We start from the raw sequence: 47,559 nt of genomic DNA, 5'->3' as shown, positions 1-47,559 counted from the left end.
CGTTCGGTAGGGATAACCGCTGAAAGCATCTAAGCGGGAAGCTCGCCTCAAGATGAGGTCTCCCACCACCTTGTGTGGGTAAGGCCCCCTAGAGATGATGGGGTTGATAGGCCGGAAGTGGAAGCGCAGTAATGTGTGGAGCTGACCGGTACTAATAGGCCGAGGACTTGACCATATTATGCTCGCGTTCACTATGTGATCTCAGAGACAGCAACCGTGTGGTTGTGTGTTTCGTGGGGTTACGGCGGTTATGGCGGTAGGGAAACACCCGGTTACATTCCGAACCCGGAAGTTAAGCCTGCCAGCGCCGATGGTACTGCACCGGGGACGGTGTGGGAGAGTAGGACGCCGCCGGACAATCTTTTGGAAGGGCCATCCTTTGTGGGTGGCCCTTCCGCATTTCCGGGGAGTGTTTCCTTCTTCCGGGGTTCCCGGCGGGGGTCACCCTCTGGGGGTTGTTTTTGTGGTGTCCCGCGCTTGGTTGCGGGTGTGGTGGGTGGCGTTTGGTGGTGGTGCCCCGGTCGTGTTGGCCGGGGCTTTCGCATGTCCAGGGCCCGTTTTCCAAGGGCCTGTCTAGGGGGCCGTCCCTTCGGGGGCCCGTTTTCTGGGGGCACTGGCGGTAGGGGTGCTGAGGGACGCGGGGAGGGGGTGTCCCCCCGCCTCCGTGGGTGGTGTGGGGTTGCCTGGCCGGCGGCTCGTCGTGTGGGCCGGCTCGTGTCATGGGATGACGCTGTCGGCGGCGCGAGCGGTGGTGCGGCAGGAGCGGAGCGGGCGGGAGGGAGGACCGCAGCGAAGGCCCAGCGGAGCGGGCTTCGTGAGGACCGGAGCTTCCGGCCGGCGCAGTGACGTCCCAACCATCCGACCCCAACCCCGACCCACCCGACCCCAACCCCGACTCATTGGACCCCCGACTCCACCCCACCTAGCGCGCCCCCAACCCCGTACCACCCGACGGGTCTCATCCGGCCGCGACCCAACCGATCCCGACCGCGGCTCAACTGCAACACCCCCGACCCGACCGATTCCCAACGTCCATCGCCACGCGAGCGGACCCCGCCCTGCTACGCCTGTTCATGACACCCGCACGACGTACCACCTCATGAAGGGGTGGCCATGAGTTCCCGTACGCTGAGGGTCGTGGAATATCGAGCCGTCGAGCAAGCGATCATGGCACGGGGAGTGGAGTGGGATTTCAGCCCCACTCTTGATCGGATCACCGCACTGATGGAGATCCTCGGCGACCCCCAGAACTCGTACAAGGTCGTTCATGTCGCGGGCACCAACGGGAAGACGAGCACCGCGCGCATGGTCGAGGCGCTGCTGCGCGAGCGTAACCTGCGGGTGGGCCGCTACACGAGCCCTCATCTGCAGTCGATGCGTGAGCGCATCTCGATCGACGGCGAGCCCCTGTCGGAGGAGCGGTTCGCCGAGGTTTACCAGGATGTCGCGCCCTACCTCGAGTTGATCGACGCCAGGGTGGGCAAGCTGAGTTTCTTCGAGGTGCTGACGGCGATGGCGTTCGCCGCGTTCGCGGACGCTCCCGTGGACGTCGCCGTGGTCGAGACCGGTATGGGCGGCACCTGGGACGCGACGAACGTGGCCGACGGGACGGTCGCCGTCATCACGCCCGTCTCACTGGATCACACGGACTACCTCGGCCCGGACATCGCGACGATCGCCGGAGAGAAGGCCGGCATCATCAAGCCGAAGGCGACGACGGTGCTGGCGCAGCAGGCGCTGCCCGCCGCCGAGGTGCTGATGCGGCGGGCAGCCGAGGTCGGTGCGGTCGTCGCCCGCGAGGGGCTGGAGTTCGGCGTGCTGCATCGCGAGCTCGCGATGGGCGGTCAGATGCTCCAGCTCAGGGGCTTGAAAGGCGTGTACGAGGACGTGTTCCTGCCCTTGTACGGCGCGCACCAGGCGGGCAACGCCGCAGGCGCCCTGGCCGCAGTGGAGGCGCTGACGGCCGGCGACGACCCGCTGGGCGATGAGGTCGTACGGCAGGCCTTCGCCCAGGTGAGCAGCCCTGGCCGGCTGGAGATCGTGCGGCGGGGCCCGACCGTCGTGGTCGACGCGGCGCACAACCCGGCGGGCATGGAGGCCACGGTCGAGGCCCTGACCGAGGCGTTCGGGTTCACCCGGCTCGTCGCCGTGGTGGCCGTGATGGCGGACAAGGACGTGGACACGATTCTGGACCTGCTGGAACCGGTGGTCGAGGAGATCGTGGTCACCCGCAACTCCTCTCCTCGCTCGCTCAGCCCGGACGATCTCGCGACGCGTGCGGAGGCCGTGTTCGGCGAGGGGCGTGTCCACATCGAGGACCGGCTCGACGACGCCATCGACAGGGGCATCGCGCTGGCCGACCAGGGCGACGAGATCGGCTCGGGTGTCCTCATCACCGGTTCGGTCGTGACCGCGGGCGAGGCGCGCATCCTCCTCAAGGCCGCCAAATGAGCAGCGCCGTGTTCGAGGTGACCCCCGGCATGCGCCGGCTCTGTGCGACCGTCCTCGGGATGCAGGCGATCGTCGTCGCGCTCATCATCCCGGTGGCGATCACCATCAACGGCGTGTCCACTCCGATCGCGCTGACGGTCGGGCTCGGTCTGGCCGTCCTGTGCGTGGTGGTCGCCGGCATGCTGAAACGCCCGTACGCCTACATCGCGGGCACTGTGCTGGAAGTCCTGACAATCGCCACAGGATTCCTGGTCCCGGTCATGTTCTTCCTCGGGGTGATCTTTGCTGCCCTGTGGATAACGGCCATCTTCGTCGCTCGCCGTGTCGAGGGGACGACGAAGCGCTAAAGTCGGCAAGCATGGCCGTCCCTCCCGTACCGCAGGCTCGGGCCGCCGTGCCGGTCCGAGCCGTGCGCGTCCCTCTGCTGGTCGACGTCGTCATCGGGCTGCTCACCCTGGTGGCCCTTCCTCTCGCGCTCGTCGCCATCCCGAACACGATCTCCGTTGTGGCGGCGCTGCTGCCGCCCGGCGTGTCGCAGGTCGACATGATCCGCGCGCACGGCCTGGCGCTGCCCGCCATGCTGGTGACCGTGCCGCTCGCCGCGGTCGCGGTACGCAGGTTCCGCGCGGCGCCGATCCTCGTGGCGGGGCTAACGCTGCTCGCGCTCGCCGACGTCACGGGGGGCTACACCGACACCGTCGCGCTCGTCGGCGTGCTGCGCGTGCTCCACGGGATCGGCGCGGGCATGCTCGTGCCGGCGACTCTGGTCGCGGTCGCCGAGCGTCCCCGGCACCGGGTGCTGCTGCCGATCTGGGCGGGCGCGCTCGCCGCCTCGCTGCTGTCGGCCCAGGCTCTCGCCCTGTGGGCGATCCGGGACGTGTCCTCCTGGCAGGTCACCCTTCAGCCGTATCCGCTGCTCACCGGGGTGGCGCTGGCCCTCGCCGCGGCATACCTGGTGCTCTGGATGATTTCCGGCGACGGCGTCTCGCGGACCGAGGGGGAGATCCTGCCCGCGGGCCGGCCGACGTCGGTGGAGCGCGGGCGGCTCGCGCTCGCCATCGTGCCCGCCGCGGCCATCGCGGTGCTGGGCGTCGGGATCACCTTCGACTGGCCGCCGCGCCTGGTCGTCGTCGCCGCGGCCGTCGTGGTGGTGGCGATGCTGGCCCTCGCGGCACTCGGCACGTTCGAGGGGCCCGGCGGCCGTACGCTCGCCTTCGTCAACGTCGCGGTGGGCCTGGTGGTGTTGCCGACCGCGGCGCAGATGACCTACATCGAGCTCGGCGGCCCGCTGGGCGGTCCCGGCCTCAAGGGTCTGTGGGTGCCGTTCCTGGTGGCCGCGGCGACCGCCCTCGTGGGCGCCGTCCTCGCGGGCCGGGCGCCCGAGACGTTCGCGGCCCGGATGACGGTCCTCGGTCTCGCGGCCGTCGTCGTGGGGCTGGCCGCGATCAGGCTGCTGGTCCCGGCGCCGTCGGGCACGCCGCTGATGGTGCCGTTCGTCCTGCTGGCCGCGGGGTCGGCGGTGGCGCTGGTCGGCGCGTTCCGCACGGCGGGCCTCGGGTCGGCGATGCTGGGCCTGTCGCTGTGCTTCCCGGCCGTGCTCGCGGGCTTCCTGCTCGGCACCGGCATCCAGGTGAACCGGCTGCGCGACGCCGCGGAGACCGCGCAGGGTGACGGAAACGCCCTGGTGAACGGGTTCATCGACGCGCTGCACATGTGGGCGCTTGTCGGTGGGTTCGTCGTGGTCGGAGTGATCGTGCTCGCCTCCGTCCTGGCCCGGCGGGCCGCCGCCGCGTCGGCGGACGGTGACGTGGTGATCCCGTTGCCGACCCCGTCTCCGGAGGAGGACGACGACGTCTCCGGGAACGCCGGCCCCGCGCACTGACACGGCACACGCAGGAAGACCCGCCGTCCGCACGCGGCCACGCCCGAGACGCTCCGCCGCTCCGCCCCAGACCCGCCGGAACCGGACCCGTCGGCACCGGCCTCGTCCGATCGGAGCGGCGTTCCCGGACCGGTAAGCTGCCGTTGCGTCGGAGCTTCCGAGCCGAAGCTCCCTAGACGCTTGACGGGTGGGCCCGCGATCCGCCGGGTCACCGTGTTTGGCGAGTCAAACGACTTTAGGAGAAGAGACCGTGTCCGAGCGTACGCTTGTCCTGATCAAGCCCGACGGGGTCCGTCGCGGCCTCATCGGGGACGTCATCGGCCGCATCGAGCGCAAGGGCCTCAAGATCGTGGCGATGGACCTGCGCACGCTCGACGCCGAGACGGCCAAGGCCCACTACGCCGAGCACTCCGAGCGCCCGTTCTTCGGCGAGCTGGTGGAGTTCATCACCGGCGGCCCGCTGGTCGCGATGGTGCTCGAGGGTCCGCGGGCCGTCGAGGCGTTCCGCGCGCTGGCCGGCCTGACCGACCCGGTGAAGTCCGCGCCCGGCACCATCCGCGGCGACCACGCCCTGGAGATCGGCGAGAACGTCGTGCACGGCTCCGATTCTCCGGAGTCCGCGGCCCGCGAAATCAAGATTTTCTTTCCCGACCGTTTCTAGTCCTTGCCACACGAGAGGCCCCGGTTTAAACCGGGGCCTCTCGTGTTTTTCCAGGTGGTGACCGAGCTTAGGCAGGGGGACATCGGTTTTTCCGGGGGCTTGAGAGCTCGATGTGCCCAGTGATGAGCACATGCCGTTACGATTCGAATGCGATGCGTCATCCCGCACTCCCGCTGAACCCGGTAACCGCTAACCACCTGAAGGAAGGCTTCCTTCCGCATGGGCAGCAAGCTGACATTCCTGGGCCGTGACATGGCTGTCGACCTTGGCACGGCGAACACTCTCGTCTACGTCCGAGGGCGCGGCATCGTCCTGAACGAGCCGTCCGTCGTCGCCATCAACGTCACGACAGGCAAGATCGTGGCAGTTGGGATAGAAGCGAAGCGGATGATCGGGCGGACGCCCGGAAACATCGTCGCGATCCGTCCCCTGAGGGACGGTGTCATCGCGGATTTCGATGTGACCGAGCGAATGCTGCGGTACTTCATCCAGAAGATCCACAAACGGCGGCATTTCGTGCGGCCGCGCATCATCGTGGCCGTGCCGAGTGGCATCACCGCGGTGGAGCAACGCGCCGTGAAGGAAGCCGGCTACCAGGCCGGGGCCCGCCGTGTGTACATCATCGAGGAACCGATGGCGGCCGCGATCGGAGCGGGCCTGCCGGTCCACGAGCCGACCGGGAACATGGTCGTCGACATCGGCGGCGGCACCACCGAGGTGGCCATCATCTCGATGGGCGGCATCGTGACCAGCCAGTCGATCCGCGTCGGGGGCGACGAACTCGACCAGGCGGTCGTCGCCTTCGCCAAGAAGGAGTACTCGCTGATGCTGGGCGAGCGCACGGCGGAGGAAGTCAAGATCGCCGTCGGGTCCGCCTGCGTCACGGGCGAGGACTTCCACGCCGAGGTGCGTGGCCGCGACCTGGTCAGCGGCCTGCCGAAGACGGTCGTCATCAGCGCCGAGGAGATCCGCCGGTCGATCGCCGAGCCGGTCAACGCGATCGTCGACGCGGTGAAGTCGACGCTGGACAAGTGCCCGCCGGAGCTCTCCGGCGACCTGATGGACCGGGGTATCGCCGTGACCGGCGGCGGCGCCCTGCTGCGCGGCATGGTCGACCGGTTGCGTGAGGAGACCGGCATGCCGGTCCACATGGCCGAGAACGCGCTCGACTCGGTCGCGCTCGGCTCCGGGCGATGCGTGGAGGACTTTGAAGCCCTCCAGCAGGTGCTCGTGCCGGAGCCCCGCAACTAAGGAGCGTCATGAGAGACACCCGCCGCGCCCGTCTCATGCTCGGACTCCTCCTCGCCGTGGCGCTGATCCTCATCACGGTGGATCGCCGGGCCGGGAACGACCACGTCCTCGGCCCGGTGCGCGACTTCGCGGGCGCCGTGTTCGGGAAGGCCGAGCGCGTCGGCGCCGCCGTCACCAGGCCGATCACCGGATTCGTCGGCATGCTGCGCGACGCGCCCTCCGCGCGGCGCGCCATCGCCGACCTGCGCAAGGAGAACGCGCGGCTGCGGGACGAGGTGTCGGCGCAGCGGCTCGACACGGCGCGGGCCGACAAGCTGGACCGCATGCTCGGGCTGGCGGGGCTCGGCCGCTACCGCATCGTGCCGGCCCAGGTCGTCGCGCGGCGTACGGTGGCCGGTTTCGAGGACACGGTCGAGATCGACGCCGGCACCGGTGACGGCATCCGGCCCGACATGACGGTGCTCAGCGATGCCGGGCTGGTCGGCCGCGTCGTCCAGGCGGGCCCGGCCGGCTCGACGGTGGCCCTGCTGACCGACCCGGCCCTGTCGGCCGGGGCCAGGCTGGAGGGCGGCAACGAGCTCGGCGTCGTGAGCGGCCTCGGCGAGGCGGGCGGCGGGGGCAACCTCATCAGGTTCCGCCTGCTCGACTCCACCGTGCCGATCGGTGTGGGCCGCCGGATCGTCTCGTTCGGTTCCCAGCAGAGCAAGCCGTACGTGCCGGGGGTGCCGATCGGCGTGGTCGAGCGGGTGGACAACACGCCGGGCGAGGTGACCAGGACGGCCTACGCACGGCCCTTCGCCGACTTCTCCGCGCTGGACGTCGTCGGCGTGGTGGTCGCGACGCCGAAGCGTGATCCGCGTGACGCGGTGCTGCCGCCGAAGCCGCCGCCGCCGAAGCCGCCGCGTGAGGACAAGCGGCATGGCGACGACGGCCGCGGACAGGGGCGCGCCTCGCTGGAGGCCGAGTGGGGGCTCGGCGACCGGGGCCGCGGCGCGGGCGACGAGTCGCGGGCCACGGCCGAACGGCAGATGCCCGAGGCCGCGCGGGAGCGGCGCGGCCGGCACGGCACGCAGGCCGTGGACGGGGAGCAGCGCGCCCAAGAGCAGCAGGGACAGGAACAGCAGGGGCACGAGCAGCAAGGACACGAACAGCAGGGGCACGAGCCGCCCGCCGCGCACGAACCGCCCGCCGCCGCCGAGCCGCGCGACGCGCCCCGGCAGCACGACGGCCGCGGTGAGAGGGACTGACCCATGGCCCGCAACATCCTCGCCGCGCTGCTGCTCTTCGTCGCTCTGGTGCTCCAGGCCAGCGTGGTCAACCGGCTGCTGTTCTCCTGGGCGCCCGACCTGGTGCTGTTGACGGTGGCCGCACTCGCGACCAGGCGCGGGGCCGTGCCGGGTGCGGTGATCGGCTTCTGCGGCGGGCTCGCCTACGACCTGCTGCCTCCCTCCAACCACACGCTGGGCCAGTACGCGCTGGTGCTGTGCGCCCTCGGCTACGCGGCCGGGCGGTTGGGAGACCGGGTGCCGCTGCTCGCGGTGGCGGTGTGCGGCGTGGTCGCGCCCGGCATGCTGGCGGGTCTGGGCGCGTTGATCGGCGCCCCGGGGGTCACCTGGGCGGTGCTCGCGACGGCATGGCCCCGGGCCGCGGTCTGCAATCTCGTGGCCGCTCCGCTGGTGCTCTGGGCGGTCAAGGTCACGCACGGCGGCCATCGCAGGCGCGCAGGCGGTGGCGAGCTCGTGCCGAGCTGGAGACGGGGGACGGCATGACACGTTTGCGCGGACGCCTGATCGTCCTTCAGGTAATGGTCATCGCCATGATCGTGGTGCTTGTCGTCCGGCTGTGGCAGGTCCAGGTGGTGCAGGGGTCGCGGTTCGTCACGGTCGCGACGGAGACGCGTACCCGTGAGGTGCGGGTGCCCGCCCTGCGGGGGGCGATCCTCGACGCCTCCGGCCGCCCGCTCGTGCGCAACCGTACGACGCTGGTGGTCTCCGTGGACCGCGGCCGGCTGGAGCGGATGCCGGACGGCGGCGACGCGGTCCTGCGCCGGCTGTCCGCCGTGCTGAAGGTGCCGCTGTCGAAGCTGAAGCAGGAGATCCGGGCGTGCGGCCCCGGGATCAGCCGCCCGTGCTGGCCCGGCTCGCCGTACACGCCGATCCCGGTCGCCGACAACGTCAACCCCCGGGCGGCGCTGCAGATCCTGGAACGCCAGGAGGACTTCCCCGGCGTCACGGCCGACATCCAGGCGATGCGCGACTATCCCAACGGCAAGGACGCCGCCCAGCTCCTCGGCTACCTGCAGCCGGTGACCCAGAGCGAGCTGGAAAAGCGCGAGGGTCTCAAGGCCAACTACTCGGGCGTCGACCTCACCGGCCGCGACGGGCTCGAGCGCACCTATGACTCCGCGCTGCGCGGCACGCCCGGACTGCGCAACGTCCAGGTCGACCGCATGGGCAAGGTCATCACGGTCAACCAGCAGTCCGACCCGGTCCCCGGCGACATCCTGGTGACCAGCATCGACGCCAAGGTGCAGCGGATCGTGGAGAAGTCGCTGGACCAGGCCATGCAGGAGGTGCCCAGCTCGGACGGCGCCGCCGGTGTGGTGCTCGACATCAAGACCGGCCGGGTGATCGCGATGGCCAGCCGGCCGACGTACGACCCCAAGGTCTGGACGGGCGGCATCGCGGAGAAGGACTACCGGCGGCTGCTGTCGGACAAGTCGGGCAAGCCGTTGGTGTCGCGGGCGATCGCCGGCGAGTACGCGCCGGGTTCGACCTTCAAGATCAGCTCGGTGTCGGCGATGATCGCCGACGGCGAGCCCCTGCACGGCACCTACCAGTGCCCGGGTTCCTACAACGTCGAGGGCCGGTCGTACCCGAACGCGGGCGGCATGAGCCTGGGCGCGATCTCGCTGCACGAGGCGCTGGTCAAGTCGTGCGACACCGTGTTCTACAAGGCGGGGTACGAGGAGTGGCTGCGCGACGGCGGCAAGACGCCCAAGGCCAAGGTCAAGGAGCCGATGCCGAACATGGCCAAGGCCTACGGCTTCGGCAAGCGCACCGGCATCGACCTGCCCGGCGAGTCCGCCGGCCGCATCCCGACCCGCGCGTGGAAGCTCGACCTGTACAACACCACGAAGTCGGAGATGTGCAAGCGGGCCAAGATCGGCTATCCGGAGATGAAGGACCAGAGCCGGGCCGCGTTCGCCAAGCGGCTGGCCAACGAGAACTGCCTGGAGGGCATGATCTTCCACGCCTACGAGGCGGTCAACCTCTCGATCGGCCAGGGCGACGTCCTGGTCACCCCTCTCCAGCTCGCGCGGGCGTACGCGGCGCTGCTGGGCGACGGCAACGTACGCAGCCCGCGTGTCGGCTGGGCGCTGATGCGCCCGGACGGCACCCTTAAGCAGGAGATCCCGGTCCCGGTCGTGGCGCACCTGCCGGTCAACGACGAGACCCGCACCTACATCCGCAAGGCACTCAGCGAGGTGCCCTCGGACGGCACGGCCGCGGCGGTGTTCCGCGGGTTCCCGTTGAACATCGTCAAGATCGGCGGCAAGACCGGTACGGCGGAGGTCTACGGCAAGGAGGACACGTCGTGGTTCGCGTCCTTCGCGCCCGCGGACAATCCGCGGCTGGTCACCGTGGTCATGGTGGCGCAGGGCGGCTTCGGCGCCTCGACCGCCGCGCCCGCGGTGCGGCGCATCTGGGAGGGGATCTACGGCCTCGGCAAGGGGGACGACGGCAAGCCGCTCAAGCCGGCGCTTCCGGACGGCAAACCGGTGACGCGGCTGCCGGCCATCAGCCGCGAAACGCAGTGAGGCGGATCTGCCATGACTGAAGCCATCGGGGTACGGCGGAGGTCGCTCGCGAGCCGCGTCGTCGGCCGGGGATCGGTCGTCTGGCGGATGGACTGGCTGCTGTTCGGCGCGGTGGTCGCGCTCAGCGCGGTCGGCACGCTGCTGGTCTGGTCGGCCACCCGGACGTGGTCGTCGATCGAGCCGACGGGCATGGCCAAGAAGCACGTGCTCAACCTGCTCATCGGCCTGGCCCTCTACAGCGCGGTCGCGGTGAGCGACTACCGCTGGCTGCGCACGTACGCGCCGGTCCTGTACGGCATCGCCGTCGTCGGGCTGATCCTGGTCATCAGCCCGATGGGTTCGACGATCAACGGCCACCACTCGTGGATCCTGCTCGGCGGGGGCTTCGCCCTGCAGCCCGCCGAGCTGATGAAGCCGGCGCTGGTGGTGATACTGGCGCGGCTGCTGGCCCCGACGTCCGAGAAGGGGAAGATCAAGGACCGGCCGAGGGCCTCCGGCCTCGCGCTGTCCCTGGCGGCGGCGGGCGCGGCGGCGGCGCTGGTCATGCTGCAGCCCGACCTCGGCACCACGATGGTGCTGATGGCGACGACCGGCGCGATCATCGTCTTCGCCGGGATACGCAAGCGCTGGGTGCTGGCCGGGGTGCTGCTCGCGGCCCTCGCGGGGCTGGCGGTGTGGTCGCTGGGGCTGCTCAAGCCCTACCAGGTGGCGCGCTTCACCGCGCTCATCGACCCGTCGAGCGACCCGCGCGGCGTGGGCTACAACAGCACGCAGGCGCTGGTGGCGATCGGGTCGGGCGAGGTCTTCGGCAAGGGCCTGTTCCACGGAGGCCAGACCACGGGACGTTTCGTGCCCGAGCAGCACACCGACTTCATCTTCACCGTCGCGGGCGAGGAGCTCGGCTTCGTCGGGTCGGTCACCGTGGTGGCCCTGCTCGGCGTGGTGCTGCTGCGCGGCGTGCGGATCGCCCGGATGTGCGGCGACCGGTTCAGCGCGCTCGTCTCCGCCGGCATCGTCGCGTGGCTGGCCTTCCAGACCCTCGTCAACGTCGGCATGACGATCGGCATCATGCCGATCACCGGTGTGCCGCTGCCGTTCGTCTCCTACGGCGGCACGGCGACGTTCGCGAACATGACGGCGGTGGCCATCTTGCAGGCCATCCATCTCAGGTCGCGGCCCATGTGACCCGTGCCGTCCGCATGAGAGCCGTCCGCAGGGTGGCGGACCCCGGCTCTCACTGGTGCCCGAACCACGCGGCGAACATCATGGGAACGGAACAGGTTCGGGGGCTGAACGGACCATTACGGAGGAACGGTGACTCCGGACGACGAGACGCGGGAACGTCAGCGCGCCCTTGACCTGCTGCGCACGGCATTCCCCGACTACCGGATCGTGTACAGCGCCGGGAGGTGGGCCGCCGCGGCCGCGGGAGACCCGCCGACGGTGTGGTTCGCCGAGACGCCGGCGAGCCTGTGCGGCCAGCTCTTCACGGCCCAGCTGCGCAGCGGCGGCACCATCACTCCTCTTCACTCGGTGGAGAGGGACTCGCAGTGCGCGAGGTGACCGGTTCGTGACACGTACGGCGTTAGCGTGCGGGTGTCACCACTGGGAGAGCCGATGACGACACCCTCACGCGGCGGGGACCGATCCGCCATCCAGATCGCCGGCGGCATTCGCGAGCGCACCCTCGCCGCGCTCGGGGGGCCGCCGACGACCGCGGTCCTCCATCAGATCGCCGACGAGATCCACCTGTGCTGCCCACGGCTGACCCGCTTCAAGTGCCTGCGCCTGGCGTACGGGTGGACGGTGGAGGAGGCGATCGAGCGCTTCCACGCGATGTGCGACCGCGAGCAAATCAAGCGCAGGGGACTGAGCGAGCGGTCCTGGCGGGAGTGGGAGGCCGGGGCGCGGCCCGACCGCGACTACACCGACCTGCTGTGCCGCCTGCTCGAGACGGGCCCGGTGCAGCTCGGGTTCGCCAAGGACTACACGCCGCCGGAGATGCGGCCCCCCGACGTCTGGCGGCGGCGTACCGCGCCCGACCTGATCAGCGCCGCCGCACGGGAGGCGAGCGAGCACGCCGAGCGGGTGGAGACGAGCGAGATCGGCGACAGCACGCTGGAACGGCTGCGCACGCAGGTGATCTGGCTGTCCCGCCGGTACGTCTGGGAGGCGCCGCTGCCGCTGTTCGTGGAGATGCGGGCGCTGCAGGAGCAGACCCGCCGGGCGCTGGAGCGACGCGTCCACCCGGCCCAGGCCGGTGAACTGTTCTTCCTGGCCGGGACGCTGTGCGGGCTGATGGCCAACGCGAGCATGGACATGGGCCGCCGGGTGCCCGCCGACACCCTCGCCCGCGCGGCGTGGACGTACGGCAGGATCTCCGGCCACCGGTCGCTCATGGGCTGGGCCCGTGGCATGCAGGCGTCGGTCGCGCTGTGGGACCGGCGGTACGAGGACGCGGTGGGATACGCCGAGGACGGCCTCACCACCCTGCACCGGGGCCAGGGCGCCGCGCGGCTGCACCTGCTGCGGGCGCGGGCGGGCGCGATGCTCGGCCGGACCCGCGAGGCGGAGGACGACCTGCTCAAGGCGGCGGACGCCCGCGAGGCGGGCACCGGGGACGAGCTGCACGACGGGTTCGCCGGGGAGTTCGCCTTCCGGCCCGCCAAGCACGCCTACTACGCGGCGGTCACGCGCCTGCACCTCGGACAGGCGGGCCGGGCGATCGAGCAGGCCCGCACCGCGCTCGGCCTGTACGCGCGGGAGGACCGCCAGAACCGGTCCTACGGCTGCGAGGCGATGGCCGGGGCGCACCTGGCCGTCGCCCTCCTGCTGGAGGACGACCCCGGTGGGGCAGAGCGGGCCCTGACGCCGCTGCTGGACCTGCCGCCGGAGCGCAGGATCGACAGCCTGGCAGAGACCCTGCAATCCACGGTGCTGACCTGCACGCCGATGGTGCGGGGAGAGCTCGCCGGGCGGCTGGAGGCGTTCTGCGCGACCGGGCTGCCCCAGTCGGCCGCCCGGGCGCTGCCCGAGGCTCCGTCCGAGGCGCTGGGAGGCGAGGGGGATCCGCGATGAGCGTCTCCACCGTCGCCGGCACCCCGCCCGCGCTCACGGAGGCGTGCCGTCAGGCGGGGCTGAGCGCCGACGGCGCACGGTTGCTGCGCAGTTTCGCCAACGTGGTGTACCACCTGCCGGGTGAGGGGGTCGTCGTCCGCCTGGCGGAGGCCGGCACTCCCGGCAAGTACGACAGACTGGCCACCTCGCTCAAGGTCACGCGCTGGCTGCACGAGCAGGGCTTCCCCGTCACGCTGCCGCTCGACGTGCGCCAGCCGCTGGCCGTCCAGGGCTGCCTGGCGACCTTCTGGCACTACGAGGACGGCGCGGACGACGGCGACCCGGTCCCGCTCGGCCTGCTGCTGCGGTGGCTGCACTCCCTGCCGCCGGTCCCGTTCGCGCTGCCGACCTACGATCCCTTCGGCCGCGTACGGCGGGCCGTGCGGGCGAGCCTCGTCCTGGACGGCGAGGAGCGGGAGTGGCTGCTGGACCGGTGCGCGGCGCTGGAGGAGGCCTGCTACGAGCGCGTCGAGTTCGCCCTGCCGTACGGGCTGGTCCACGGCGACGCGCACCGGGGCAACCTGATCCGCACCGCGGACCGGATCCTGCTGTGCGACTGGGATTCGGCCAGCGCCGGGCCGCGCGAGGTCGACCTGGTGCCCACCCTGCAGGGTGCCCGGTTCGGCCTGTCCGACGCCCAGCGCGACGGCTTCGCCCGCGCGTACGGGTGCGACGTCAGGGACTGGCCGGGCTATCCGGTGCTGCGTGACATCCGGGAGCTCCAGACGCTGACGGCCGTGCTGCGCCTCGGGCACCGCGACGACCGCGCGCACGCGGAGCTGCGCCACCGCCTGGCCTCGCTGCGCGCGGGCGACGACCGGATCTGGCACCCCTTCTGAGGACGGAAGATCCGCAGGGGCCACTCGCCGGAGCCGATACCCTGGAGGCATGTCTGTCGAGTCGTTGTTTCCCCGCCTGGAGCCGCTGCTGCCCAAGGTGCAGAAGCCGATCCAGTATGTCGGGGGCGAGCTGAACTCGACGGTCAAGGACTGGGACGAGGCGACCGTCCGGTGGGCCCTGATGTATCCGGACGCCTACGAGGTCGGCCTGCCCAACCAGGGGGTGCAGATCCTCTACGAGATCCTCAACGAGCTGCCCGAGACGCTGGCGGAGCGCACCTACGCGGTGTGGCCCGACCTCGAGGCGCTCATGCGGTCCGAGGGTGTCCCGCAGTTCACCGTGGACGGGCACCGGCCGGTTCGCGCGTTCGACGTCCTCGGGGTGTCGTTCGCCACCGAACTCGGCTACACCAACCTCCTCACCGCGCTCGACCTGGCGGGAATCCCGCTGGAGGCGGCGGACCGCACCGACGAGGACCCGATCGTGCTGGCGGGCGGTCACGCCGCGTTCAACCCGGAGCCCATCGCCGACTTCCTCGACGCCGCCGTGCTCGGCGACGGCGAGCAGATCGCGATTGCGATCTCCGAGGTGCTGCGCGAGTGGAAGGCCGAGGGCTCGCCCGGCGGCCGCGACGAGTTGCTGATGCGCCTCGCCTCCACCGGCGGGGTGTACGTCCCGAAGTTCTATGACGTCGAGTACCACCCGGACGGCCGCATCATGCGCGTCGTCCCCAACCGCGACGGCGTGCCGACGCGCGTTTTCAAGCACACGGTCATGGACCTCGACGAGTGGCCGTACCCGAAGAAACCGCTGGTCCCGCTCGCCGAGACCGTGCACGAGCGGTTCAGTGTCGAGATCTTCCGGGGCTGCACCCGGGGCTGCCGTTTCTGCCAGGCGGGGATGATCACCCGTCCGGTGCGGGAGCGGTCGATCACCACGATCGGCGACATGGTCGAGGCGGGGATCAAGGAGTCCGGCTTCAGCGAGGTCGGGCTGCTGTCGCTGTCCAGCGCGGACCACTCCGAGATCGCCGATGTCACCAGGGGTCTCGCCGACCGTTACGAGGGCAGCCAGGTCGGCCTGTCCCTGCCCTCCACCCGGGTCGACGCGTTCAACATCGACCTGGCGAACGAGCTGTCCCGCAACGGCCGCCGTTCCGGGCTCACGTTCGCGCCGGAGGGCGGGTCCGAGCGGATGCGCAAGGTGATCAACAAGATGGTCATCGAGGAGGACCTCATCCGCACGGTCACCACCGCCTACTCCAACGGCTGGCGGCAGGTGAAGCTCTACTTCATGTGCGGGCTCCCGACGGAGGAGGACGTGGACGTCCTCGGCATCGCCGACCTGGCCAAGAAGGTCATCAAGGCCGGCCGCGAGGCGACCGGCTCACGTGACATCCGCTGCACGGTCTCCATCGGCGGGTTCGTCCCCAAGCCGCACACGCCGTTCCAGTGGGCCGCCCAGGGCGACCACGAGACGGTGGACCGCCGGCTGCGCGCGCTGCGCGACGCCCTGCGCTCCGACAAGGAGTACGGCAGGGCCATCGGCTACCGCTACCACGACGGCAAGCCGTCGATCGTGGAGGGGCTGCTGTCGCGGGGCGACCGCCGGGTGGGCCGGGTCATCCGGGCCGTCTGGGAGGACGGCGGCCGGTTCGACGGCTGGAGCGAGCACTTCTCGTTCGAGCGGTGGATGGCCGCGGCCGAGCGCGCCCTCGCCGACGTGCCGGTCGACGTGGACTGGTACACGACGCGCGAGCGGGACGAGCACGAGGTGCTTCCCTGGGATCACCTCGACGCCGGTCTCGACCGCGAGTGGCTGTGGCAGGACTGGCAGGACGCGGTCAACAACGTCGAGGTCGAGGACTGCCGCTGGACGCCCTGCTACGACTGCGGCGTCTGCCCCACGATGGGGACGGAGATCCAGATCGGTCCCACGGGCAGAAAACTGCTGCCACTCACCGTGATCTGACGCTCACGGCCTATCCTGAAAGACGATCGACCGAAAGCGGAAGGACGACGGAACTCTGAAACCCGTTCCCGACGGGCCCGCGCCCGAACCCACCGTGCAGCGCCTCCGCGTGCGCTACGCCAAGCGGGGCCGCCTGCGTTTCACCAGCCACCGCGACATCTCCCGCGCCGTCGAAAGGGCGGTGCGGCGAGCCGGCATCCCGGTTGCCTACAGCGCCGGCTTCAGCCCGCACCCGAAGATCTCCTATGCCGGCGCCGCCCCCACCGGAGTGGCGAGCGAGGCCGAGTACCTCGAGATCGGGGTGAACCGGCCGTGCGACCCACGGCGGGTTCGCGACGACCTCGACGCCTCGCTGCCGCCGGGGCTGGACGTGCTCGACGTGGTGGAGGCGCGGGACGGGAACCTCGCCGATCGGCTGGAGGGCTCGGTGTGGGAGCTGCGGCTCCCCGGGGCCGATCCGGGCGAGGCGGAGCGGGCGGTGAAGGAGTTCCTCTCGGCCGACCTGGTGGAGGTCGAACGCCTGACCAAGAAGGGAATGCGGCGGTTCGACGCCCGCCAGGCGGTGCGTTCGCTGGCCGTCGTGGGGGAGCCGGGAATTACGGCAGGTCAGGAGACCGTTCAACCCTGTGTCATACTTCGTATGGTTGTTCGGCACGAAACACCTGCCGTCCGGCCCGATGACGTGCTCATGGGTCTGCGTCTCGTGGCAGGCTTCGCGCCGCCGTCACCCGCTGCGGTGACCAGGCTGGCGCAGGGGCCGCTCGACGCGATGACCGGTGAGCCCGCCGACCCGTTCGCCTTCGACCGGGCAGGCGGAGACCGATAAGACTTGCCGCCGAGGCGCCGACAGGAAGCCCGGCGGACCGCGAGAGACGAGAGCCTTCGCGCGGCGCGGCAACGTGCCCGGAGGCTGACGGGAGAGCGCCCGCATGCTCGACAACGAGCCCACTGACGGGGCTGTGAGCCTTGACGGTGACACGACAACAGAAGAACGCGGCCAGGCTGGGGGAGACGCGGTTTCCTCCGGTCCGTCAGGCGTGTCCACGACCCGGCGCCGCCGGTCGGCGAGCCGCCCGGCCGGGCCGCCGCCCGAGCCCGACGACCTGCCGCCACCGGTGACCACCGTGGCGGCGGCAGCGATGCCGAAGGCCGCGGAAACCACGGAACCGGAGGCCCCGCAGACCACTGCGCCCACGGCGGCCGAGCCCGGCGAGGCCCCCACGCAGGAGGAGCCGGTCGCGAAGGAACGGCCCAAGCGGGCCACCCGCCGCCGCACCAAGGCCGCCGAGGAGCCGGTCGCCGAGGAGCCGCCGGCACCGGCCGTCGCGGAGACGGCGCCGTCCGCCACGGAGACCGCATCGGACGCCGCGTCGGCCGTCACGGAGACGGCACCGGCCGCGCAGGACGAGCCGGCCGCGCCCACCCGGCGTCGCCGGAGCCGCAAGCGGACCGACGAGACCGAGCCGTCCCAGCAGCCGGAGCAGGCGGAAACGGTGCAGGCCGAGGAGCCGTCGCGGGACGTGCGGGCCGAGGAGCCCGCCGCGCCGAGGCGCCGCCGCCGGGCCCGTGCGGAAGAGCCGGAGCCGGAACGATCCAGGGCGATGAGCGCCGCCGAGGCGGAGGTCGACGCCGCGCTGCGGCTCAACCTGCCCGACGAGGAGCCGCTGGACGACGAGCCGCTCGACATCGAGGACGTCGACATGGAAGACGTCGACGCCGATGAGGACGGCGGGCGGCCGGACGTGGTGGCCGACCCCTTCGGCCTTTCCGCGCAGCAGCCGTCCGTGCCCTCGGTGACCTTCCAGGCGCCGTCGGCGCTGTTCCAGCCGCTCTTCCAGGCCCCCGACCCGTTCGCGGTGCCCGTGCAGAGGGCCGCGTCGCCCGCGCCCGCACCCGTGGCCGAGCCGGTGGAGGACGAGGAGGCGGAGTCCGAGGAGCCGGAGGAGACCGCCGAGTCCGGCGAGGACGAGTCCGAGGGCGGCGCCCGCAGGCGGCGCCGCCGCAGGGGCGGACGCGGACGCGGTGCCCGCACCAGGGACGGCGAGGACGGCGAGGATCAGGAAGGCGAGGGCGAGGGCGAGGAGCCGCAGGCCGCGTCGGCCGAGGAGGACGACCGCGAGCAGGCGGAGGACGACTCCGAGGGCCAGGCCGGCACCCGGCGCCGTCGCCGTCGCCGCCGCAGGGGCACCGAGGAGGCCGATCTGGCCCCCGACGACCCGCCGAACACCGTCGTCCGCATCCGGGCGCCCCGCGCGACCAGGTCCACCTCCGTTGACGAGGTCCAGGGCGTACGGGGATCGACCCGGCTGGAGGCCAAGAAACAGCGCCGCCGTGAGGGCCGCGAGCTGGGCCGGCGCCGTCCCCCGATCATCACCGAGTCGGAGTTCCTGGCCCGGCGCGAGTCGGTCGAGCGACTCATGGTCGTGCGCCGCCAGGGCGGCCGCACCCAGATCGCGGTGCTCGAGGACGGCGTCCTCGTCGAGCACTACGTCGACCGGGAGTCCAGCCAGTCGTACGTCGGCAACGTCTACCTCGGCAAGGTCCAGAACGTGCTGCCCTCGATGGAGGCGGCATTCGTGGACATCGGCAAGGGCCGCAACGCCGTGCTGTACGCCGGCGAGGTGAACTTCGACACCGCGGGGCTGGAGGGCCAGCCCAAGCGGATCGAGGCGGCGCTGAAGTCCGGGCAGTCGGTGCTCGTCCAGGTCACCAAGGACCCGATCGGCCACAAGGGCGCCCGGCTGACCTCGCAGATCAGCCTCCCCGGCCGCTATCTGGTCTACGTGCCGGACGGCTCGATGACCGGGATCAGCCGCAAGCTGCCCGACAAGGAACGGGCCCGGCTCAAGCAGATCCTGCGCAAGGTCATGCCGGAGAACGCGGGCGTCATCGTGCGTACCGCGGCTGAGGGCGCCTCGGAGGAGGAGCTCAGCCGCGACGTGGCCCGGCTGTCGGCCCAGTGGGAGAACATCCAGCGCAAGGCCAAGTCGGCCAGCCCGCCGGAGTTGCTGTCCGGCGAGCCCGACCTGACCGTGCGGGTGGTCCGCGACGTCTTCAACGAGGACTTCGGCTCCCTGGTCGTCGAGGGCGACGAGGCGTGGACGACGGTGGACGAGTACGTCCGCTACGTCGCCCCGCACCTCGCCGAGCGGCTGTCGAAGTGGGAGGGGGAGATTGACGCGTTCTCCGCCTACCGGATCGACGAGCAGATCGCCAAGGCGATGGAACGCAAGGTGTGGCTGCCGTCCGGTGGTTCGCTGGTGATCGACAGGACCGAGGCGATGACGGTCGTCGACGTCAACACCGGCAAGTTCACCGGGCAGGGCGGCAACCTCGAGGAGACCGTCACCCGCAACAACCTGGAGGCGGCCGAGGAGATCGTCCGCCAGCTCAGGCTGCGGGACATCGGCGGCATCATCGTGATCGACTTCATCGACATGGTCTTGGAGAGCAATCGCGACCTGGTGCTCCGGCGGCTGCTGGAGTGCCTGGCGCGGGACCGGACCAAGCACCAGGTGGCGGAGGTCACCTCGCTGGGTCTGGTGCAGATGACGCGCAAGCGGGTCGGCCAGGGCCTGCTGGAGGCGTTCTCCACGCCGTGCGACTGCTGCCACGGGCGCGGGATCATCGTGTCGACCGAACCGGTCGAGGCGAAGCCCGAGCCGCGCGGCACGCAGGGCAAGATGGCCATCGAGAAGGCGGTGGCCGAGAAGGTGGCGGCGAGCGAAGGCTCCGTCGCCGCGGCGGCGGGCTCGGTGCGTGAGAGCGTCACCGACGCCATCGACGCCGATTCCACCGACTCAGACGGGGGCGACGGCTCCGCCTCGTCTTCCCGGGGACGGCGACGTTCCCGCAGGAAGACGGCGGAGTAACGACTTCGTCACCCGGCGGTCCGCTCGGTTCGACCTGGGTACCCGATATCCGGTACCCTGGTCAACCGGTGCGCCTGGTGTCGGCGTGCCTGGCTTCGCGCGCCTGCCCGGATCGCCGGTCGTGTTATCGACAGCAGCTGGATGCGGGGCGCGGCATCTCAGCATTTAGCCAGTAGAAGGGTTCCGCGGTGTACGCGATCGTTCGTTGCGGCGGCAGGCAGCAGAAGGTCTCCGTCGGGGACGTCCTCGAGGTGGACAAGGTCGCCGGAGAGGTTGGCTCCTCGGTGTCGCTGCCGGCGGTGCTCGTCGTCAACGACGGCGATGTCACCACCGACGCCGCCACGCTTTCCCGGTTCCAGGTGACCGCCGAGATCCTCGGCGAGACGAAGGGACCGAAGATCCGGATTCTGAAGTACAAGAACAAGACCGGATACAAGAAGCGCCAGGGTCACCGCCAGCGGTACACCCAGGTCAAGGTCACCGGCATCAACCCCGGACAGTAGTTTCCCGGGGGACGACCCCCGCTTACCCCCGAAAGGGAGTGAATCATGGCACACAAGAAGGGCGCCTCGTCCACCCGGAACGGCCGTGACTCGAACGCTCAGCGCCTTGGTGTGAAGCGTTTCGGCGGTCAGCTGGTGAACGCGGGCGAGATCATCGTCCGTCAGCGCGGCACGCACTTCCACCCCGGCGACAACGTCGGCCGTGGTGGTGACGACACGCTGTTCGCCCTGGCCACCGGCCGGGTGCAGTTCGGCACCAAGCGCGGTCGCCGCGCGGTGAGCATCGTCCCGGCCGCGGAGTAGATCCGCCCCGGACACCAACAAGCAGCGCGATGAGGCGGATCGAGCATTCGGTCCGCCTCATTCGTTTTTTCATACGGCAGTAAGGGGGAGCGGCTGATGGCCGACTTCGTGGACCACGTCGTCCTGCACATCAAGGCGGGTGACGGGGGCAACGGCTGCGCCTCCATCCACCGGGAGAAGTTCAAGCCGCTCGGCGGGCCCGACGGAGGCAACGGCGGACGCGGCGGCGACGTCATCCTGGAGGTGGATCCCAACACCTCCACCCTGTTGGAGTACCACCACCGGCCGCACCGTCGCGGGGGCAACGGCAAGCAGGGCATGGGCTCCAACCGGGACGGCGCCAACGGCGAGGACGTCGTCCTGCCGGTGCCCAACGGCACGGTCGTGAAGGACGCCGGGACCGGGGAGGTGCTGGTCGACCTGGTCGGCGCCGGCACCCGCTACGTCGCCGCGCAGGGCGGCTTCGGCGGCCTCGGCAACGCCGCGCTGGCCAACGCCAAGCGCAAGGCCCCGGGGTTCGCGCTGCTGGGCGAGCCGGGTGACGAGGCCGAGATCGTGCTCGAACTCAAGACCGTCGCCGACGTGGCGCTTGTCGGGTTCCCCAACGCGGGCAAGTCGTCCCTGATCGCATCGCTCTCCGCGGCCCGCCCCAAGATCGCCGACTATCCGTTCACGACCCTCATCCCCAACCTCGGCGTGGTGACGGCGGGCGAGACGGTCTTCACGGTCGCCGACGTGCCGGGGCTCATCCCGGGGGCATCCGAGGGCCGGGGCCTCGGCCACGAGTTCCTGCGGCACGTCGAGCGCTGCTCGACGATCGTGCACGTGCTCGACTGCGCGACGATCGAGCCGGGGCGCGACCCGGTCACCGACTTCGAGGTGATCGAGGCCGAGCTCGCGGCGTACGGCTCGCTGCAGGACCGGCCGCGGCTCGTCGCGCTCAACAAGGTGGACGTCCCCGACGGCCGGGACCTGGCCGACATCGTCACGCCCATGCTGGAGGAGCGCGGACTGCGGGTCTTCGAGATCTCCGCGGCCAGCCACGAGGGCCTGCGGCCCCTGGCGTACGCGATGGCGGAGATGGTGGCCGCGGCCCGGGCCCAGGCCCCGGTGGAGGAGCCCACCCGGTTGGTCATCCGGCCCAGGCAGCTCGGCGAGACCGGGTTCGCCGTACGCAGGATCGACGAGAACCGCTTCCAGGTGACCGGCGAGAAGCCCGAGCGGTGGATCCGCCAGACCGACTTCTCCAACGACGAGGCCGTCGGCTACCTGGCCGACCGGCTCGAACGGCTCGGCGTCGAGGAGCAGCTGATCAAGGCCGGCGCGACGGCCGGCGCCGAAGTGATCATCGGTCCGATGGAGGGCGGCTACGTCTTCGACTGGCAGCCATCGCAGGGCACGGAGGCGACCATGGGACCGCGGGGCAGCGACGCGAGGCTCGGCTGACCGGCGGGCCGGAGTGGGAGACGGCGTGACAGGCAGGGAACGGATCCGCGAGGCGGCGCGGCTGGTGGTCAAGGTCGGGTCGTCGTCGCTGACGACGCCCCGGGGCACGATCGACGTCGACCGGGTGGACGCGCTGGTCGACGTGCTGGCGGCCCGGCGCACGGCCGGCACGCAGATCGTGCTCGTGTCGTCCGGCGCGATCGCCGCCGGGCTCGGGCCGTTAGGACTGCGCGCCCGGCCCAAGGACCTGGCCACCCAGCAGGCGGCCGCCTCGGTCGGGCAGGGCGTGCTGGTCGCCCGCTACACCTCGTCCTTCGCCAGGTACGGCCTGCGCGTGGGGCAGGTGCTGCTGACGGCCGACGACATGATGCGCCGCATCCACCACCGCAACGCCCAGCGGGCGCTGGCCCGGCTGCTGGAGCTCGGCATCGTGCCCGTCGTGAACGAGAACGACACGGTGGCCACCGACGAGATCCGGTTCGGGGACAACGACCGGCTCGCCGCGCTGGTGGCCCACCTCACCCACGCCGACGGGCTGGTGCTGCTGTCGGACGTCGACGCGTTGTACGACGGCGACCCGCGCAAGGACGGCGCCCAGCGGATCGCCGAGGTCCGGGGGCCCGAGGACCTGGAGGGCGTCGAGCTGGGCACCTCCGGCCGGGTCGGCACCGGCGGCATGATCACCAAGGTGGAGGCGGCCCGCATCGCCACCGGGGCGGGCGTCCCTGTCGTGCTCACGGCGGCGGCGCACGCGGCGCAGGCGCTCGCCGGTGCCGACATCGGCACCTGCTTCCACCCGGGCGGCCGGCACCCCGGCACTCGGCTGCTGTGGCTCGCCCACGCGACGACCGGCCGGGGCCGCCTGCACCTGGACGCGGGCGCGGTCGAGGCCGTGGTCGATCGGCGCAAGTCGCTGCTGCCCGCGGGCGTCCTGAAGGTCGAGGGCGACTTCGCCGCGGGTGATCCGGTCGACCTGTGCGCGCCGTCGGGCGCCCTCGTCGCCCGCGGTCTGGTCAACTATGACGCGGGGGAGGTCCCCGACCTGCTCGGCCGCTCCACCCGGGAGCTGGCCAGCACACTCGGCCCGGAGTACGAGCGCGAGCTGATCCACCGGGACGACATCGTGATATTGGAGCCTGTTCACCACCACAAGTGACGGAGCGCGAGGCAATGTCTGAGGCAGAGGAATTTCTGAAGGTCGCGCGGGCGGCGAGGGACGCCGCCACGTTGCTCGCGCCGATGCCGCGCGCGCCGAAGGACGCGGCGCTGCGTGCCGTGGCCGACGCCCTGGAGGCGGCCACGGACGAGATCGTCGCGGCCAACGCCGTGGACGTGGACCGGGCCAGGGAGAGCGGCACCTCCGAGGCGATGATCGACCGGCTGCGGCTCGACGCGGGCCGGATCGCCAAGATCGCGGAGGCCGTCCGCCAGGTGGCCGACCTGCCCGACCCGGTCGGTGAGGTCGTGCGCGGCAGCACGCTGCCCAACGGCCTGGAGCTGCGTCAGGTGCGGGTGCCCCTCGGCGTCATCGGCATCATCTACGAGGGCCGGCCCAATGTGACCGTGGACGCGGCCGCGCTCTGCCTCAAGAGCGGCAACGGCGTGCTGCTGCGCGGGTCGTCCAGCGCGTACTCCTCCAACACCGCGCTAGTGCGGGTCATGCAGGAGGCGCTGGCGGCGACCGAGGTGCCGGCGGACGCCGTGCAGCTCGTGCCGGGCCAGACCCGCGAGTCGGTCAAGCACCTGATGCGCGCCCGCGGGCTGGTGGACGTGCTGATCCCGCGCGGCGGCGCCTCGCTGATCAACAGCGTGGTCGAGGAGTCGACCGTGCCGGTGATCGAGACGGGGGTGGGCAACTGCCACGTGTACGTGGACGCCGACGCCGACATCGACACCGCCCTGAAGATCCTTGTGAACGCCAAGGCGCAGCGGCCCTCGGTGTGCAACGCGGCCGAGACGGTGCTCGTGCACGCCGCCATCGCCGACGCGTTCGTGCCCAGGGCCCTGACGGCGCTGAAGGACGCGGGCGTGACCGTCCACGGGGACGAGCGGGTGCGGGCCTACGGCGCCGACGTCGTGGCGGCCACCGAGGAGGACTTCACCACGGAGTACCTCTCGCTCGACATCGCCGCCGCCGTCGTCGACTCGCTGGACGACGCGGTCGCGCACATCCGCAGGTATGGCTCGGCCCACACCGACGCCATCGTGACCCGCTCCCAGCAGGCGGCCCGCAGGTTCGTGGCGACGGTGGACTCGGCGGCGGTCGCCGTGAACGCCTCGACCCGGTTCACCGACGGCGGCGAGTTCGGCTTCGGGGCGGAGATCGGCATCTCCACCCAGAAGCTGCACGCCCGGGGCCCGATGGGGCTGCCGGAGCTCACCTCCACCAAGTGGATCTACACCGGCGAGGGCCACGTACGGGGGTGACCGCCGGACGCGGGTGAGCACGGGGACACGAGCCGGGGCACGCGTCCCCGTCCCCGGCCCGCAGGGCGTCTCTTCCGCGGCGCCCGTATGGCGCCGGCATCGGCTTGTCCGCGATCGGACCGGCGCGCCTCCGCCTATTCGGACGGCCGGGCCGCTATGGTTGGCGCTCCTATGGCTGGACGTCTCGGGCGGGTCGGCCCCTACGCGCTGCTGGAGCGGCTGGGCCGGGGTGGCATGGGTGAGGTGTACCTCGCCGTCGGCCGCCGGGCCGACCGCGTCGCGGTGAAGATGCTGCGCGACCCCATCGAGAACGATGCCGACGCCCGATTACGGCTCGAACGCGAGGTGCGGGCGCTGCGCCGGGTCGAGAGCCCGTACGTCGCCCAGGTGCTCGACGCCGACCTGTCGGGCGACCGGCCGTACCTCGTCATGGAGTACATCGAGGGGGAGAACCTCCTCGACGCCGTACGGCGCCGCGGGCCGCTGCCCGAGTCTCGGCTCATCACGCTGGCACAGGGCCTCGCGGCGGCTCTGGCGATCATCCACGCGGGTGGGATCGTGCATCGCGACGTCAAGCCGGCCAACATCTTGCTGGGCGAGGACGGGCCGGTGCTGATCGACTTCGGCATCGCCCAGGTGCTCGACGCGACGCGGGTCACGATAACCGGGACGTTCCTCGGCACGCCCGGCTACTGCGCCCCCGAGGTGTTCGCCGACGAGACCGTGGGTGAGCCCGCCGACGTGCACGGCTGGGCCGCCACGGTGGCGTTCGCCGCCACCGGACGGCCGACCTTCGGCCGGGGCACCGCCGAGTCGCAGATGTACGCGGTGCTGAACGGCAAGGCCGACCTGGTGGGGGTGCCGGCCGCCCTGCTGCCGCTCGTCCGCGCCGCCCTGCATCGCGACCCCTCCCGCCGCCCGACCGCCGCGCTGCTGGCCGACCGGCTGTCCCGCCTCGCGCGGGCCGCGGGGGAGCCCTCCCGCGCGCCGGGTGAGCCGTCCGCCGCCGAGACCACCACGCGTACGCCCGCGGAGGCGGCCCGGGCGCGTGCCGCCTCCGACGCGAAGTCGGCGGCGAAGACGGTCGCGAAACCGGTCGCGAAGCCGGTGGCGAGGAAGACGGCCAAGACGGAGGACAAGCCGGTCAGGAAGGGCGCCGAGACCCCGGCGCGGGAGCCGGCGACGGCGGCCGAGCGGGCCGCCCGGCGCGGCGGCTCCGGCTCCGCGGCCCGCCCCCGGAAAGCGAGGGCGGCCACGGCCCTCGCCGCAGCGCCGGAGGGCGCGCCGGAAGGGGCGCTCGGCATCCCGACCGGGAACGCGGCCCTGGTCCTGGTCGCGCTGCTCGCCGTTCCGTGCGTGGTGGCGTCGGTGGTCTACCCGCTCGCGACCTTCGCGATCACGGCGGCCCTCGCGGTGGTGATCAGGGCCGTGTGGACCAGTCACTGGCTCGTGCGCAGCCGCAAACCCGGCCGGGCCCGCGCCTGCCTGCGCGCGCTGGCGTTCCCGCTCACGCTGACGGGTTCGCTGCTGTCGGCCGTCGCGTGGCCGGGGCTGCCCGCGGTCGCGGCGGCGTTCGCGGCGCTGTGGGTGGGCTCCGGGGGACGCCTGGAGCCCGAGTGGTGGTCCCAGCCGGTTCCGGTGACGGTCGCCGGCATCGCGTTCGGCGTCGTCAGCGGCGCGATCATCGGCCGGGAGATCGAGCGTGCGGGCGCGGCGATCCCCGGCCTGCGGAGGGAGGGCCTGCGGGCGCTCGCCGTCCTTGGCGGCTTCGTCGCGCTGTGCGCCGCCGCCGTCCGCGCCGTGGCCTTCTTCTTCTGACGGGTGTGGAAAGCCCGCCGCGGCGCACGTGCGGCTGGTGCGGGCGGGCCTACCCGGTGCCCGATCGCGCGGCTCAGTTCTCGCGGCGGGCGAAACGGTTGAAGATGCGCTCGCCGGCGTTGACCGCGCCCTCGGCGACGTCGCGCAGCACGCCGATGAACGGGTCCTGCGACTGCGCCCACGACTCGCGGTAGGAGTTGGCCGCCGCCTTGATCTCCTCGGTGATGCTGGCGTTGCCGTCGTCCTCGCGGCGCGGGTAGGTGCCGGCGATGATCCGGTCGTACTCCCCGCTGCGACGCCAGCGGTCGAGTTCGGCGACGCGGGTCACCGCGAACGGGTGGGTCGTGCCGAGCATGTTGAGGACCTTGAGCAGGCCGTCGCGCACGTCGCCCGCGGTGTCGTACTCCCTGGCCTGGTCGAGGAACGCCTCGATGTTCATCTCGTGCAGGCGGGAGCCGCCGGCGAGCTTCATGAGCGCCCGCAGCGCGGCGTCGGGGTCCTGCCCGGCGAGCAGGCCGCCGCGGTCGGCGGACATCTCCGCCTTGCGCTGCCACTCCTCCAGCGCGGCGACGATGACCCGCAGGCCGATGTAGCCGAGCGGGATCCAGGCCACCCGGGTGGCCAGGCGGGTCAGGATCGTGAGCATCGTGCCGTAGACCGCGTGGCCCGAGAGGATGTGCGAGGTCTCGTGGCCGATGACGAAGCGCAGCTCCTCCTCGTCCATGAGGTCGAGCAGCCCCGTCGAGACGATGATGAACGGCTCGTCGAAGCCGATCGCCATCGCGTACGCCTTCGGGTCCTGCTGCACGTAGATCTCGGGAATCCGGTGCAGGTCGAGGATGTAGGCGCTGTCGCGGCCCATGTCGTGCAGGGCCCGGAACTGGGTGTCGGTCGTGCGCACCGCGGAGGCCAGGAACATGAGGCGGAGCCGGCGCTCGCTGAACAGGCCGGACGTGCGCTTGAGCACCGCGTCGAATCCGGACAGCGATCGCATCGCGACGAGCGCGGAACGATCGGCGGGGTGTTCGTAGGCTCGCGAGCTGATGCCCGGCAGCTGCACGCGATTGCGATCGGGAGTGGTCATGTTCCGCATGCTATGTCTCAGGGGCCGGACGCGCGCGGGCCCCGTGGGGAGCCTGGGCCGTCACGGGAGGGCCGGTTTCCGGTGTGGTCCGATAGGGGCGTTATCGTCCGTTCCATGCGTAACGGGACGGCGATCCGGCGACTGGGCGTGATGGGCGGGACCTTCGACCCGATCCACCACGGCCACCTGGTGGCGGCCAGCGAGGTGGCCCACCACTTCGACCTGGACGAGGTGGTGTTCGTCCCGACGGGGCGGCCCTGGCAGAAGGCCGAGCAGAACGTGTCCTCGTCCGAGGACCGCTACCTCATGACGGTGATCGCCACCGCGTCGAACCCGCGCTTCTCGGTCAGCCGGGTGGATATCGACCGGCCCGGCCCCACGTACACGATCGACACGCTCCGTGACATCGGCGCGGCGTACGGGCCGGACGTGGAGCTGTACTTCATCACCGGCGCCGACGCGCTCGCGCAGATCCTGAGCTGGCGCGACGTCGACGAGCTGTTCACCATCGCGCACTTCGTCGGCTGCACCCGGCCCGGCCACACGCTCCAGGACCCCGGCCTGCCTGCGGGCAAGGTCAGCCTGGTCGAGATCCCGGCGCTGGCCATCTCCTCCTCCGAGTGCCGCGACCGGGTGGCCGCCGGGGAGCCCATCTGGTATCTGGTCCCCGACGGCATCGTGCAGTACATCAACAAGCGGCACTTGTATCGCGATCCGGAGTCCTGACGGCCCGTCGCGAATCCCGCAGGCCGTACGCCGCGGCGAGCGCGCCGGCGAACGCCGCCGCGTACAGCACCGGACGGTAGGAGGTCAGCGCGAGGAGCCCGGCGCCGACCGCCATCCCCACGGCGGTCGGGACGAACAAGACGGTGTTGGCGGTCGCGGACACGGTGGCCAGCAGGTCGCGGGGCGCGATCCGCTGCACGGCGGTGAAGGCGGCGACGAGCACCCAGGGCAGCCCCAGTCCCGGCAGCAGGCTCGCCGCCGTCACGACGGGCGTCCAGGGGACGGCGCGCAGCGCCACCGAGGCGGCGAAGAGGAGCCCTCCCACGGCGGACAGCCGCGCCTCGCCGGCCCGGCGCAGCAACGGCCCCGCGATCAGGCCGCCGAGGACCGTGCCGCCGCCCTGGACCGCGGACAGCACGCCGGTGAAGCCGGGCTCCCGGTGCAGACCGTGGTCGACCACGGCGAAGACGACCGCCCCGTTGACGCCGGAGACCAGCATCAGGGCCGCTCCGGACAGCATGAGGCGGCGCAGGAGCGGGTCGCGGAACAGGAAGCGCGCCCCCTCCGCCGTCCGGGCCGCCCAGCCGCGCGTCACACGGGCGCGCCGTGCGGAGGCGGCCGGAAGGCGCAGCGTGCCGAGCAGCCACGCGCCGGCCGCGAAGGTGGCCGCGTCGAGCGCGACCACCGCGTCGCCGCCCGCGACGGCGAACAGCCCGGCGCCCAGCAGCGGCGCGGCGAGGCGGGTGCCCTCCGACGCGCTCATGCGCATCCCGTTGACCTCGGCCAGCAGCGCCTCCGGCACGGCCGCGGGCAGGACGGCCGCCTCCGCCGCGTCGAGCACGACGAAGCTCACGCCGTACAGCAGGAGCACTGCGAACAGCAGCCAGACCTGCGCGGGGGAGCGGACCAGGAAGAGCAGGCAGAGCGCGGCGCCCATCACGACGTTCGTCCAGACGAGGACGGGCCGCGCGCCGAGGACGTCGACCACCGCGCCGAGCGCGGGCCCGGCCGCCGTCGGCGCCCAGAAGCAGAACGACGTGAGGGCGGCGAGGCTGTCCGAGCCGGTCAGCGACTTCACCCAGATGCCCGCGACCAGGGACATCGCCATGGTGCCGAACCCGGAGACCACGACGGCGCTCAGGTAACGACGGGCGTTGCGATCGGCGAGGGCGGCTTTCATGCCGGCGATCATCGCCGCGAACCAACCCCCAAGTCAATGCTTGGGGGTTGTGATGGTGTTTACTTTCCGCCATGGCGGAGGGGGATCCCAGGCTCAGGGCGCTCGCGCATCCGGTGCGGCTGCGCATGCTCTCGCTGATGTGGGGCGCGCCCATGTCGGCGGCCGAGCTGTCCCGGGAGCTGGGCATCTCGCACGCCCTCTCCAGCCACCACCTGCGCTGCCTGGACGACGCGGGGCTGGCCGAGCTGGCCGACGTACGGGTCCGGCGCGGCGGCCGGGAGCGCCGCTACCGGGCGGCGGGAGGCACGCCGCTGACCGAGCAGCGGGACGGCTTCCCGCTGCTCGCCGAGGCGCTGGCGCGGTCGCTGCGCGAGCGGGCCGGGCGGCGCCGCGCGGGCGAGGAGGGGGTCACGGCCGACGCCGAGCTGTGGGTCGAGCCTGAGCTGTGGCACGACGTCCGCGGTAGGATCCTCGCCGCGATCGTGGACCTGCACGAGGGCGCTGCGGCCCCGCGTACGCCGGGGACGATCCGGGTCGGCGCGACCGTCGCCGCCTTTCCTCTGACGGAATCCACGGGCCCGGAAGGTCGTTGAACCCCTGATCCCGGGCATAACACCGGTATCGACAGGGTGTGCCGGTAGGGTCTCCCCGGGAAAGCCGGTTGTACGGGACACGCGGACTGTGCACCCTGGAAAGAGCCCGTCAACGGAGGACAGAACCGAATCGTGACAGCATCCGAGAGATCGATCCAGCTCGTGCGGGTGGCGGCCGAGGCCGCCGCCGAGAAGCTGGCCGACGACATCATCGCCTACGACGTGAGCGACCAGCTCGTCATCACCGACGCCTTCCTTCTCTGCTCCGCGTCCAACGACCGGCAGGTTCGCGCGGTCGTCGACGAGATCGAGGAGCGCCTGCGCGTGGAGGCCGACGCCAAGCCCGTGCGCCGTGAGGGCGAGCGGGAGGGTCGCTGGGTCCTGCTCGACTACCTCGACATCGTGGTGCACGTGCAGCACGAGGAGGACCGCAACTTCTACGCGCTGGAGCGCCTGTGGAAGGACTGCCCGTCCATCGAGCTGCCGGAGAGCGTCAAGCGGGTCGCCGAGCAGCGCGGGCACGGAGCGGCCCGGTGACGAACGCCATCATTGGGGCGGCGCGATGAGCCGTCGCGTCGTCTGCCTGCGGCATGGGCAGACGCTGTGGAACGTCGAGAAGCGCTTCCAAGGGCACACCGACATCGCGTTGGACGAGACCGGCGTCGCGCAGGCGGCCCGGGCGGCGTCCCTGCTCGCGGCCCTGCGGCCGACCATGGTCGTCGCCTCGGACCTTCGGCGCGCGTACGACACCGCCTCGGCCCTCGGCCGGCTCACCGGCCTCGACGTGGCGGTGGACAAGGACCTGCGCGAGCGCGGCGGCGGCGAGTGGGAGGGCCTGACCCGCGACGAGATCAGGGCGGGCTGGCCGGTCGAGTACGAGGCGTGGGAGGCCCCGGGCGGCGAGGACGTGGCGCACGTCGCCGACCGGGTCGCCGACGCGATCGGGCGCTGGGCGGCCCGCCTGGACGAGGACGGCCTGCTGGTCGTCGCCTCGCACGGCGCCGCGCTGCGGCTCGGCATCTGCCGGCTGCTCGGGCTGCCGCAGGAGCACTGGTCGGCGCTGGGCGGCCTCGGCAACTGCTCGTGGTCGGTGCTGGAGGAGGGCCGCCGTGGGTGGCGCCTGCTGGAGCACAACGCCGGCACGCTGCCCGAGCCGGTCAGCAGCGACGACAGCCCCGCCGCCACCGCGGACGCCTGAGACTCGGGTGACCTGAGTGACGATTAGGTAAACGGACGGGCATACCTATATGCTCTCCGAGCGCCGCGCCGGGAACACCCGGAGCGGTGGCAAGGGGCTATAGCGCAGCTGGTAGCGCACTTCCATGGCATGGAAGGGGTCTGGGGTTCGAATCCCCATAGCTCCACCCTTCAGGGCCGGCGTTTCTCCGTTTTCGTCTCTCACCTGGCCTGCGGTCCCGGCGAGGCGTCAACCGGCGAGGAGCGGGCCGCGACGAGCACGGCGCGTCGAGGCCAGCCCTCCCACCAGGCCGCTCACGGCGCAGACCAGGACCAGAGCCAGATACTGCGGCACGGAGAACGCGAACCACAGCTCGCCCACGGCGGCTTCGCCCAGCGCCGCCAGCGAGGCGGCGGCGATCGACGTGCCGAGCAGGGCGCCCGCGCCCGTCACCACCAGCGACTCCCAGCAGACCATCCGGGTGAGCTGGCCCGGCCGGGTTCCCACCGAGCGCAGCAGCCTGATCTCCTCCGCCCGCTCCGCCATGGACATGGCCGTGGCGTTCAGCACCGCGACCACGGTGAACAGGACCGCCGATCCCACCAGGAGGGGAGCGCCCCAAGCGTCCGGCCCCGTGCGCGTCACACCCGCCACGGCGTCGGAGGTCGACACGGCGAACAGGAAGGTGCAGGCGAGCGCCACGGTCAGCATCACCGGGGAGGCCGCCGACATCGCCCGGCGCGGCTGTGTGACCAGCGCCGACCTGGCGAGCATCCCGGCGCCCGGGTCGAGCCAGGCCACAGGTGTCGCGAGGGCCCAGCCCGCCGCCTTCAGCGCTAGGGGACCCAGCGCCGACGCGCCGACACACAGGGCCATCGTCGCCGCCAGCCCGGTCGGCAGGGCGGCCACGGGCTTCACCCGGGGTACCAGCCACAGCAGCGCCCCGCCCCCGGCGAGCGCGGTCACCCCGAGCGCCGCTCTCGGCCACGGCATGATTCGCTGCTGCACCGCGCTGTCACGCAGCACCTCCAACGGGCCCACACGCGCGGCCTTGCGCGCGGCGGCCCTCGCGGCGACCAGCGTCACCAGCAACCCGGCCACCAGCGCCAGGACGAACGGCCCCGGCGTCACCGTGACCGGAACGCTCGCGGTGGCCAGCCCGATCGCGCGCACGGCCGACCCGATCACCCGGGCGTACGGCACGGCCAGCGCGCAACCGGCCCCGCTCGCCAGCACGGCCACCACCAGCGCCTCCGCCGTGATCAACCGGCGCAGCTGCCGGGGCGTCATCCCGGCCGAGCGGAGCAGGCCCCACGTTCTGCGTCGCCGCAGCACGTGCAGGCTCAATGTGCCCGCGACCACGAACACCGACACGAAGATCGACACCAGGGCGGACAGGACCAGCAGCCCCATGACACCGCCCAGTTCGTCGCGACCGCCGGCGCCGGCGATCAGCAGGCCGCTGCCGCTCACCAGCGTCACCGCCAATAGCACCGCGGTGAACGATCCGGCGAATCCGGCCCGGTCGGTCCGCACGTTGTTCCAGGCGAGCATCAGCGTCATCGCCGGCCCCCCAACCGCAGGCTGATCTGCTCCGGCGACGGCCGGTCCAGCACGTCCACGATCCGTCCGTCGGTGAGGAAGAGCACCGAATCGGCCCGGGCCGCCGCCTCGGGGTCGTGGGTGACCATCACGACCGTCCGGCCGAACTCGTCGACCGCCTCCCGGAGCAGATTCAGCACCTCATGCCCGGTGCCGCGGTCCAGCGCGCCGGTCGGCTCGTCGGCGAACAGGATCTCCGGCCCGCCGAACAACGCCCGGGCGACGGCCACCCGCTGCTGCTGACCCCCCGACAACTGTGCCGGGCGATGTCCCTCCCGTCCCGCCAGCCCGACCCGATGCAACAACTCGCGCACACGCGCCGGATCGGGCCGTCGCCGGGCGAGCCTGCTGGGCAGGATGACGTTCTGCCAGGCGGTCAGCGACGGCACGAGGTTGAACGCCTGGAAGATCACCCCGACTCGGTCGCGCCGGAGCACCGCCAGCTCCTGTTCGCTCATCTTCGTGATGTCCTGCCCTGCGATGCGTACGGCGCCCGACTGCGGGCGGTCCAGACCGGAGGCGCACTGCAGCAGGGTGCTCTTGCCCGAGCCGGACGGGCCCATCACCGCGGTGAAAGCGCCGCTCCGGAACGCGACGCTGACCAGGCGCAGGGCGACCGATTCCGTGCTGCCCCTGCCGTATGTCTTGGACACCTTCTCGAGGACGACAGCGTGATCGCTCATGACCTCGAGTCTGCATCGCCCGGGGCGGGGTCAGAGGCTCTTGAGATAGGCGAGCGACGGCATGAAGAAGTACTCGCCGCCTTTCATGGTCACGGTCTGGGGGACCTGGCGCTGGGGGGCGCTGAGCTTCGTGCTGTCCCACGCCTTCGGGTAGCGCACCTTGGCGTCCCGCTTGCCCTGGCCGATCACGGGGTCGTGGCCGGTGCCCTCGGCCGGGAAGTCGGGGTTGTCGGCCCAGGTCTGCTGGGTGAACTCGAACTGACTCTGCAGGCTGGCGTTGAACGCCATGAACAGCAGGCCCACCCCGCCGGTCGGCCGGGTCGCCGCGGGCGCGTCGTCCCACGGCCTGTCGGTGCGGCCGCCGTAGGTCTGGCCGCGCCGGGCCATCATGACGCCGAGCGCGCGCTCCAGGCCGCCGTCCCGCGAGTCACGGGGGTTGGCCTTGCGGATGTGCGCGCCGACCGGGCACTTGGCGCCGGGGTCGTCACGGTAGCTGAAGTCGTTCTGCACGGGGTGGCCCTCGGAGCTCGGCTTGCCGTGCAGCCGCAGCGGCGTGCCGTTGCGGAACCGGCCCACCAGCATCGCGCCCGCGAGCGGCCGGTCGTCTCCCTTCAGACCGAGCGCGTCGGCGAGGGCCTCCTCGGCCTCGCGGAACGCGCGGACGTTCTGCTCCAGCTTGCGCAGGACGAGGTAGCTGCCGAAGTGCCGGGCCGGGTGGGGAGCGAGGGGGTCGGAGACGAGCACGTGGCTCAGCGGGAAGAAGGGGTTCCAGTTGGTGCCGGACTCGGCGGCCGCCTGGTCGGCGAGGAACAGCGGCTGGCTGCGGCCGTCCACGTAGCCGAAGTGCTCGATGCCGCGGCCCTGCGCGTCGCGCAGGCCCTCGCCCTTCTCCTCGCCGACGATCTTCGCGGTCTTCGGCAGCAGCGCGAGGACGCGTGCGCGGGTGGCGGCGACCGGCTCGGGCGTGGCGTCGCCGATCAGGACGATCGCGTGGATCTCCTCCTGGTAGTGCTTCTCCCAGGCGCTCACCGCCGGGTCGCTCAACGTGTCCTTTCGCCGCTTCATCCCCGACTTGAACGCGTTGTCGGTGAACCGGGTGGTCGAATGGCCCAGTTTCAGATAGCCGATTTTGCTGATGCCGACGCCCACGTACGGCGTGCCGGATTTCTTCGTGCGGTTGAAGTCGCGGACCTCTTCCAGATGCTTCCTGGCCGATTTCATGAGCGGGACGAGGGCGCGCAGGAAGCGCCTGCCGTCCGGGCCGTCGCCGAAGTGCACGAAGAGCAGGGACATGCTCTCCCGTACGTGCGCCTGCAGGATGTTCGGCTGCAGGTTGTCGAGCATGGCCTTGGTGTCGGCGTCGAGTTTCGCCGAATCCCAGGCGAGCGGTTTGCCGTTGGACAGGTCGACCGGCATGTCGAATCCTTCCCCGTAGTGGAAATGTCGGGCCCCCACCCGATAAGAGCCATCATTCACGGAAAAGGTTCCGCGTCCAGGGGGAATGCGGCGGCGATGCCGGGCGCCTCCCGACCGGGGGTCGTGCCCCGGCGCCGATCCATGCGTGATCGGCCAGGTCACGCCTATTCCGCACCACCGGGGTAGTGATCGGTCATGACGAAGAAACGGCCTGTCGGCGTTGAAGAGGAGTTCCTTGTCGTCGATCTCGAGACCCGGCGGCTGACGCCGCTCGCGGAGTCGATGCTGGAGCGGCTGCCGGACGAGGGGTTCGCGGCCGAACTGCAGCGCTCGGTGGTGGAGACCAACAGCACCCCGATGGAGGACCTGGGCGACGTGCGGGCCGAGATCGTGCGGCTGCGCCAGGCGCTCGTGTCCGCAGGCGAGCCGCTGGGGGTGGGCGTGATCGCCTCCGGCACCACCCCGGTCACCGGCATCGAGGGCTACACGTTCACCCCCGGAGAGCGCTACGAGTACCTGTCGGAGTCCTACCGGTTCCTCGCCCAGGAGCAGCTCATCTGCGGGGCGCAGGTGCACGTGGAGATCGACGACAGGGACGTGGCGGTGCTCGCCGCCCAGCGCGTCGAGCCGTGGCTCCCCCCGCTGCTCGCGCTCAGCGCCAGCTCGCCCTACTGGATGGACGAGGACAGCGGATATGCCAGCAGCCGCGCGCTGACCTGGCAGCGCTGGCCGACCGCGGGCCCGCTCGGCCCGTTCGCGGACGCCGCCGAATATGACAGGACGGCCGAGGACCTGGTGGCCTCCGGCGTCATCGAGGACCGCGGCATGGTCTATTTCGACCTGCGGCTCAGCGCCCACGTGCCGACGGTGGAGATGCGCATCTGCGACTCCTGCCCGCTCGCGGACGACGTGGTGCTGCTCGCCGGTCTCTTCCGCGCCCTCATGACGAGGGAGATGGAGGCCGTGGAGCGGGGCGAGTCGGCGGCCGGCGAGCAGCGCCTGGCGCTGCTGCGGGCGGCCAACTGGCGGGCGGCCCGCGACGGGCTGGAGGGCGACCTGCTGTCGCCGGTGACGAGCAGGCCGGAACCGGCCCCGCGGCTCATCACCTGGATGCTGGAGAAGCTGCGGCCGACCCTGGAGAAGCTGGGCGACTGGGAGATCGTCTCGGAGCTCGCCGACGCGGCGCTGCGCCGGGGCAGCTCGGCCTCGCGTCAGCGGGGGGCGCACGCGGTCAACGGGAAGCCGGAGGACGCGGTCGACCTGCTCCTCGCCGAGACCCGGCAGCGCTAGCGGCGCGGGCAGGCCGTGCGGCAGGGCGGGCGTGCGGGCCGATACCCTACTGGCCATGTCTGCGATCCCCGCCCTGTGCGCGGCATGAACGGCGCCTACTCGGGCTGGCTGATCGGCGCCGCCCTGCTGCTCGCGCTCGTCGGCGTCGTCACCGCCGTACGGGACCGGCCGATGGGGCCGGTGCTGCTGGCCGGGCTGGGACTGCTTGAGCTCGCCGTGCTCGCGCAGGCGGGCTTCGCGCTCGCCGGTCTCGGCCACGTGGCGGAGAAGGCGACCTTCATCGGCTACCTCGCGGGCACCGTGGTGATCCCGCCCGCCGCCATCTGGTGGGGCCGGGCGGAGCGCACGCGCTGGGGCTCCGGGGTCATCGCCGTGGCCGCCTTCACCGTGGCCGTCATGACCGGGCGGCTGCTGCAGCTCTGGAACGCGGGCGCATGAGCGAGCGTAGCGAGCGAATCAATAGACACAGCGCGATTCGCTCATGCGACTCCGAGCCGCAAGGCGAGGAGGTGGCATGAGCGAGCGTAGCGAGCGAATCAATAGACACAGCGCGATTCGCTCATGCGACTCCGAGCCGCAAGGCGAGGAGGTGGCATGAGCGCTCCTTCCGGGCAGGACCGGGGAGGCGAGGCCGTACGCTCCGGGCCGGGACGCGTGCTCGTGGCCGTGTACGGCATCTTCGCGCTGGCCGCGACCTCACGCGCCGCCGTGCAGATCGCCACGAGATTCGCCGAGGCGCCGCTGGCGTACGTGCTGTCGGCGTTCGCCGGGGTGGTCTACATCGTGCTCACGGTGGCGCTGGCCCGCGGCGCACGGCGCGTCGCGGTCGCCGCCTGCTTGGTCGAGCTGGCCGGAGTGCTGGTCGTCGGCACGCTGAGCCTGGCGGACCCCGCCGCGTTTCCGCAGGCCACCGTGTGGTCGGGTTACGGCAGCGGCTACCTCTTCGTGCCGCTCGCGCTGCCCGTGATCGGCCTCCTGTGGCTGCTGCGCGGCGTACGACGTTCGTAGCGAGTTCTCCGAAGCTGGAACAAATGAGAGAGATGAGGGCTTTGGTATGGTGTCAATCGTAGGATGACCCGATGAGGGGAGATGTTGCGGCGATGAGTGCCGTCGTGACGCGGAGGGCCGTGCTCGGGGCACCGTGGAGGGCACACGGCGGATCGATGGCGTGGCTGATCGCCGGGGGCATCGCCCTCGCCGCGTTGAACCTGCGTACCGCGGTGACCAGCGTGGGCACCGTTCTCGACCAGGTGAGCGCGGGGCTGGGCCTGTCGGCGGCGATGACGGGGCTTCTCACCACGCTGCCGGTGATGAGCTTCGCCCTGTTCGGCGCGCTGACACCGGCCATGTCCCGCAGGATGGGGGAGCACCGACTGCTGCTGGGCGCGATCGTCCTGCTCGCGGCAGGGCAGGCCGTGCGCTCCCTCGTCGACTCCGCCGTGCCGTTCATGGCGGCCAGCGCGGTCGCGCTGGCGGGCGGCGCGGTCGGCAACGTCGTCATTCCCGCCCTGATCAAGAGGCACTTCCCCCGGCGGGCGGGTGCGATGACCACCGTCTACTCGACGGCCCTCGCGGCCGGGACGATGGTCGCCGCCGCGGCGACCGTTCCCGTGCAGCAGGCCGCGGGAGGCAACTGGCACGTGGCACTCGGGGTGTGGGCGGCTCTGGCCGCCGTGGCCGCGATTCCGTGGCTCGCGCTCAGGCGCGGTGAGCCGGAGCGGCGCGACACACCCGCGAGGGCCGGTGCAGACGGCCTCCTGCGCAGCAGGCTCGCCTGGGCCGTGGCCGGATACTTCGGCTCGCAGTCGATCATCGCGTACGTGATGTTCGGCTGGCTGCCGCTGCTGCTCCGGGACAACGGCTACACCGCCGGTCAGGCCGGGCTGGTCCTCGCCGTGTTCACCGGGCTCGGGATCCCCGTCTCGATGGCGGTGCCCGCCCTGGCGTCCCGGCTGTCCGGCCAGCGTCCACTGGTGATCACCTTCGCGGCCCTGTACACGGTCGGCTTCGCGGGCCTGCTCACCGGGCAGGCGCTGTGGGCGTGGTCGATCGTCGTGGCCGTCGGCGGAGGCACTTTCCCGCTCGCGCTCGCGATGCTGGCCATGCGGACCCGCACGGCGGCGGGCACCGCCGCGCTGTCGGCCTTCGGGCAGAGCGCCGGATATCTCATCGCGGGCGCCGGGCCGATCACGTTCGGCCTGCTTCACCAGGTGAGCGGCGGGTGGGCGCTGCCGTTCGGGCTGCTGTTCGCCGCGCTCGCCGTCCAGGTGGTGACCGGGTGGTACGCGGCGGCCGACCGCACGCTGGAGGACGAGACGTCGTCCGCGCCCACCGGGCGCCGGCACGACCACGTCTCGCGGGGCGTGCGCGACCTCGTCGTCGGACGGGGGCGCCGGTCGGCCGAGAAGGCGCGGCGCGCGCGGGCGGCCGACGGGGGCGGCGCGGCCCGGCCGCGGCTGGCCCGCCCGGCCGGGCGGCGCGGCGGACGCCACAGGTCGGCCTCCCGCTGACGTCGCGTACCTGGGTTTACGTCCATCTCTCAGGGCAGGCGTAGTGCAGAAACCCACGAGAGAAGGAGAAGGCATGAGCTCGATCGAGCAGTCTGTCGACGTGAATGTCCCGATCCGCACCGCGTACAACCAGTGGACGCAGTTCGAGAGCTTCCCGGAGTTCATGGAGGGCGTGGAGTCGGTCAAGCAGATCGGCGACACGCGTACCGACTGGGTCGTCGAGATCGCGGGCGTCCGTCGCGAGTTCGAGGCGGAGATCACCGAGCAGCACCCGGACGAGAGGGTCGCCTGGCGCTCGGTGGACACGCCGCGGCAGGCCGGCGTCGTCACCTTCCACCGGATCGACGACAACACGACCCGCGTCACGCTGCAGATGGAGTACGACCCCGAGGGCTTCCTGGAGAAGGCGGCGGACGCCTTGCAGATCGTCCGCATGCGCGTCAAGGGCGACCTGGAGCGTTTCAAGACGTTCATCGAGTCGCGCGGCGGCGAGACCGGCGGCTGGCGGGGTGAGGTTCCCGGTGCGCACCAGCAGGGCGGCACGGGCACCGGCGGCTCCGGCACGGGTTACGACATCGGCGAGCCGATGCCGCCCCAGACCGTGAACCCCGAGTATCCGCGCGAGACGCCGCTGCCGCCGCCCGGCACCGGCCCGATCCCGCCCGCTCCCGGCACGGGTCCCGTCCCCGGCCCCGGCCCGGTGCCGCCGCGGGACACGCCCGGTCCGGTGATCTGATCCGAGCATTCGGCCCGAGCATTCAGGCCCGTCTCCCGAAAGGAGATGGGCCTGTTGTTTTTCGGATATCGATAATTTATTTCGTGCTGATATGATGTGAAATTCGTAATATAGCCTCACGGGCGTACCCGCCGACCTCACCGAAAGGCCTATCGCCCGTGTGTTACGAGCCCGACGCCGTGCCGCCCGTTCACGGCTCTCCGATCACGACCGTCACGTCCGAGCGCCTCGTGCTGACCTCGGCCGACGGTGCGAACTTCGCGGCCTTTCTGTCCCGCCCCGGCCGGGCGTCCGGTCCCGCGGTGCTCGTCCTGCCGGACAACCGGGGCTTGTCGGGATTCTACGAGCGCCTCACCGAACGGCTCGCCGAGCAGGGGCACACCGCGCTCGCCGTCGACTATTTCGGCCGTACGGCCGGGACCGGCCCGCGGCCCGACGACTTCCCCTTCATGGAGCACCTGGGCAAGGCGCACAAGGACGGGCTGTTCGCCGACATCGCCACCGGCGCCGCACACCTGCGGGCCGAAGGGTGCGCGGACATCGTCTCTCTCGGCTTCTGCTTCGGCGGGAGGCTCGCGTTCATGACGGCGAAGCCGGCCTTCGGGCTCGCCGGAGTCATCGGCCTGTACGGCTATCCGGACGTGCTGTTCGGCAACCCCGGCCCCACCCAGATGGCGGGCGAGCTGCGCGGGCCGATCCTGGGACTGTTCGGCGGCGCGGACGAGGGCATCTCCCCCGAGGTGGTGAGCGCGTTCGGCGAGGCGCTGGAAGGCGCCGGGGTGGCGCACGAGTTCGTCACCTATCCGGGAGCACCGCACAGCTTCTTCGAGCTGGGCCGCCCGGAACTCGCCGAGGCCTGCGCGGACGCCTGGTCGCGCATTGCCGGCTTCCTGAAGCGGACAGCCCGAGGCGACCTGACCTCGCCTCGGGCTGCCACGATGCAAGACTAAGCCTTCTGCCTCCCGCCGCGCGCACCGGCACCCCCGAAAGTGCCCAAATGGTGATGCGGCCGACCGTGCGGACACGTTACGGTGCCCGCGTGACATTGATCGTCTCTCCGCCGCCCGCCCGCTAGCGGGCGGCGCCATCCGGTGATCCGGGCCAGGGCGGCCCGGCCGGTGGCCCATGCCCGCCTGCGGGAATCGGGCCCACCTCACTGGAGAGACATCGATGAACCATGCTCCAGCCCTGTCCGTACGGCAGGGCCTCGTCTACGTGTCCACCGCCGCGGTCGCCTGGGGAACCGGGGGAGCGGCGGGGGCGGTGCTGCACGGTGCGGGACAGCTGAGTCCCGTCGCCGTGTCGTTCTGGCGCTTCGCCTGCGGCGCGGCGCTCCTGCTCGCCGTCGCCCGCAGCCGGCCCTCCTGGCGGGCGGTGCTGCTCGTCGGCCCGGCGATGGCGGTCTGCCAGGCGACCTACTTCGCGGCCATCGCCGAGGCCGGCGTCGCGGTCGCCACGATGATCACGATGGGCGCCACCCCGCTCCTGGTGGCGGCCGGCGGCCGGCTCTTCCTGGGCGAACCGCTGGGCCGCACCGGCCTCGGGTGCGCCGCGCTCGCCGTCGCGGGCCTGGCCATGCTCACGGGAGGCGCGCAGACGGTCACCCCGGCGGGCGCCGGCTACTCGCTGCTGTCGGCGGCGGCCTACTCCCTCGTCACCCTCACCACCCGCCGGATGCCCGCCGAAGGCGTGGCCGTGTGGGGGTTCGCCGGAGGCGCGGCCTGCCTGCTCCCGATCGCCGCGGCCGGAGGGCTGCTGCCCGCCGGGCACACCGTGACCAACGTGCTGCTGCTCGGCTATCTGGCGGCCGTGCCGACGGCGCTCGCGTACGGGCTGTTCTTCGCCGGGCTGCGCGTCGTCGGCGGCACCACGGCCGCGGTCCTGTCCCTGCTCGAACCTCTCGTCGCCGCCGTCATCGGCGTCGTGCTGCTGGGGGAGCGGATGACGGCCGTGCAGGTGGGCGGGGCGATGACGCTCCTGTGCGCCCTCGCCTGGCTCGCCAGGGGCGAACTTCGCGACGCCCCACGCTAACGCAGGGGGACGAGGATCTGTTAGCGATACCATGAGCTGGGGCCACTGCGCGTACGCGGCCATTTGAGGGAACGTTCCCCGCCGGGCACGTGACGCGCAGTGATCATCGTAGTGGTGGTACGGCTTGCTGTTATCGCAAACACTCAGGAAACCTGACCGGAATGAGCGGGGCGCGGCGGATGACGAAGGTCCGGCCTGGAGAGAGCCCGACCGAACGCCCGAAGGCGGCGGTCATGGAGGACGTCGCGGAGCTGGCGGGGGTGTCGGCGATGACGGTGTCGAGAGTGCTGAACGCTCCGGAGAAGGTGCGCCCGGAGACCCGGGCGCGGGTCCTCGCGGCGGTCCGCGAGCTCGACTACCGGCCCAATTCGGCGGCGCGTGTCCTGGTGACCGGCCGCTCGGGGGTGCTGGGGGTCGTCTGCTTCGACACCACCCTGTACGGCCCGGCCTCCACGTTGTTCGGCATCGAGCAGGCGGCCAGGGACAGCGACTACCTGGTCAGCATCGCCAGCCTGCCCGCGCTCAACCGCAGCTGGATCACCAGGGGGATCGACCGCCTGCGGTCCCAGTCGGTGGACGGCGTCATCGTCGTCGCGCCGCACGAGTCGGCCGCCGAGGGGCTCCGCCACCTTCCCCAGGGGCTCCCGGTGGTCGACGTCGGCGGGGGAACCGACCTGCTGGTGCCGGTCGCGGCGGTGGACCAGCGCGCCGGCGCCGCCCGCGCCACCCGCCACCTGCTCAGTCTCGGTCACCGCACCGTCTGGCACCTGTCGGGCCCGCCCAACTGGATCGACTCGAGCGGCCGGGTGGCCGGCTGGCGGTCGGCGCTGGAGGCGGAGGGCAGGGAGGTGCCCGAGCCGCTGGTCGGCGACTGGACCGCCCACTCCGGCTACGAGATCGGCAAGCGGCTCGCCCGTGAGCCCGACGTGACGGCGGTCTTCGTGGCCAACGACCACATGGCGATGGGCGTGCTGCGGGCCCTGCGGGAGGCGGGCCGGCGGGTCCCCGAGGACGTGAGCGTCGTCGGGTTCGACGACGTCCCCGAGGCGGCCTACTTCTGGCCGCCCCTGACCACGGTGCGGCAGAACTTCGGCGAGGTCGGCCGGCAGGCGTTCCAGCTCCTGCTGGACCGCATCGCCGGGGTTGACGGCAAGGCGAGGCGCATGGTGGAGCCCGAGCTCGTGGTGAGGGAGAGCACCGGCGTCAGCCCCTGACGGAGTCGCCGCCTGGATGAACGTCACCGAGTGGGCGGGGAAGTCGTAGGTGAAGGCAGAGGAGAATCCGCTCACCTCCCGTTCGACCGGGGAGATCTTCGCGGGCTCGTCGAGCGAGTTCACCGCGGCACCGGGTCACCGGTCAGCGAGGTGACGAGGGCCTTCGGCGCGATCGCGGCGTCGCCCGGGCCGACCGTGCTGCGCACGGCGGTGTCCTGGACGTTGACGGTCTTGATCACCGTGGCGTAGAGCGGCTCGACGGAGGCGTTGTCGGTGAAGTCGTTGATCTTCTGGCCGTCGAGCCAGGTGGTGATGCGGGCCGCTCGCCATGTCACTCGCCATGCCACTCAACAGGGCCGCCGACAAGGCCGGTGACCAGGCCTTTCTGCTCATGCGGGCGGCTCCTCCGAGCTCTGTTAGCGCTAACGTCACGGGATGGTCGCAAAGTGAGCGTTAACAAGGTGGATTCGGCCACCAGTTAATGGCTATGCGGCATGTCCGTCAATAGGACGTTAACGCGATGTTTCGGTGTGACCGGACCGTAATCGGCCACCACCTTGACGGGGGGTCGTGTTAACGCTCACAGTCTTCCCAAGCAGTGGAGAGGAGCGCCAGTGGGACCCAACGTCGAGCGTCGCCCGCCCGTCATGGCCGACGTGGCCAGGCTGGCCGGAGTGTCGCATCAGACGGTCTCGCGGGTGCTCAACGACCATCCGAACGTCCGCGCCGAGACCCGCACCCGGGTCATGCGGGCCATCGACCAGCTCGGTTACCGCCGAAACCTCGTCGCCCGGGCCCTGGTCACCAAGCACTCGCGCACGCTGGGCGTGGTCAGCTTCGACACGACGCTGTACGGCCCGGCGAGCACGGTATACGGAATCGAGCAGGCGGCGCGGGACGCGGGCTACTTCGTGAGCATCGTGAGCCTGCGGACCATCGACAGGGCCGGCGTGAACGACGCGATCGGCTACCTCGCCGAGCAGGGCGTGGACGGCATCGTCGTCGTCGCCCCGCAGCGATCGGCGGCCCGGGCGCTCGACGACCTGCCGGCGGGCATGCCCGCCGTGGCCGTCGAGGGCTGGCATCAGGGCGAGGTCTCCGTGGTGAGCGTCGATCAGGTCGAGGGCGCCAGGCTGGCGACCTCGCACCTGCTCGACCTCGGGCACGAGACCGTCTGGCATGTCAGCGGCCCGGCGGACTGGCTGGAGGCCGAGGGCCGGATCGAGGGCTGGCGCGCGGTGCTGACCGCCGCGGGGCGGCCCATTCCCGGCGCGCTGACCGGCGACTGGAGCCCGCGTTCGGGTTACCGGGCAGGCAAGGAGCTCGCCGCGATGGCCGGCGACGTCACCGCGGTGTTCGTCGCCAACGACCAGATGGCGCTCGGCCTTCTGCGCGCGTTCACGGAGGAGGGGGTCAAGGTCCCCGAGCAGATCAGCATCGTGGGCTTCGACGACATCCCTGAGTCGGAGTTCTTCTCCCCGCCGCTCACCACCATCAGACAGGACTTCGGGGCCGTCGGCAGGCGCAGCATCGACGTGCTGCTCCGGCAGATCGAGTCGGGCGAGGCGCTGCCTCACGAGCGTCTCGTCGTGCCTCCCCAGTTCGTGTTCAGGGGAAGCACAGCCGCGCGCTAGCCGTACGGAAACACATCGGATAACCAGCGCTGCACCTTGGGTGTTAGCGCTAACAGTTAGAAAGGATCCCCCCAGTGTTGAAGAGGATCTCGGCACTGATCCTGGCCGGTGCCACGGCCCTGACGATGGCCGGTTGCGGCAGCAGCGACAGCGGCAGCGGCGGCAGCGGCGATTCGTCCGTCGGTGGCGCCAAGGACGGCAAGATCGTGATGGGCTTCGCCCAGGTCGGCGCGGAGAGTGGCTGGCGCACCGCCAACACCAAGGACATTCAGGAGACCGCCAAGGAGGCGGGCATCGACCTGAAGTTCTCCGACGCCCAGCAGAAGCAGGAGAACCAGATCAAGGCGATCCGCTCCTACATCCAGCAGAAGGTCGACGTCATCGCCTTCTCGCCGGTGGTGGAGTCGGGCTGGGACACCGTCCTCAAGGAGGCCCAGAACGCGAAGATCCCGGTCATCCTCACCGACCGGGCCGTGGACTCCCAGGACACCAGCCTGTACAAGACCTTCCTCGGCTCCGACTTCATCGAGGAGGGCAAGAAGGCCGGTCAGTGGCTGGTCGACCAGTACAAGGACAGCAAGGACGACGTGAACATCGTCCAGCTGGAGGGCACCACCGGGTCCGCGCCCGCCAACGACCGCAAGTCGGGCTTCGAAGAGGTCGTCAAGGCCGACCCGAAGTTCCACATCATCGCCTCGCAGAGCGGCGACTTCACCCGGGCCAAGGGCAAGGAGGTCATGGAGGCCTTCCTCAAGTCCAACCCTGACATCGACGTGCTCTGGGCGCACAACGACGACATGGGCCTCGGCGCCATCGAGGCGATCGAGGGCGCGGGCAAGGTCCCGGGCAAGGACATCAAGATCATCACCGCCGACGCGACCCACGACGGCATGCAGGCGCTCGCCGACGGCAAGATCAACTTCATCGTCGAGTGCAACCCGCTGATGGGCAAGCAGCTCATGGAGCTCGCCAAGAAGGTCGTCAACGGCGAGCAGGTTCCCCAGCGGGTGGTCACCGAAGAGACCACCTTCACCCAGGAGCAGGCGAAGGAAGTCCTGCCCAGCCGCAAGTACTGACCGGAAACCGGGCCGCCCCCACCGCGGGGGCGGCCCGGCCCCGCTGGTGAGTGGATAACACCGAGCGATCCGATGGTGAGCGGGAAACACGGAAACACGGGAGAGGGGCACCGCATGGCCGCACCCGCGCCGATCCTGCGGATGAGCGGGATCGGCAAGCAGTTCCCCGGCGTGAAGGCGCTGGACGGCGTGGACTTCCGGCTGCTGCCGGGGGAGGTCCACGCGTTGATGGGAGAGAACGGCGCCGGAAAGTCGACCTTGATCAAGGTGCTGACCGGGGTCTACGACATCGACGCCGGAGAGATCGAGCTGGAGGGCAGGCGGGTCGCCTTCTCCAGCCCGCTCGCCGCGCAGCAGGCGGGCATCAGCACCGTCTATCAGGAGGTCAACCTCTGCGCCAACCTGTCAGTGGCGGAGAACATCTTCATCGGACGTGAGCCGCGCCGCTTCGGCCGGATCCAGTGGCAGACGATGCGCCGCCGGGCCACGGAGATCCTCTCCCGTCTCGACCTCGACCTCGACGTGTCGGCTCCGCTGACGTCGTACTCGCTGGCCATCCAGCAGATGGTGGCGATCGCGCGGGCCGTGGACATCGACGCGAAGGTGCTGATCCTCGACGAGCCCACCTCCAGCCTCGACGCGGACGAGGTCGCGCAGCTGTTCCGGGTGATGCGCAGACTGAAGGAACAGGGCATCGCGATCCTGTTCGTCTCGCATTTCCTCGACCAGATCTACGAGATCTCCGACCGGATGACGATCCTGCGCAATGGCACCCTCGTGGGGGAGTACCTCACCAGCGAGCTGAGCCAGGTCGACCTGGTCGGCAAGATGATCGGCCGCGAGCTGGCCGACCTGGAGAAGCTGGAGGCCCGCCCGCCCGCCCGCGAGGCCGCGCCGCTGGTCGAGGCCGACCATCTCGGCCGCTCCGGGGCGATCGAGCCGTTCACGCTCACCATCCACGAGGGCGAGGTCGTCGGCCTGGCCGGGCTGCTCGGCTCGGGCCGTACGGAGGTCGCCCGGCTGCTGTTCGGGGCCGACCACGCGGGCACGGGCTCCTTGAAGATCGGCGGCGAGCAGGTCAACCTGCGTACGCCGCGCTCCGCGGTCTCCAGGAAGCTGGCCTTCTGCTCGGAGAACCGGCGGGCCGAGGGGCTCATCCCCGACCTCACCGTCCGCGAGAACATCATCCTCGCCCTGCAGGCCGCGCGCGGCTGGAGCCGGCCGATCCCGCGGCGCAAGCAGGACGAGCTGGTCGACAAGTACATCGCCGCGCTGAACATCCGCCCGGCCAACCCCGACCAGCTCATCAGGAACCTCAGCGGCGGCAACCAGCAGAAGGTGCTGCTGGCCCGCTGGCTCATCCTGGAGCCTCGCCTGCTCATCCTCGACGAGCCCACCCGGGGCATCGACGTCGGCGCCAAGGCCGAGATCCAGCGCCTGGTCGCCGAGCTGTCGGACGGCGGGATGGCCGTGCTGTTCATCTCCGCCGAACTGGAGGAGGTGCTGCGGCTCAGCCACAAGGTCGGCGTGCTGCGCGACCGCCGGCTCGTCGCCGAGCTGGACAACGACGAGGGCCTGACCACCGACACACTGACGGAGACGATCGCGAGCGGAGCCCGATCATGAGCCGGATCCTGAAGCACCGCCTGTTCTGGCCCGTGGTCGTCCTGGTCGCGCTGCTGCTGCTCAACCTCGTCTTCACCGACGGCTTCTTCAGGATCGAGATGAAGGAGGGCCACCTCTACGGCAGCCTCATCGACATCTTCCGGTTCGGCGCGCCGCTGATCCTCGTCGCGACCGGCATGACGCTGGTCATCGCCACGAGCGGCATCGACCTGTCGGTCGGGTCGGTCGTGGCGATCGCCGGAGCGCTGGCCTGCATGCGCATCAGCGACCTGAGCGACCAGAACTCGGTGGCCGGCGTGCTGTCGGCCGTGGGCATCGCGCTGGTGCTGTCGGTGGTCCTCGGCCTGTGGAACGGCTTCCTCGTCGCGGGCATCGGGATCCAGCCGATCATCGCGACGTTGATCCTGATGGTGGCCGGGCGCGGTCTGGCCCAGCTCATCACCGACGGCCAGATCACCACGGTCCAGAGCTCGTCGTACAAGCTGATCGGCGGCGGCTACTGGCTCACGCTGCCGTTCGGGATCATCATCGTGGCGGTCGTGCTCGCGCTCACCGCGTTCCTCACCCGGCGCCTGGCGCTCGGCCTGCTCATCGAGTCGGTCGGCGGCAACGCCGAGGC

At 71.3% G+C, this 47,559-nt stretch carries 43 protein-coding genes, 1 tRNA gene and 2 rRNA genes (1 of these 46 cut by a window edge); 40 read left to right on the top strand and 6 right to left on the bottom strand.

Annotated elements, in window-relative coordinates:
- The 23 genes from ACIBK1_RS12465 to ACIBK1_RS12355 form a co-directional block, all read left to right on the top strand.
- Positions 1–175, top strand: a 23S ribosomal RNA gene (locus ACIBK1_RS12465); the annotation flags it as partial.
- A gap of 65 nt (positions 176–240) precedes the next feature.
- Positions 241–357: ribosomal RNA gene (gene rrf, locus ACIBK1_RS12460) — 5S ribosomal RNA — on the top strand.
- A gap of 756 nt (positions 358–1,113) precedes the next feature.
- Complete coding sequence (locus ACIBK1_RS12455; protein WP_030505863.1) at positions 1,114–2,451, top strand: bifunctional folylpolyglutamate synthase/dihydrofolate synthase; 1,338 nt, start codon at positions 1,114–1,116, stop codon at positions 2,449–2,451.
- Entirely contained in the window at positions 2,448–2,798 is a 351-nt protein-coding gene (locus tag ACIBK1_RS12450; protein WP_083744126.1) for a DUF4233 domain-containing protein, read from the top strand. Before ACIBK1_RS12455 ends, ACIBK1_RS12450 begins: the two co-directional genes overlap by 4 nt.
- 11 nt (positions 2,799–2,809) lie before the next feature.
- Complete coding sequence (locus ACIBK1_RS12445; protein WP_396734454.1) at positions 2,810–4,333, top strand: hypothetical protein; 1,524 nt, start codon at positions 2,810–2,812, stop codon at positions 4,331–4,333.
- Between the two features lie 250 nt (positions 4,334–4,583).
- A complete protein-coding gene (ndk, locus tag ACIBK1_RS12440) occupies positions 4,584–4,994 on the top strand; it encodes a nucleoside-diphosphate kinase (protein WP_030505860.1) in 411 nt (136 codons plus the stop codon).
- A 219-nt stretch (positions 4,995–5,213) separates the two neighbouring features.
- On the top strand, positions 5,214–6,245 hold the full coding sequence (locus ACIBK1_RS12435; RefSeq protein WP_030505859.1) for a rod shape-determining protein: 1,032 nt from the start codon (positions 5,214–5,216) through the stop codon (positions 6,243–6,245).
- A gap of 8 nt (positions 6,246–6,253) precedes the next feature.
- Positions 6,254–7,492, top strand: coding sequence for a rod shape-determining protein MreC (gene mreC, locus ACIBK1_RS12430; RefSeq protein ID WP_156080728.1), 1,239 nt, complete (start codon positions 6,254–6,256; stop codon positions 7,490–7,492).
- A 3-nt stretch (positions 7,493–7,495) separates the two neighbouring features.
- Positions 7,496–8,014, top strand: a complete 519-nt coding sequence (gene mreD, locus ACIBK1_RS12425; RefSeq protein WP_051761220.1) for a rod shape-determining protein MreD — start codon at positions 7,496–7,498, stop codon at positions 8,012–8,014.
- Positions 8,011–10,065: a penicillin-binding protein 2 gene (mrdA, locus tag ACIBK1_RS12420; protein ID WP_030505856.1), complete on the top strand. Its 2,055-nt coding sequence runs from the start codon at positions 8,011–8,013 to the stop codon at positions 10,063–10,065. Before mreD ends, mrdA begins: the two co-directional genes overlap by 4 nt.
- Before the next feature lie 12 nt (positions 10,066–10,077).
- Entirely contained in the window at positions 10,078–11,250 is a 1,173-nt protein-coding gene (rodA, locus tag ACIBK1_RS12415) for a rod shape-determining protein RodA (RefSeq protein ID WP_030505855.1), read from the top strand.
- Positions 11,251–11,379: 129 nt separating this feature from the next.
- Positions 11,380–11,628, top strand: a complete 249-nt coding sequence (locus ACIBK1_RS12410; protein WP_030505854.1) for a hypothetical protein — start codon at positions 11,380–11,382, stop codon at positions 11,626–11,628.
- Between the two features lie 54 nt (positions 11,629–11,682).
- Positions 11,683–13,143 carry a hypothetical protein gene (locus ACIBK1_RS12405; RefSeq protein WP_051761219.1) on the top strand — a complete coding sequence of 487 codons (1,461 nt, stop codon included), beginning with the start codon at positions 11,683–11,685 and terminating at the stop codon, positions 13,141–13,143.
- On the top strand, positions 13,140–14,021 hold the full coding sequence (locus ACIBK1_RS12400; RefSeq protein ID WP_051761218.1) for a phosphotransferase enzyme family protein: 882 nt from the start codon (positions 13,140–13,142) through the stop codon (positions 14,019–14,021). Before ACIBK1_RS12405 ends, ACIBK1_RS12400 begins: the two co-directional genes overlap by 4 nt.
- A gap of 49 nt (positions 14,022–14,070) precedes the next feature.
- Positions 14,071–15,993 (top strand): TIGR03960 family B12-binding radical SAM protein, encoded by a 1,923-nt coding sequence (locus ACIBK1_RS12395; RefSeq protein WP_396734448.1) that lies wholly within the window; start codon positions 14,071–14,073, stop codon positions 15,991–15,993.
- Between the two features lie 109 nt (positions 15,994–16,102).
- A complete protein-coding gene (locus tag ACIBK1_RS12390; protein ID WP_197042396.1) occupies positions 16,103–16,819 on the top strand; it encodes a TIGR03936 family radical SAM-associated protein in 717 nt (238 codons plus the stop codon).
- A gap of 211 nt (positions 16,820–17,030) precedes the next feature.
- The gene (locus ACIBK1_RS12385; protein WP_396734445.1) at positions 17,031–19,865 is read left to right on the top strand and encodes an Rne/Rng family ribonuclease; all 2,835 of its coding nucleotides are present in this window, start codon (positions 17,031–17,033) and stop codon (positions 19,863–19,865) included.
- A gap of 188 nt (positions 19,866–20,053) precedes the next feature.
- Entirely contained in the window at positions 20,054–20,368 is a 315-nt protein-coding gene (gene rplU / locus ACIBK1_RS12380; RefSeq protein WP_030505848.1) for a 50S ribosomal protein L21, read from the top strand.
- A gap of 45 nt (positions 20,369–20,413) precedes the next feature.
- Positions 20,414–20,671, top strand: a complete 258-nt coding sequence (gene rpmA / locus ACIBK1_RS12375) for a 50S ribosomal protein L27 (RefSeq protein ID WP_030505847.1) — start codon at positions 20,414–20,416, stop codon at positions 20,669–20,671.
- Positions 20,672–20,767: 96 nt separating this feature from the next.
- Positions 20,768–22,117: a GTPase ObgE gene (gene obgE / locus ACIBK1_RS12370; protein WP_030505846.1), complete on the top strand. Its 1,350-nt coding sequence runs from the start codon at positions 20,768–20,770 to the stop codon at positions 22,115–22,117.
- A 25-nt stretch (positions 22,118–22,142) separates the two neighbouring features.
- Positions 22,143–23,273: a glutamate 5-kinase gene (gene proB, locus ACIBK1_RS12365; RefSeq protein ID WP_231513723.1), complete on the top strand. Its 1,131-nt coding sequence runs from the start codon at positions 22,143–22,145 to the stop codon at positions 23,271–23,273.
- A gap of 14 nt (positions 23,274–23,287) precedes the next feature.
- Positions 23,288–24,544, top strand: a complete 1,257-nt coding sequence (locus tag ACIBK1_RS12360) for a glutamate-5-semialdehyde dehydrogenase (RefSeq protein ID WP_030505844.1) — start codon at positions 23,288–23,290, stop codon at positions 24,542–24,544.
- 171 nt (positions 24,545–24,715) lie between these two features.
- Entirely contained in the window at positions 24,716–26,362 is a 1,647-nt protein-coding gene (locus tag ACIBK1_RS12355) for a serine/threonine-protein kinase (RefSeq protein ID WP_030505843.1), read from the top strand.
- Between the two features lie 73 nt (positions 26,363–26,435).
- Here ACIBK1_RS12355 and ACIBK1_RS12350 read toward each other — a convergent pair whose 3' ends face one another.
- Complete coding sequence (locus ACIBK1_RS12350) at positions 26,436–27,446, bottom strand: M48 family metallopeptidase (protein ID WP_036405025.1); 1,011 nt, start codon at positions 27,444–27,446, stop codon at positions 26,436–26,438.
- A 114-nt stretch (positions 27,447–27,560) separates the two neighbouring features.
- Between ACIBK1_RS12350 and nadD the strand changes: the two genes are divergently transcribed.
- Entirely contained in the window at positions 27,561–28,172 is a 612-nt protein-coding gene (gene nadD / locus ACIBK1_RS12345; RefSeq protein ID WP_051761217.1) for a nicotinate-nucleotide adenylyltransferase, read from the top strand.
- Here the strand turns inward: nadD and ACIBK1_RS12340 are convergent.
- Positions 28,135–29,352 carry an MFS transporter gene (locus ACIBK1_RS12340; protein ID WP_051761273.1) on the bottom strand — a complete coding sequence of 406 codons (1,218 nt, stop codon included), beginning with the start codon at positions 29,350–29,352 and terminating at the stop codon, positions 28,135–28,137. The two genes, nadD and ACIBK1_RS12340, sit on opposite strands and share 38 nt — an antisense overlap.
- A gap of 71 nt (positions 29,353–29,423) precedes the next feature.
- On the opposite strand from ACIBK1_RS12340, the gene ACIBK1_RS12335 reads away from it, so the two are divergent.
- From ACIBK1_RS12335 to ACIBK1_RS12320, 4 genes are all read left to right on the top strand, one after another.
- A complete protein-coding gene (locus ACIBK1_RS12335; protein WP_396734439.1) occupies positions 29,424–29,945 on the top strand; it encodes a helix-turn-helix domain-containing protein in 522 nt (173 codons plus the stop codon).
- Between the two features lie 132 nt (positions 29,946–30,077).
- Entirely contained in the window at positions 30,078–30,482 is a 405-nt protein-coding gene (rsfS, locus tag ACIBK1_RS12330; protein ID WP_030505838.1) for a ribosome silencing factor, read from the top strand.
- 25 nt (positions 30,483–30,507) lie between these two features.
- A complete protein-coding gene (locus ACIBK1_RS12325; protein ID WP_030505837.1) occupies positions 30,508–31,143 on the top strand; it encodes a histidine phosphatase family protein in 636 nt (211 codons plus the stop codon).
- A 93-nt stretch (positions 31,144–31,236) separates the two neighbouring features.
- Positions 31,237–31,309 (top strand) — tRNA-Ala (locus ACIBK1_RS12320).
- Between the two features lie 62 nt (positions 31,310–31,371).
- Here ACIBK1_RS12320 and ACIBK1_RS12315 read toward each other — a convergent pair.
- The 3 genes from ACIBK1_RS12315 to ACIBK1_RS12305 are packed head-to-tail and all read right to left on the bottom strand — an operon-like array spanning position 31,372 to position 34,823.
- Positions 31,372–32,685: an FtsX-like permease family protein gene (locus tag ACIBK1_RS12315; protein WP_396734435.1), complete on the bottom strand. Its 1,314-nt coding sequence runs from the start codon at positions 32,683–32,685 to the stop codon at positions 31,372–31,374.
- A complete protein-coding gene (locus ACIBK1_RS12310; protein ID WP_396734432.1) occupies positions 32,682–33,407 on the bottom strand; it encodes an ABC transporter ATP-binding protein in 726 nt (241 codons plus the stop codon). Before ACIBK1_RS12310 ends, ACIBK1_RS12315 begins: the two co-directional genes overlap by 4 nt.
- A gap of 30 nt (positions 33,408–33,437) precedes the next feature.
- Positions 33,438–34,823 (bottom strand): Dyp-type peroxidase, encoded by a 1,386-nt coding sequence (locus tag ACIBK1_RS12305; protein ID WP_396734429.1) that lies wholly within the window; start codon positions 34,821–34,823, stop codon positions 33,438–33,440.
- Between the two features lie 195 nt (positions 34,824–35,018).
- On the opposite strand from ACIBK1_RS12305, the gene ACIBK1_RS12300 reads away from it, so the two are divergent.
- The 8 genes from ACIBK1_RS12300 to ACIBK1_RS12265 all read left to right on the top strand — a co-directional run bounded on the left by ACIBK1_RS12300 (position 35,019) and on the right by ACIBK1_RS12265 (position 42,604).
- Positions 35,019–36,113, top strand: a complete 1,095-nt coding sequence (locus tag ACIBK1_RS12300; RefSeq protein WP_396734426.1) for a carboxylate-amine ligase — start codon at positions 35,019–35,021, stop codon at positions 36,111–36,113.
- A gap of 84 nt (positions 36,114–36,197) precedes the next feature.
- The gene (locus ACIBK1_RS12295; RefSeq protein ID WP_030505832.1) at positions 36,198–36,551 is read left to right on the top strand and encodes a hypothetical protein; all 354 of its coding nucleotides are present in this window, start codon (positions 36,198–36,200) and stop codon (positions 36,549–36,551) included.
- A gap of 156 nt (positions 36,552–36,707) precedes the next feature.
- The gene (locus ACIBK1_RS12290) at positions 36,708–37,121 is read left to right on the top strand and encodes a hypothetical protein (RefSeq protein ID WP_030505831.1); all 414 of its coding nucleotides are present in this window, start codon (positions 36,708–36,710) and stop codon (positions 37,119–37,121) included.
- A 71-nt stretch (positions 37,122–37,192) separates the two neighbouring features.
- Positions 37,193–38,623 (top strand): CynX/NimT family MFS transporter, encoded by a 1,431-nt coding sequence (locus tag ACIBK1_RS12285; protein WP_396734422.1) that lies wholly within the window; start codon positions 37,193–37,195, stop codon positions 38,621–38,623.
- Between the two features lie 73 nt (positions 38,624–38,696).
- A complete protein-coding gene (locus ACIBK1_RS12280) occupies positions 38,697–39,359 on the top strand; it encodes an SRPBCC family protein (RefSeq protein WP_076434363.1) in 663 nt (220 codons plus the stop codon).
- A gap of 158 nt (positions 39,360–39,517) precedes the next feature.
- On the top strand, positions 39,518–40,309 hold the full coding sequence (locus tag ACIBK1_RS12275) for a dienelactone hydrolase family protein (protein ID WP_396734419.1): 792 nt from the start codon (positions 39,518–39,520) through the stop codon (positions 40,307–40,309).
- Between the two features lie 220 nt (positions 40,310–40,529).
- Positions 40,530–41,390: a DMT family transporter gene (locus ACIBK1_RS12270; protein WP_396734416.1), complete on the top strand. Its 861-nt coding sequence runs from the start codon at positions 40,530–40,532 to the stop codon at positions 41,388–41,390.
- A gap of 161 nt (positions 41,391–41,551) precedes the next feature.
- A complete protein-coding gene (locus ACIBK1_RS12265) occupies positions 41,552–42,604 on the top strand; it encodes a LacI family DNA-binding transcriptional regulator (protein WP_396721676.1) in 1,053 nt (350 codons plus the stop codon).
- A 119-nt stretch (positions 42,605–42,723) separates the two neighbouring features.
- Here the strand turns inward: ACIBK1_RS12265 and ACIBK1_RS12260 are convergent, their stop codons facing one another.
- Positions 42,724–42,939 carry a hypothetical protein gene (locus tag ACIBK1_RS12260; protein ID WP_396734413.1) on the bottom strand — a complete coding sequence of 72 codons (216 nt, stop codon included), beginning with the start codon at positions 42,937–42,939 and terminating at the stop codon, positions 42,724–42,726.
- Positions 42,940–43,251: 312 nt separating this feature from the next.
- Here ACIBK1_RS12260 and ACIBK1_RS12255 point away from each other — a divergent pair, with 312 nt between their 5' ends.
- From ACIBK1_RS12255 to ACIBK1_RS12240, 4 genes are all read left to right on the top strand, one after another.
- Positions 43,252–44,238, top strand: coding sequence for a LacI family DNA-binding transcriptional regulator (locus ACIBK1_RS12255; RefSeq protein ID WP_051761272.1), 987 nt, complete (start codon positions 43,252–43,254; stop codon positions 44,236–44,238).
- Between the two features lie 74 nt (positions 44,239–44,312).
- Positions 44,313–45,314 (top strand): ABC transporter substrate-binding protein, encoded by a 1,002-nt coding sequence (locus ACIBK1_RS12250; protein WP_030505823.1) that lies wholly within the window; start codon positions 44,313–44,315, stop codon positions 45,312–45,314.
- Between the two features lie 114 nt (positions 45,315–45,428).
- The gene (locus ACIBK1_RS12245) at positions 45,429–46,940 is read left to right on the top strand and encodes a sugar ABC transporter ATP-binding protein (protein ID WP_030505822.1); all 1,512 of its coding nucleotides are present in this window, start codon (positions 45,429–45,431) and stop codon (positions 46,938–46,940) included.
- Positions 46,937–47,559, top strand: partial view of an ABC transporter permease gene (locus ACIBK1_RS12240; protein WP_030505821.1) — the 5' portion only. It continues 424 nt past the right edge of the window; only the first 623 of its 1,047 coding nucleotides appear in the window; it begins with the start codon at positions 46,937–46,939; its stop codon lies beyond the right edge, outside the window. The genes ACIBK1_RS12245 and ACIBK1_RS12240 overlap by 4 nt, the downstream gene beginning before the upstream one ends.

The sequence above is a fragment of the Microbispora rosea genome (genome assembly GCF_044460045.1).
Lineage (GTDB): Bacteria > Actinomycetota > Actinomycetes > Streptosporangiales > Streptosporangiaceae > Microbispora > Microbispora rosea.
The sequence above is the reverse complement of the archived record's forward strand: the minus strand, read 5'-3'. Positions and strand labels throughout refer to the sequence as shown.

Excerpts from the sequence above, each read along its gene's own strand:
- ACIBK1_RS12455 (WP_030505863.1), top strand. The coding sequence starts at position 1,114 with ATGAGTTCCCGTACGCTGAGGGTCGTGGAATATCGAGCCGTCGAGCAA.
- ACIBK1_RS12450 (WP_083744126.1), top strand. The coding sequence starts at position 2,448 with ATGAGCAGCGCCGTGTTCGAGGTGACCCCCGGCATGCGCCGGCTCTGT.
- ACIBK1_RS12445 (WP_396734454.1), top strand. The coding sequence starts at position 2,810 with ATGGCCGTCCCTCCCGTACCGCAGGCTCGGGCCGCCGTGCCGGTCCGA.
- ACIBK1_RS12435 (WP_030505859.1), top strand. The coding sequence starts at position 5,214 with ATGGGCAGCAAGCTGACATTCCTGGGCCGTGACATGGCTGTCGACCTT.
- mreC (WP_156080728.1), top strand. The coding sequence starts at position 6,254 with ATGAGAGACACCCGCCGCGCCCGTCTCATGCTCGGACTCCTCCTCGCC.
- mreD (WP_051761220.1), top strand. The coding sequence starts at position 7,496 with ATGGCCCGCAACATCCTCGCCGCGCTGCTGCTCTTCGTCGCTCTGGTG.
- mrdA (WP_030505856.1), top strand. The coding sequence starts at position 8,011 with ATGACACGTTTGCGCGGACGCCTGATCGTCCTTCAGGTAATGGTCATC.
- rodA (WP_030505855.1), top strand. The coding sequence starts at position 10,078 with ATGACTGAAGCCATCGGGGTACGGCGGAGGTCGCTCGCGAGCCGCGTC.
- ACIBK1_RS12405 (WP_051761219.1), top strand. The coding sequence starts at position 11,683 with ATGACGACACCCTCACGCGGCGGGGACCGATCCGCCATCCAGATCGCC.
- ACIBK1_RS12400 (WP_051761218.1), top strand. The coding sequence starts at position 13,140 with ATGAGCGTCTCCACCGTCGCCGGCACCCCGCCCGCGCTCACGGAGGCG.
- ACIBK1_RS12395 (WP_396734448.1), top strand. The coding sequence starts at position 14,071 with ATGTCTGTCGAGTCGTTGTTTCCCCGCCTGGAGCCGCTGCTGCCCAAG.
- rpmA (WP_030505847.1), top strand. The coding sequence starts at position 20,414 with ATGGCACACAAGAAGGGCGCCTCGTCCACCCGGAACGGCCGTGACTCG.
- obgE (WP_030505846.1), top strand. The coding sequence starts at position 20,768 with ATGGCCGACTTCGTGGACCACGTCGTCCTGCACATCAAGGCGGGTGAC.
- ACIBK1_RS12360 (WP_030505844.1), top strand. The coding sequence starts at position 23,288 with ATGTCTGAGGCAGAGGAATTTCTGAAGGTCGCGCGGGCGGCGAGGGAC.
- ACIBK1_RS12355 (WP_030505843.1), top strand. The coding sequence starts at position 24,716 with ATGGCTGGACGTCTCGGGCGGGTCGGCCCCTACGCGCTGCTGGAGCGG.
- ACIBK1_RS12350 (WP_036405025.1), bottom strand. The coding sequence starts at position 27,446 with ATGACCACTCCCGATCGCAATCGCGTGCAGCTGCCGGGCATCAGCTCG.
- nadD (WP_051761217.1), top strand. The coding sequence starts at position 27,561 with ATGCGTAACGGGACGGCGATCCGGCGACTGGGCGTGATGGGCGGGACC.
- ACIBK1_RS12340 (WP_051761273.1), bottom strand. The coding sequence starts at position 29,352 with ATGAAAGCCGCCCTCGCCGATCGCAACGCCCGTCGTTACCTGAGCGCC.
- ACIBK1_RS12335 (WP_396734439.1), top strand. The coding sequence starts at position 29,424 with ATGGCGGAGGGGGATCCCAGGCTCAGGGCGCTCGCGCATCCGGTGCGG.
- ACIBK1_RS12325 (WP_030505837.1), top strand. The coding sequence starts at position 30,508 with ATGAGCCGTCGCGTCGTCTGCCTGCGGCATGGGCAGACGCTGTGGAAC.
- ACIBK1_RS12315 (WP_396734435.1), bottom strand. The coding sequence starts at position 32,685 with ATGACGCTGATGCTCGCCTGGAACAACGTGCGGACCGACCGGGCCGGA.
- ACIBK1_RS12310 (WP_396734432.1), bottom strand. The coding sequence starts at position 33,407 with ATGAGCGATCACGCTGTCGTCCTCGAGAAGGTGTCCAAGACATACGGC.
- ACIBK1_RS12305 (WP_396734429.1), bottom strand. The coding sequence starts at position 34,823 with ATGCCGGTCGACCTGTCCAACGGCAAACCGCTCGCCTGGGATTCGGCG.
- ACIBK1_RS12300 (WP_396734426.1), top strand. The coding sequence starts at position 35,019 with ATGACGAAGAAACGGCCTGTCGGCGTTGAAGAGGAGTTCCTTGTCGTC.
- ACIBK1_RS12295 (WP_030505832.1), top strand. The coding sequence starts at position 36,198 with ATGAACGGCGCCTACTCGGGCTGGCTGATCGGCGCCGCCCTGCTGCTC.
- ACIBK1_RS12290 (WP_030505831.1), top strand. The coding sequence starts at position 36,708 with ATGAGCGCTCCTTCCGGGCAGGACCGGGGAGGCGAGGCCGTACGCTCC.
- ACIBK1_RS12285 (WP_396734422.1), top strand. The coding sequence starts at position 37,193 with ATGAGGGGAGATGTTGCGGCGATGAGTGCCGTCGTGACGCGGAGGGCC.
- ACIBK1_RS12280 (WP_076434363.1), top strand. The coding sequence starts at position 38,697 with ATGAGCTCGATCGAGCAGTCTGTCGACGTGAATGTCCCGATCCGCACC.
- ACIBK1_RS12270 (WP_396734416.1), top strand. The coding sequence starts at position 40,530 with ATGAACCATGCTCCAGCCCTGTCCGTACGGCAGGGCCTCGTCTACGTG.
- ACIBK1_RS12265 (WP_396721676.1), top strand. The coding sequence starts at position 41,552 with ATGAGCGGGGCGCGGCGGATGACGAAGGTCCGGCCTGGAGAGAGCCCG.
- ACIBK1_RS12255 (WP_051761272.1), top strand. The coding sequence starts at position 43,252 with ATGGCCGACGTGGCCAGGCTGGCCGGAGTGTCGCATCAGACGGTCTCG.
- ACIBK1_RS12245 (WP_030505822.1), top strand. The coding sequence starts at position 45,429 with ATGGCCGCACCCGCGCCGATCCTGCGGATGAGCGGGATCGGCAAGCAG.